Raw genomic sequence first — 57671 nt, 5'->3', positions numbered from 1 at the left:
ACTAACCATAAAATCAAGTATTTAAAATTCTATTTTTAAATAGAAAACGTATATATTGCGTTTTCACAACAGTAAAAAAATGGCTAAAGAAGATTTAGAATGTTCGTTTTGCGGTCGTAAAAAACCGGAAACCAATTTGCTCATTGCAGGTCTAGACGCTCATATTTGTGACCGTTGCATCGAGCAAGCACATGGCATTGTTGTTGAGGAATCCCAACAATCCAAAAATCAAGAGCTGTCATCTGAATTGGTTTTAAAGAAACCTGCCGAAATAAAGGAGTATTTGGATCAGTTTATTATTGGGCAAGATATAACCAAAAAGGTAATGTCTGTAGCGGTATACAACCATTACAAAAGACTATTACAGCCGGCATCCAACGACGATATTGAAATACAAAAGAGCAACATCATCATGGTGGGGCAAACCGGTACCGGTAAAACACTTATGGCAAGAACCATTGCCAAAATGCTGAATGTCCCCTTGGCCATCGTAGATGCCACGGTACTGACCGAAGCCGGGTATGTTGGTGAAGATGTTGAAAGTATCTTAACTCGTTTGTTGCAGGCAGCAGACTACAACCTTGAAAAAGCGGAAAGAGGTATTGTTTTTATCGATGAGATCGACAAAATAGCACGAAAAAGTGACAACCCATCCATCACACGTGACGTATCGGGTGAAGGGGTACAGCAAGCACTTTTGAAGCTTTTGGAGGGAACAACTGTTAACGTTCCACCTAAAGGAGGGCGAAAACACCCGGATCAAAAATTTATTGAGGTAAACACTGAGAATATCCTTTTTGTAGCCGGTGGGGCTTTTGATGGTATCAACCGCCATATTTCCAAACGATTGAATATGCAGGCCATTGGATACAGCGTAGATGAAAAAGAGATTGTTGATCGCGAGAACCTCTTGCAGTATATCATTCCGAAAGACCTTAAAGAATATGGATTGATCCCTGAAATCATAGGTCGACTCCCTGTGTTAACCCATATGGATCCGCTGGACATCAAAGCGCTGCGTTCTATACTTACAGAACCTAAAAATGCCATTATCAAACAGTACACTAAATTGTTTGAAATGGATGATATCAAGTTCGAGATTACAGACGAAGCCTTGAATTATATTGTAGAGAAAGCCGTTGAATATGAACTGGGAGCCAGAGGATTGCGTTCGCTTTGCGAAACCGTGCTCACTGATGCCATGTTTGATTTGCCAAGTTCAAAGAAAACACAGCTTAAAGTAGACAAAGCATATGTAGGAGAGAAACTCACAAAATCAACTATAAACAAGCTGAAAGCAGTTTCTTAGATAATATAACATATTCGATTTTATAAAAACGAAAGGTGGCCGATATCAGGCCACCTTTTTTTATGTCGGACTATGGACTCTTCTTAAGCCAAGTCAAAACGATCGAGGTTCATCACTTTAGCCCAAACTGCAACAAAGTCTTGTACAAATTTCCCCTGAGAATCAGTACATCCATAGACTTCTGCAACGGCTCGTAGCTCTGAATTCGATCCGAAAATTAGATCGGCACGTGTACCAGTCCATTTCACTTCACCGGTTTTACGATCGCGACCTTCAAATACTTCATTATCATCAGAAACAGGCTTCCATTCCGTACCCATATCGAGTAAGTTCAAGAAGAAATCATTAGTCAATGTCTCCGGTTTGTCGGTAAATACCCCATGCTTAGATCCATCAAAATTGGTGTTCAATACGCGTAAGCCACCAACAAGAGCTGTCATTTCAGGTGCAGTTAGTGTAAGCAACTGTGCCTTATCGACAAGCAATTCCTCTGTTGATACTGAAAATTTGGTTTTGCGATAGTTACGGAAACCGTCCGCAGCCGGTTCAAGGTATGTAAATGCTTCTATATCGGTTTGCTCTTGTGAAGCATCCATACGTCCGGGAGCAAAAGGTACCTTCACATCTTTTCCGGCATCTTTAGCTGCTTTTTCAACTCCGGCGTTACCTGCCAATACGATTAGATCGGCCAAGGATACTTTTTTACCAAAGTCTTTTTGAATGCCTTCTAAGGTTTGAAGCACTTTAGAAAGCTGAGCCGGATTGTTCACTTCCCAATCTTTTTGAGGCGCTAAACGAACGCGGGCACCATTGGCACCACCACGCTTATCTGATCCACGAAAGGTAGAAGCTGAAGCCCAGGCAGTAGAAACCAACTCAGAAACAGACAATCCCGAACCCAATATTTTAGCTTTTAATGCTTCTGCATCTTGATCATTGATCAATTCGTGGTCAACAGCAGGAATTGGATCTTGCCAAATCAACTCTTCTTCCGGTACTTCAGGACCTAGATAACGAGCCCTTGGTCCCATATCACGGTGCGTTAATTTATACCATGCTCGAGCGAATGCATCTGCAAATTCGTCCGGGTTTTCGTAAAAACGTCTCGATATTTTTTCGTATTCAGGATCAAGCCGCAACGAAAGGTCTGTAGTCAACATTGTTGGCTTGTGTTTTTTATTAGAATCGAACGCATCAGGAATGCTTTCCTCCGCATCTTTCGCTACCCATTGTATAGCCCCGGCTGGGCTTTTGGTTTGTTCCCACTCATGCTTAAACAAGTTTTCAAAGAAGTTGTTACTCCACTGTGTTGGTGTTTCCGTCCAAGTCACTTCCGGACCACCGGTAATAGCATCCGAACCTTTTCCTGCACCAAAACTGTTCTTCCAACCAAAACCTTGCTCTTCGATAGGAGCAGCCTCAGGTTCCGGACCTACATATTCACCAGGATCGGCAGCACCGTGGGTTTTACCAAAACTGTGCCCACCGGCGATCAAAGCTACGGTTTCTTCATCATTCATTGCCATACGTTTGAAAGTCTCGCGAATATCGACAGCTGCAGAAATCGGGTCACCATTTCCGTTAGGCCCTTCCGGATCCACATAGATAAGTCCCATAACAACCGCTGCCAATGGATCTTCCAAATCGCGTTTACCGGAATAGCGTTTATCCTCCAACCATTCAGATTCAGAACCCCAGTACACATCTTCTTCGGGTTCCCATACATCTTCACGTCCACCGGCAAAACCAAAAGTTTCAAAGCCCATGGACTCCAAGGCTACATTTCCGGCAAGTATCATAAGGTCTGCCCATGATATTTTCTTACCATATTTTTGTTTGATGGGCCAAAGTAACCTACGCGCTTTGTCCAAACTGGCATTATCAGGCCAACTGTTAAGGGGAGCAAAACGTTGCTGTCCGGCTCCGGCACCACCACGACCATCACCAATACGATAGGTCCCGGCACTGTGCCATGCCATACGAATAAATAAACCACCGTAGTGACCAAAATCTGCCGGCCACCAATCTTGTGAGTCGGTCATCAGATCATTAAGATCCTTCTTCACAGCCTTAAGATCAAGGCTCTTGAATTCTTCAGCATAATTATAATCTTTCCCCATTGGATCGGATAAGGAAGATTGCTGACGTAGTATGTTTACTTTCAACTGATTTGGCCACCAATCACGGTTTCTTGCTCCACCCCCAGCACTTTGCTTTGGAGCACCACCCATAAACGGGCACTTGCTAATGTCATTTGAATTGTCTCCCATTTTTTTGAATTTTTTATTAATCTTTTACTGAATTCACAATTAGATACACTCAAAATTACAAAAAAATCAATCCTTAATCTCGAGCATTAAATAAAATGTTATAATGATAATATCAGCATAATTTATAGTCAATGTGATTCGATATCGAAAACAATTATGATTGTTGTGAATGAGAAGTTTTTAGGAAAACACTTCAAACTGTAATATTATCCTTATTTTTTAAACTCCCTCAGGGCAAGCAAAGACAGGCCCGTGAGATACCCGCCTGAACGATATAGTCGGGCAGGTTCAAACAAAAAGCTTGCCTTAGCTTTTCAACGCAGATCATTGAGGAGTAAAGCCACTTAGTGGGATTGTGCATTCATTCCCAGAAGCTCTTCCAAATAATGTCTGTTACTGGAAAGTCGCGGAATTTTATGCTGTCCGCCCAGCTTATTGTATTTTTTAAGCCAATCGTAAAACAAATTTTTGCGAGCAGAGTGTAAGGTCGGTTTAGTCAGTGTAATATCGTTGTAGCGTTTTGCTTCGTAGTCTGAATTAAGTGTCTTTAAGTTATCGTCCATGATTTCAGCAAACTTCGCCATATCGTCCGGTAGTTTACTGAATTCGATGAGCCATTCGTGCGCTCCTTTTTCCTTTCCTTTCATAAAAACAGGTCCGGCTGTATAATCTACAATTTCGGCTCCGGTTTCCCTACAAGCCCTTCGCAAAGCTTCCTCTGCATTTTCAATGATCAATTCTTCCCCGAAAACATTGATATGGTGCTTGGTGCGTCCTGTTACTTTTATCCGGTAGGGATCGACAGACGTAAAACGAACAGTATCGCCAATAAGATAACGCCACAATCCGGCGTTGGTGGTGATCACCATTGCATAGTTCTTATTTGGTTCTACTTCCCAAAGCGGAATTACTTTTTCGTTTGGCGTTCCGTAGGTGTCCATTGGAATAAACTCGTAGAAAATTCCGTAGTCGAGCATTAAAAGTAATTCTTCAGAATTGTTTCTGTCCTGGATGGCAAAAAAGCCTTCCGAAGCATTGTAAATTTCATAATATCTAAAGTTCTTTCTCGGCAATAAGCGCTGATATTGCTCCCTATACGGATTGAAACTAACCCCTCCATGAAAATAGACTTCCAGGTTTTCCCAGATTTCAAAAAGGTGATTCTTCCCCGTTTTCTCCAATACTTGATTCAATAAAACAAGCATCCATGACGGCACTCCAGCCAAGCTGGTAACATCTTCTTTTACGGTTTCGTTCACAATTGCCTCCAGCTTACTTTCCCATTCGCTCATTAAAGAAACCTTATTGCTTGGTGTGCTGCTCATCTCTGCCCAAAAAGGCATATTGTCGATAATGATTGCAGACAGATCACCAAAAAAAGTATTGTTATCGTGATACAGTTCTTTACTCCCCCCTAACCGCAAACTCTTTCCGGTAAAAAGTTTAGAGTCGTCATTATTATTAAAGTAAAGCGACAGCATATCTTTTCCGGCCTTAAAATGGCATTCTTCCAGTGACTCTGTACTCACCGGAATGAATTTACTTTTAGCGTTGGTCGTTCCACTACTTTTGGCAAACCATTTAATGGGTGCAGGCCAGAATATGTTAGACTCTCCCATACGGGCACGCTCTATCATAGGTTCTATGTCTTCATAACGCACAATAGGAACGCGCTCTGCGAAATTCTCATATTTCCTCATTTCACCAAAGGCGTATTTCTTCCCCATTTCCGTATCCTTGGCCATGGTCATTAAATGGGTAAGCACCTCTGTTTGTACTTCCTGAGGGTATTTTAAAAATAGCTCCATTTGATGGAACCGCTTTTTTAAAAACCACGAAGCTATAGAATTGAATAATGGAATCGGCATTTTGTTGAATTATTTTTCTTCTGAACTCGTTTAAACGAGTTCTGTAAAAACACTAAAAATCGTACTACAAAATACGAATTTTAGTTTCATCATAGCTAAGTACATCTCTTTTTTTGATTCTTACTTTCCTATAACTTTCAATGAAAAAAATGATGTACTTTTGATAAAAATAGGAAAAAAGATTTATCATGTTAGAAGGCGTCCTCACCAAAATGCAAACAGAATTTACTCAACCGATAAATTACTATCTGGTTTTTAAAAACAACTACATCAATTTCAACCAGTTATTGGATAAAAAGATCAGTATAAAATTTGTAAAGTATGAATGCTTGAACTGTCACCTGGAGAAACCCATTTACCGTCAAGGTTTTTGTAAGAGTTGCTTTTTTGATATCCCTCAGGCGGCAGATTGGATCATGAAACCCGAATTGAGTAAAGCACATTTGGATGAAGAGGATCGTGATTTGGACTATGAAAAGAAAATACAACTGCAACCCCATATAGTTTATTTGGCCAATTCGAGTAACATTAAAGTAGGTGTGACCAGAAAAAGTCAGGTGCCAACACGATGGATCGACCAAGGGGCTCATGAAGCTATTGAAATTGTAGAGGTACCGAACAGGTATCTCGCAGGAATCACTGAAGTAGCCCTGAAAGATCATATTTCAGACAAGACCAATTGGCGAAAAATGCTTAAAAATGATATTATTGATGAGGAACTTAGCGATTATCGGAATCGTTTGAAACAATACATTCCGGAGGAAGTGCTCCCCTATTTTATAGAAAGTAACAAAGAAACCAACATAGAATTTCCGGTTATTGAATATCCTAAAAAGCCAAAAAGTTTGAATTTGTCGAAAACACCGGAATACACAGGAGTTTTAAAAGGTGTAAAAGGTCAGTATTTGATCTTTGAAGACCAGACCGTGTTTAATGTAAGAGCCAATGAAGGCTTGGTAGTGAATATAAGTATTGAGAAGTAGAGGTTGAAAAACCTGAATAATATGGCTAAAACAAAAAAAGTTAGAGATTAATCCTCTAACTTTCTTTGATATTCTTGTTTATAAACCGCTTTAGCAACTTCTTCTCTTCGCTGCTGCGATTTTTTAGTGAAGTGTTGATTACTACGCAAGGTTTTCAACTGTTTTGTCTTTCTGTACTTCTGTTTGTATCTTTTTAGGGCTCTATCGATATTTTCCCCCTCTTTTATTGGAATTATAAGCATCCTTGCAATCTATTTATAAGTTAATAATAAAAAAACCACCCGTTTCGGATGGTTTTATTTTTTAGGAAATGCTTAGTCAATGATTTCTACATTAACCGCATTCAATCCTTTTTTTCCTTGTTCGGTTTCAAACTTCACTTTGTCATTTTCGTTGATGTTGTCGATCAAACCACTTTCGTGTACGAAGATATCTTCGTTTGATTCTGCTGTTGTGATAAATCCAAACCCTTTGGTTCTGTTAAAGAACTTTACTGTTCCTTCTTTCATTGTGTAATAATTTAAAATGTTAAAAATGCGATATCAATTCCTCCGTTGTTTTTGTTGTTTTACCAACAATAAAGGAGTCATTGTATCTATTGCAAAAAGTCTAAAAAAAGTGGGAAATACGATTTTGGAAAGGTATAAGTACCAAATTTTGTTACGATCTTACTTGCTATTAACTGCAAAGTAACGGTTTTATTTCCGATTAATCTATTTTTCAAGGGTTTATTTCTAAAAAAAATAAAATTGTATTTTTGATTGGGGATATTCTATTACAGTAATGTTACCTTCTTTAATCCAGAAAACAACCCATTTATGCAGATCGAAAAGTTATTTAATGCCATCCGTTCAGAAGAAGAAAAAGACGTCGTTTCCATATTGACTTCCCATCCGGAATTGATCAACGAAAAGGATCAACGTGGGTCTACCCCTCTCCTTTTGGCTACTTATTACGGAAACACCGATATTGTCAAAGCTATTCTAAGATTCAATCCGGAGGTTAACGCTATAGATGCTTCAGGAAACACAGCATTGATGGGCGTTTGCTTTAAAGGTTTTACCGAGATTGCAGCTTTGCTTATAGAAAACGGAGCCGATATTAATCTATTCAACGGAAATGGAGCAACGGCCTTGATCTATGCCGCTACTTTTGGCAAAGTGGAGATTGTCAAGCTGTTGTTGGATAAAGGAGCTGATGCTCCCCATAAAGACGCAAGTGGTAACACTGCTTTAGACCATGCAAAAATGCAAGGGCATAATGAGATTGTTCAAATATTAGGCTCTTAAAATCATTTTGAACAGTATCGGTCTCTGTTTCGACTACAGGCTGTGAAGTATTCTCTTTTTTCTCAGTCTGATTGCATGTGGGTGTTTCGACATAACCACAAGACTTATTTATACAGAAAAAGGCTCCATAGAGGAGCCTTTAAGCTAATGATGAATCAACAATAATACTTTATTAATTTACATCCCACCAAACATTTGTGCCTCCATCATCTGAGCCTCCAAGGAGACTAGTTGCATCAGAGACAGCGTCACCGTTAGTACTATATTCATTAGGTAAATACGTTACACGTTTCATTACACCATGACCTATTGTAGGATCCAAAGTGGTAATCAGCGGATATAATATGTCAGCATCTGTTCTACGTAAATCGGACCAAGCTTCCCAGGATTCAGGGAAAAGTCCTAAATACTTTTGTACAGCTATTTGTTTTAGTTGCTCACCTTCAGTAGTAGCCCATGCTACAGGCACATCAACCGGAGGTGTAGAATCTGCATACAAATCTCCAAATGTAGGTACAGCCCCTGTTGTTGTTCCAGCTATATAAGTGTCAATATCTGTACTACTAACATCCCATTGTTCTAGTGACAAACGGATACCGTTTTCATAAAGTGTTTGTGCCATTCCAGACATGTTCCAGCCTTTTAAAGCACCTTCTGCTCGGTTAAAATTAGACTCAGAAGCCATCATAACCTCTATGTCTTTTGCAGTATTATCTGCAAATGTATCTACTTGATTTGTTAAACTTAAATTATTGCCATCTCTATCTAGTAAGGCACCACCTCCATTAGGCAACCCTACATAATCCCCTAAGTAAGGAGAGTCTTCTCCTGAAACAGTACCAAACCAAATAGACATTCTGGGATCATTATACCCTTTAAGTATACTTTCCATATCGGCTGTCATATAAAAACCCCAAAATTTCATAATATCAACAAAATTATTATATGTATCTGGAGTTACTGCATAATAAGCGCTATCATCATTAGATTGCATAACACCAGCAGAGACAGCTGCTTCAGCTTCAGCTTGCGCTTTCGATGCATCTACATCAGAAATTCTTAAAGCTAAACGTAATCTCAACGAATTGCCAAATTTTCTCCATTTCTCAATATCTCCGCTATAGATTGCATCATAATCTTGAAATATGCTAACAGTAGATTCTGAAGTTGCGCTTAAAGTAGCATTCGCAGCCTCTAAAAGGTTGAAAAAATCGGTGTACATAGATTCTTGGGAATCGTAAGCTACTGACGATCCACCAATACCAGATTCAGAATAGGGAACAGGTCCCCAATGATCTGTAAACCTATGGAACATATAAACTTTCCAAATGTCAAGAATAGCAGTTGCTTCTGCATTTCCCTCAGTTGCTTTATATGTGTTCAACAAAGAAGGTACTGCTATTGTATAAAACCTTAACCAGCCCCTACTTCTCCATCCATCGTTAATTCCATTGGCGTCAGTTTCTGCTGCCCAACCTGGGGCCATATAATGTGCAAACATCATTGAGTGTAAGGCAGTTGCCAATCCATATGTTCCATAATCATCGCCTGGAAGGCTCCAAGAAGCATTACCTGTTCCTTTGTATAAAGCATTCGCAAATGCTGGTCCGGCTAATGTTGCATCTAACTGATCAGAAGTTAATGAATTTGGATTTGTATTAACTTCATCAAAATCAGAGGTACATCCTGTTATTTGAAACAGGAAAACTACTGTAAAAAATTTGATTATATAATTTTTCATATTTTATTTTTTTAAAAATTTAATTTCACATTAAATCCAAAGTCCCTAGTGGATGGGATATTATAAGATTCTATACCCTGAAGGTTTCCTACACTTACCCCTTGTTCCGGGTCAAAGTACTTAGCTTTATTGGTAATAAAAAATAGGTTTCTACCAACAATAGAGAGATTAACACCTGAGAAAGGCGTGCTTTTTAAGAATTTACTTGGTAATGAATATCCTAATACTAGTTCTCGTAATCTAACGTTTGTTGCATCAAAAACAAAATCTTCAGCAGATCTAGGATCTCTACTAGCCACTTGTGTCCAATAATCTTCAGCAGTAATTGATGTCTCATTAGGTGAATATGTACCATCACCATTATCAACCACTCCATCAACAACAAAACCATCTCTACCATTTAAGGTAATATCACTTACTCCGGCTCCAGCCATTCTTGCTTGAGAATAAGATACTACTTCTCCTCCTATACGAAAATCAAGAAGGAAGCCAAGGGTGAAATCTTTATACCTAAATTGGTTATGTAAACCGGCCGTCCAGTCTGGATTGAAATTCCCGGCCAACACATCAAACCCTGATGTGAACTCAGGCAATCCACTATCAGCATTAACAATGATTTCACCATCATCTGTACGGTTAAAACCACGTATGTATAAGTCGCCATAATTTCCTCCCTTTTTCACAATGGCTTGTGCTAATCTTTCAGCTCCTGTAGAAAGATTTAGTTCTTCACGATCATCTAAAATACTTAAAACTTCAGTTTTGTAAGTTGCAAAGTTAGCGGTTGCATCCCAAGAAAAATTATCGGTATCTACAAGATTTGCATTTAAAACAACTTCAATACCTTTGTTTTCAATATCACCACCGTTTACTACTTGTCTGGAATATCCAGAAGATTCGGGTACATTAATTGTGAAGATTTGATCTGTAGTGTTGGTTTTAAACCAAGTAAAATCCAAACCAATTTTATTGTTTAAAAAGCGAGCATCGATACCAAATTCTACTGAACTAGAAATTTCAGGCTTAAGATTAGGGTTATTAAGTAATGTTGAAGATTGTACAACCCCCCCATTAAAACCATAATAAGTGAGTTGGTTTGCTAAAAGATAAGGATCGGTATCATTTCCTACCTGAGCATAAGAACCTCTCACCTTTAAGAACGATAAAGCATCAGATTTAATATCGAACATATCGGTAAGTATCCCTGTTAAACCAATTGATGGATAAAAGAATGATCTGTCTGATGCAGGTAAAGATGAAGACCAATCGTTACGCGCCGTAACATCTAAAAACAAATATTCTTTAAAGGCAACTTGTGCAGATCCATACAAAGAATTGATTTTTTTATGTCTATAATCAGGAGTAACCGTCGTACTCTGAAGGTTAGTAAGAGCAAAGTAGTTTCTTCTACTTAAAGTACCTCCACTGCTTATTCCTGTACGTTTTTGAATTAGAGCATTACCACCAGCATTTACATTTAATTTAAAATCTCCTAAATCTTTATTATAAGTTAATAGAAAATCGGAGTTTAATTCTGTAATTTCATCAATAGATTCGGAATAACTTCCAAAATCCTGATTAAGTATTGCAACAGCTGCATAACGAGAAGATTTAGCCTTATTGGTAGCTTGATCTAAACCTGTTCTCACCATTAAGCTTAATTCATCTGTAAAATCGTAAGTTAACGAAGCAAAAGTAATAATTCTATTTCTTTCGTCTGTTCTTAAATTTCTTTTTGCAAGCCAAAAAGGGTTGTTACCTAGCGTACTTAATGTATTTGCATTTATATAATTGTATCTTAATTGACCTGCATCATCAACATACTCAAAATCTTTATATTGCCCGTAAGGTAAACTTCTTGGCATTGTATATACGGCTTCACCAATTTGCCCTTCTCCAGCACCTATAGCATTCTCAATCTTTTGTGAAATAAAATTTGTTTTAACATCTAAATGTAGCTTATCTGTCAAATCACTTGTTAAACGCAAATTAACGTTATGTCTGTCGAGTTCGTTCCCTACTATAATACCTTCAGCTTCAGTATTTGTATAAGAAAAATAGCCTTGTATTTTTTTAGTTCCCATGGAAGCTGATAATCCTCTAGACCAGTTATAGCCCGATTGAAAAAAATCCATACCATTATTTGGCTGTGGGTTAAAGGCATAAGTCGCTGGCCCAACATAATCAGGGTTGTGTTCAAGTTGCCATGCAGCTACAGACTGTCCATCCATTTTAGGTCCCCAACTGCTTTTAGATAAAGCATCGTAAACCCCACTATTACCCTGTCCATATTCGTTTTGTAGGTTTAATAAATTGTAGGCACTTGAAGCCATAAGATTAGAAAACACTGTAATACGTGCTTTATCAGTAGCAGAACCTTTCTTCGTTGTGATTACAATTACTCCATTGCTAGCTCGTGATCCATATAAAGCAGCAGCAGATGGACCTTTTAATACTGATAAAGATTCGATATCTTCTGGATTAATATTTGAAATACCGTCAAAACTTGTACGACCACCAATATCTACAGAAGGAGAAGAAACGGTATTATCCATTGGTACACCATCTATCACATATAGTGGTTGGTTATTTCCTGTTAACGACCGGTTACCTCTAATTGTAATTCTAGAAGAACTACCAACACCGCTACTGGTAGTAGAGAAATTTAGACCTGCTACCTTACCTGAAAGTGAGTTAGCAACGTTTAGCGACCTAGCTTCAGAAAAGGCATCAGTTGATACCGTTTGTGCAGAATATGTTATAGATTTTTTCTCTCTCTTGATACCTAATGCTGTTACGATGACTTCACCTAATTGTTCCGTATCGGCACTCATCGTTACATTAATTGAAGATCTACTCCCTACACTGATTTGCTGAGGAGCATATCCAATTATTGTAAAAACCAACACCGCATCTTGAGGTACATTGTTCAGAGTATAGTTTCCATCAAAATCTGAGGAAGTTCCTGTATTGGTACCTTGTACTACCACACTTACACCGGGCAAAGGCATCCCGTCATCGGCATCGGTAATTGTACCTGTAACTGTTTGGTCTTGCGCCAATAATCCTTGACTTAGCAACAAGAACGCAAACACCAAAATAGGTAATATTTTTTTGCGCATAGATTAAAGATTTAAATTAGTTTTATTGATTAGAACTCAATCAAAACATTTAAATCCATGTTATGATTAAGTTTACTAAATGTTAAAAATAACTTAATAGCGCTAAAAAAATTTCGACGAACAACAACTCATGTGAAACAAACGACATGAAAATTATAATTAACGTAAGTCCGATTTAAGCCACTAGCCTTTCTGGACCTAATGTGGGAACACCGGGAACCGAATACGTTCCATAATAGGCAGCTATAATCAACATGATTCCCAATACAATCTCTGTTCCACTCCTGATTTTGTGAAGCCGGACCGATAAAATAGAAAGAAATAATTTTATTGGGGATCAACTTGCGAAGCTCTTGTGCCAACATCACAAACGAATAATCGTTTACCAGAGGCATTCCATTATTACCATAACCGACATATTCATCGTCAAAACACCCGCCTTTGTTGTCGTTAAAAGAGGTTTTGCCCCAATGGGGGTTTCTTGTAAAAATTCTTCCTTTTTCACATGCTAGTACAGCAAAAAGTGTCGCCAACACAACTACGGTACTTTTTATAAAGTTTAGGTCATAATGTTTTTAATAATTAATGGTTAAACTTAAATATTTGCAGCATATCATTATTGTTTCCTACTATGACCCAAACCTTATCCTGTATAAACTTTATTTTTTTTGCATCTCCTCTTGTAAAAAAACCGCTTTTGGTATTGTCCTGAAAACTAAAACCTCCTTTTCCATCACCCAACAACAAGACCCCCGTTCCAGCATCATTCCTTGTGGTTTCTATTTCAGACACAAACAAATTCCCCGTAGCCAGCACATCTATATTCCCGTCATTGTTATAATCATTAATCAGAAAATCATTGATGTTTGATAGCTGAGCCATATTTGGAAGTTTGGAAATTTTAAATTGTCCATTTCCTCTGTTTTCAATATATACTGATGCAAATGTATCGGCAGTGTAATGAAGCGCCTCTTCTAGTTTTTCCTCTCCGTACACCTCTTCCAATTCTAAAGAAGCAAAAACATCATACTTTTTAATCTCATTTTTAAGGCTCGGAACCTGTTGGGATGAGCAAGAAAACCCTCGAAGCGGATAGTGTTTATTTTCCTGATAATAACCCAATACAATATCGTTGGAACCATTGCTGTCAAAATCGTGATAGTAAACATCAAAAGGGTTTTCAGTAGATGTTTTGTACTTGTAGTTTAGACCTATATTTCCGGCAATAAAATCCATATCACCATCATTATCAAAATCCCCTTTTTCAATACTGAACCACCATCCTTTGGTGTTCTTCAGGTCTGACATATTCTCCTTTTCTAATATTCCATTTTTGTTTTTAAAGACAGTAACAGGCATCCACTCTCCGACAACGACAAGATCTTCCCAGCCATCGTCGTCATAGTCTACCCAAATAGCATCGGTTACCATTCCCAGATTTTTTAGCTCAGGCGCTATTTCTTTGGTTTTATTTATCAGCTTTCCGTTTTCGTTGACCAGTATCATTGAACTAACCGGTTCTGGATATTTTCTGGGCTTTAGACGCGCCCCTACAAAAAGGTCGAGATCACCGTCTTTATCAAAATCGATGGCTTTTACAATACTTCCGCTTATATTTTTTAGATTACCAATATCTTCCTTGGTGAAGTTTCCTTTACCATCATTCAAATAAAGTCTGTCCTTATATTTTACATCTTCTTCTTCAAATTCATTTCCTCCACTTACCGCATAGAGATCAAGATTTCCATCATTATTAACATCAATAAATTCGGCATCTACATCTTCATATTCCGATTCGGCATCCCATAATTTTTGATTTGTTTTTTTGAATCCGCCTTTTTCTTGCACATATAATGTTGCAGAAAATCCGGCTGCCCCGCCAACAAACACATCTTCTTTTCCATCGTTATTAACATCCCCTACTGCAAGAGCAGGCCCAAACTGAGACATTTTATGCGGAAGGAGCACCTGATAATCGTAATCGTTAAATTTATTTTCCCGGTGAAATAACTGAAGGTCGGTTTCTGTAGTTATATCACTAAAAAATGTATCGGTCGAGTTTGAGGTTTGTTTTTTATCTTTTTTAGCATCCTCCAAGAACAATTCCAATTCCTGATTGGCATCAACATTTTCCAAATATGTAACCCTACCATTGGACCAGGTTACAGTAATCTCGTCTACTTTATTCTGATCTCCTAATCCGAAGTGAGCTACATCCTCACTGGTTGAATAGATACCCCGAACATTAGTTGTTTCAAAAAATTGTTTTTTGTCTCCTGTACGTAACTCTATTCTTGAGCTATAAGTTGGTAAATTATTTTTTGAAGCCAGTTTAAGTCTGATGTAATTGGTAGCTTGGCTATTATTCTTAAATAAAAATGCTTTATCATTAATGTTATTTACCACCAGATCCAGATCTCCATCATTATCAAAATCGGCATAAGCAGCACCGTTAGAAAAAGACTTTTGGTCTAAGCCCCAATCATTCCCCGCATCGGTAAAATTTAAATCCCCGTTATTTTTAAAAGCATAATTGGCTATGGGTTGGGATGGTATTATGGAAAGCGCCTTTTCTAAATCCAGTATATCCCAAATACTGATATCGCCGGCATTGGGATTTTCCTTTACCCAAATATTGGCGACATCGATCACGTATTCCCCGAGTTTTTTGTCAGCATCCGTATTCCTGATATCCCTTAGCAATCCATTTGTGATGTATGCATCTTTTAATCCGTCGTTATCAAAATCGGCTATAAGATTTGCCCAGCTCCAATCAGTAGCTGCCATGCCGGTAATTTGTGCAACATCACTAAAGGTTCTGTTTCCATTGTTAAGGTGAAAGGTGTTGAACATATACTGATAATGCCCGCCATTGTTCACTACATTCCAAAAAACTTTTGGATTCATCCCACTCATATTAGCTTTAAGCCTGAAATTGTCTTCGGCTACCATATCTACCACAAACACATCAAGAAAGCCATCATCGTTAATATCAGACACATCAACCCCCATACTGTAATAAGACATATGGTTTAAAGCTGTGTTGGCAACATTGGTAAATGTTCCATTCTGATTGTTCATCAGTAGAAAATCCGGAGCATAAAAATCGTTTGCCACATAAATATCGGGCCACCCATCATTATTCAGATCAGCAACAGAAGCCGCATTGGGAAAACCTGTTAAAGCAACCCCCGCTTCTTTACTTACCTCTATAAATTTACCCTTGCCTGTATTTTTATATAACACCAAGTGATATTCCGGCTTCTGTAGTGTTGTGCCATAATATTCTGAATAGCTTCCCGGATTGGGCGGTTGTGTTAGCAAGAATAGGTCGAGATGTCCATCTTTATTGTAATCCAAAAAAGTGGCATGTCGAGTTCGTTGTGTATTGGCTACCCCATATTTTTCAGCAGATTCGGTAAAGGTCAAATCGCCATTATTGATATACAACAAATTTCTTCTTAATTCCGGTTGATGGTCATAAAGTTCCCTACTCACATAAATATCGGGATACCCATCATTATTTACATCGGCAATGGTAACGCCTGTAGACCATCCTCCATCATTAACCAAATGAGCATTTTTAGTGATGTCCTTAAATTTAAAATCACCTTCATTTAAATAGAGTACATCATCCACCATATTTCCCGCGAAATAAATATCGCTTAACCCATCCTTATTAAAATCTGCTACACCTACTCCCCCACCACCATAGAAATTGGCATAAAGCAATATGTTGCGTTGTTTATCATCAACTACAGTGTTTTCAAAATTAACACCTGTATATTCTGATGTCATCTCAGTAAAAAGTTTCCTCTCCTGAGACCATAAAGAACAACAGCAAAGAGCAAATATAGCGGCAATCTTATTTTTCATTTGTTCAAAAATTTATAATCACATGTAAATAAGTTAATTAAAATTCTGAAAAAATATTCGTTTCATTTGTTTTATATCACATCAACTTCATATTAAGCCAAATCAAATAAAGGAGAGTTTCCCCTCCTTTATTCAAATCAAACTAACTACTTATACTATAAAACAAATAGTATTTCCTATTGAACATCCCACCAAACTCGGGTAGTCAGTTCATCAGGACCTTGAGCAGCTACTGCCGCTTCATAATTTTCTTTATTAACACTTTGCTCACTGGTGGAATATGTTAACCTCCTTGGTATAGTACTATTGGTAACATTCCCCGGGTAATTAACAGGAACTAAATCCGGGAAACCTACTCTTCTCCAATTGGCAAAAGCTTCAAATTCATTTAAGAATGTTGCCGCCCAATATTGGGTGTTGATTTGTTCTAGAGCATTAGCTGAATCATAAGGGTTTGCCGCTAGGTATGCATCAATATCTGCATCGGCGATAATCCCTCCTTCTCCATAAAGCTCCAGCATTTTCATAGCAGCTCTTACACCTGCTTCGTAGTGAGCTGCCGGATCTCCAGCCAATCCCCAACGTACACCTGCTTCAGCCAACATAAACTCAACTTCCGCATAGGTTTGGAAGAACATAGGGGTATCTTCGGCGGTAATCAGTAATCTGTTTGGTTCAGAATAAGCTTGTATATTTTCTTCTCCTGTCATATCCTGTAGCAAATCTGCATCCAATCCATTCGGAAGCCCTTTTTGCATGGCAGGATCTAATCTTTCTTCTTCAGTACGTAAAATTGGCTCCTCATTAGCGTCTTCCTCACCTGTATTCTCAGGTAAGGATGCCAATACTGTTAACCTTGGGTCATCTTGTAGAAAATCGATAAACGTTTTACTCATTCGCATACTAGCATCAGCCGTAAAAACTTCACCATTTCCATTTCTATTGACTCCATCTGGTCCTGCTGTATGCTCAATGTATGCAGTGTCGTCATTTGATGTCATCACACCCCCATTGATAGCTTTTGTAACCCACTGCTGAGAAGCAGCAGGATCTACTTTAATCAGCCTGAAACCTAATCGAAGCATCATGGAATATCCAAATCGTTTCCATTTTCCCTGATCGCCATTAAACATAACATCGGCAGAACCATAACCTGATGCTCCACTACCCAAGGCAGCAGTTGCTTCCTCAAGTTCTTTTAGCATGTCTGCATAAATATCACTCTGACGATCGTATTTAGGTCTCGTAACACCTTCAATATAGGCTTTACCGGCTTCACTATATGGAACATCCCCATAAAGGTCTGTCAACCTATGATAAATAAATACTCTCATGATCCTGGTAATGGATCTCATCTCTTCCGGCAATCCTTCTTCATCTATCTGAACAAGCATATCCTCTACCGTTTTTACGGCACTACCATAATATGCATCGATTAAAGAAGAGGCATAACCCTGATTCCAGGTATATTTATCTCCAGCCCAATATCCTGCCGTTGTAGCAAAATGCTGCATCATGGTTGAAGAATATATCAAGTTTGCACGCCAATTTTCATAACGCCCTCCAGATGTATACAACAGTGTAGAGGTAAGCTTGGTGGTGACGTCAATCTGACTTGGTCTTGTTGGGTCGACATTGAGTTCTTCAAACCCCTTATCACACCCGACCAAAAGAATTGCGAAAAATAGTATATATAATGACTTTTTCATAATTAGTCCTTTTTAAAATTTAACATTTAAATTAAGTCCGTAACTCCTAGTAGGAGGTAGTCCAAAATATTCAAGCCCCTGTGCATTACCAACATTATATGCACTCTCCGGATCTATGTTATCCACACTTCGCTTCAGATAGAATAAGTTTTGTCCTATAACTGAAATATTAGCGCTTTGGATGAAGGTGTTTTCCAACATTTTTTGTGGAAGATTATACCCCAAACTTAATTGTCTGAATTTAATATAATCGGCATCTTCAACAAACTCTTCTGCTATACCGCTAATCCTGCCGTAATACGTTTGCAAATCTTCAGGAGCAATTGTTGTTGTAAAAGGCTCTCCACCCGTTCCGGTTTCATTATCAAATGTGTCCCCTCCATCGATTCCGGATACGGTTAAACCGTTTTCTCTTCCTTCCAATGTATTTTTGTGAAGTCCGTTTCCGGTTGTTATAGCATTGGTCCCTGAAAATATCTGACCACCAAACTTAGCATCTATTAAGAAATTAAGGATAAAATCTTTGTATGAGAAAGTATTGGTAAGACCAAAAGTCCAAGGTGGCACACCCTCTCCTAATATTTTACGTTCCCCTTGTCGCGCCAAAGGTACTCCATCATCAGTAATATCATAAACAATATTTCCATCATTGTCCCTTACATAAGACACTCCATAGATCACACCAAAAGGTTCACCCACTATCTGTTTTATTTCAACATTTCTGGTTCTTGGCTCACCTAAACTAATATCACCACCCTCTTCGTTGGTTGCTATAATCTTTCCTTCGTTAAACGCTCCATTAAAACTAAGGTTCCATCTAAAGTTTTCTGTTTGCACAGGAGTTCCTGAAACTAAGAATTCAACTCCCTTGTTTTCTACAATTCCAATATTGGCCAAAGCACTTCCGTAGCCGGAAAATACCGATGCAGAAACCGGAACAATATCATTAGTGGTTTCATTTTCATAATAAGCCACATCAAACGACAAACGATTGTTAAAGAACCTGGCATCTACACCAACTTCCAATTCGCTTTTGCTAAATGCAACTAGATTAGCATTAGGCACAGAGCTATTGCTTATTCTTCCCATTGGCTGTCCCAAGTGACCTTGTGCAAAAATTTCATAACTCAAAGCCAACTGATATGGATCTTGCGCGCCCCCTGCTACTTCAGAGTATCCTCCTCTTAACTTTAAGAAGCTAACAGCTCCTCCCATATTTAATGCATCAGATAAAATCAAACTCGCATTAACTGAAGGGTAAAAGTCATTATTTGGAGATGTTTTACCCGGATATGACAAGGTAGAAAACCAGTCATTTCTTCCTGTAAAAGTGATATATGCATAATCGTTATATGATAATTCAACCGATCCGTACAAAGATCCGATTTTCCGTTCACCATATACCCTGCTTCTCGATTGGCTTTCTGTATTCCCAACGTCTTCTATTCCCTGAACAATAAAGTTCTCTCCTCTTTGTCCTAAAGTCTCATTTTTTACATGGTTGCTGTTCGCTCCAAAGAAAGAAGAAACGGCAAAGCTATCAGATAGATCTTTATCTATACCCAACATTAAATCTGCATCCACCTGAGTATATCTAAATTCATCTTCATTAATAGCTCCCAAAGGTCTATATGCCGTACCCCATGGCTCCACAGATGTTCTCCTTATCGTGTAGTGATCTACACCAACTCGACCGGTAAGATACATCCAATCCAAAATATCATAACGCAGCGACGTAGATGCTATAATTCTGTTCTGCACATCTTCATTCCTGAAATTGTAGGCTGCGAAATAAGGGTTTTGGGAAAAGGTGTTGGATGTATATTGACGTTCTGTACCGTCCTCATTTGTCCCCGGCTCCATAAACCTTACATCGACATTGGCTGGTAAATTAGCCACCGTGTAGTTTGCGTTACCCGGTGCATCAGACAACCTCGGTCTGTTCTGCACATCTTCTACAATATATTTTGCATTAACTTGAGTTGTCAACTTATCACCCAAAACACCCCCAGCATTTAAAGAAAAGGATTTTCTGTTCAATCCGGCATTTGGTATTATATCGTTATTTGTCAAATCTGAAGCAGAAAATCTATAGTTCAAATTATCAGTTGCTTTAGTGAGCGCCACTGTATTAATAAATGTAGTCCCTGTTCTGTAAAAATGTCTTACATTACTTCCTACATACGAATATGGCCTTTGTACCCCATCCCACTGAATTGTATTTGAACCATCTAGTCTTGTTCCCCAAGAGGAATTAGCCAAATCGAGTGCTTCTTCTTGATTTGCAGGTTTTCTTGCCTGAGTTCCTTGTCCGTATTCCCTTTGAAAATCGTAGATTGAAGTATCAGCCTGATCAAAAGTCACAGAACTACTTACTTCTAGTCCAAGGCCTTCTTGGCCTTTACCAGATTTTGTAGTTACCACAATAACACCTCCTGAGGCTCTTGATCCGTATAAAGCTGATGCTGCTCCACCTTTAAGGACACTAACAGATTCTATATCATCAGAGTTCAAACTGGAAATACCATCACCTCCATCTGAACCACCCCAAAGACCGGCAGAACCATTGTTTACATTACTAATTGGTATTCCGTCGACCACATAAAGTGGCTGGTTGTTACCTGTCATTGTGCTTGCACCACGAATAATAACCCTACTCGACCCGGCAGCACCCGTAGCATTTTGAGTAATATTAACCCCCGCTACTTTACCTTGGAGGGAGTTAATTGCATTGGTTTGTTTAATGGTTGAAAGCTCTTCACCATCTACCTCTGTTAAAGAGTACCCCAAAGCTTTTGTTTCTTTTTCAATACCCAAGGCGGTTACTACCACCTCATCCAATTGTTCCGTATCGGCACTCATCGTTACATTAATTGAAGATCTACCCCCTACACTGATTTGCTGAGGAGCATATCCAATTATTGTAAAAACCAACACCGCATCTTGTGGTACATTGTTCAGAGTATAGTTTCCATCAAAATCTGAGGAAGTTCCTGTATTGGTACCTTGTACTACCACACTTACACCGGGTAAAGGCATCCCGTCATCAGCATCGGTAATTGTACCTGTAACTGTTTGGTCTTGCGCCAATAATCCCTGACTTAGCAACAAGAACGCAAACACCAAAATAGGCAATAACTTTTTGCGCATAAATTTAAAGTTTAATTAGTTTTATTGATTAGAACTTGACCCAAACACTTAAATCTGTGTTAAGACAAGCTTACTAAATGTTAAAAAAAACTTAACCAAACTAAAAAAAATTCGACGAACAACAGCTCATGTGAAACAAACGACATGAAAATTATAATTACGCAACTTCTTTTGAATTAAAAAGAATTCGAAAAAAACCTCTTTTCATTATAAAGAAAACTTACTTTTTCATCCCTCGAAATGCTACTACGAAAGGAGGACCAAACATTAAGAAAACAGCCAGTGGCTATTTCAGCCAATTGAAAAAAGTTTAAACGAATTCATTGTTCGATTTTAACAACCCAAACATTAGAGTTCGCAATTTTTTTTGTTAGGGATTTAGGAATATATAATATGGTTTTGTTTAATTCTCTTTTAAATTTCAACTCTGTGGTTTTGTCCAATGTTTTAATCCGAGCATTAGATATAATTTCGAAAGGAATTTCAATTTCTGAAGGGATATTTGTTTGTCCTTCTTCAACCAAATACAACAAATAAATTGTTCCATCTTTTTTAGTAGTGATACAAATATTATCAAATTTATAAGGTGCCATTGGTTTTGTACCGTAAATAGCTTCACTGTTCACCTCCATCCAGTCACCAATCTCTTCAAGGAGTTGATATGCTCCTTCATCCCATTCACCTTGTGCATTAGGAGCCACATTTAATAAAAGGTTACCTCCTTTTGCTACAATATCGACCAATAAATGAATCGCTTCCCTGCCACTCATATATTTGGCGTCTGGTGTCCACGACCAGCCACCGCCGGAAATAATACACGATTCCCAAGGATATGGCAATGGTTTTTCGGGTACTCTGTTCTCGGGAGTTAAGTAATTCTGGTTTTTACCATGAACAGCCCTGTCAACCACTATGAGTTCGGGTTGTTTTTCCCTTGCTTTTTCTACCAATTCGTCCATGCGGATATCCTGGTTTATAATACGGTGTTTTATGTAGCCGTTTTCATTATCTTTTAATTGTCTTTCATACCAGGAAGTGATCTGACTTGTTGGTTTCTTCGCTACCCAACCACCATCGAGCCAAAGGATGTCTACTTTGCCATAGTCCGTTAACAATTCCAATATCTGGTTATGGGTGAAATCGATAAAATTATTCCATTTTTCAGGGTAAGCTTCCGGTTCGTAATTCACATTACGGTCTTTTGGCGGAAAATACGGATCCCAATAATATTCCGAATGCCAGTCGGGTTTTGAAAAATATGCTCCTGCCCATAAACCTTCTTTTCTAAAAGCATCGAAGATTTCTTTGGTTACATTGGCTCTGGGATTAGATGAAAAAGGTGTTTTCTCATCGGTGATCTTATAATCGGTATATTTTGAATCGAACATAGAAAAGCCATCATGATGTTTGGTAGTGAACACCACATATTTCATTCCGGCATCTTTGGCTGCTTTTGCCCATTTTTCAGGATTGAACTTTATCGGATTAAAGGTCTTTTGCAAGTCTTCGTATTCTTTTTTATACGCAAAATAATCATCAGGATTCGATCCTTTTGTACGTTCGCACCAGCCGTATTCTTCCGGGCATAAGGACCACGATTCTACAATACCCCACTGACTGTAGGCGCCCCAGTGCATCAGCAGACCAAATTTAAATCCTTGCCATTCTTCCAGTTTTTCCAATACTACTGGGTCTGTCTCCGGTACATAACGCTCGTCTTCGTATACTGCTTGGGCAAAAATTCCCGGGGATATAACCATAAATAAGCTTAAAGCCAAGCTCTTTTTTATTTTAGCAATGTTCATAATTATTTGTTTTTACTCTTTTATTTCAAATGTGGTTTTTATCAAATCTTTTGAATTTCCTCCTACCATCACTTCAAACTCACCAGGCTCAACAACCCTTTTCATTTTCCGGTTCCATATGGCAAGTTCATCAGGGGTCAACTCAAAAGTCACTTTTTTGGTTTCCCCTTTTTTAATACTGATACGCTTAAAACCTTTTAATGTTTTCTTCGGAGTGGTTACCGATGAATACACGTCGTTTATATACAACTGTACCACTTCTTCACCATCAAGATCACCGGTATTGGTTACCTCAATACTCACTGTTATACTTTCATTTTTGTTGATGGCTTTTGAACTTAGTTTTAAGTTATCGTATTTAAAAGAAGTATAACTCAATCCATATCCGAACGGGTATATAGGTTCTTCGCTTTCTTCAACATATCTGTGTATGGCCGATGGTTTCTGATTGTAGTAAATAGGCAATTGCCCCACCGATTTGGGTACTGTGACAGACAACCTCCCTGCCGGATTATAATCGCCAAACAACACGTCAGCTACTGCTTGTCCGCCTTTTTCGCCCGGGAACCAGGCTTCAACAATAGCAGGAACATTGGCATCAATCCAGTTTATTGACAAGGGTCTGCCATTCAGCAACACACAAACTACAGGCCTTCCGGTTTTTTGAATAGCTTGTATGAGCTCTAATTGCTTTCCGTGTAAATTTAGCGTAGCTACATCCCTGTTTTCTTCAACAAGCTCTCCAGACTCTCCAAGAACCACCACCGCAACATCGGCTTTTTTTGCAGCTTCCATTGCAGGATTAAAATTGACCTTCTTTAAGTTCCAACGCAAATGAGCACGGGCTCCCCAGCCACCTTCCCACATCTCGATGCGGATCTTATATTTTCGTCCTGCTTCAAAGATCATGGGATAAGTCACGATGTTTGTTGAACCTTTGGTCCAATTATCGATAATAAGCTTATCGTCTACCCACATACGCACTCCATCATCAGAACTCAACCCTAACCAGCCTTCAAACGACGCTGTCGGTTTTAAAAAGCCTGTCCACCGGATCGAAAATTGGTCGTCTTGAACGCCTTCTCCCGGCGACCATGGCCAGTCAAATTCCAGTTCTTTATCAATTCTGGTTAATACTGGTTCTCCTTCTAATTTTCGGTTATTGAAATACTCTCCTTTTAATCCGTTAGAAGATTCATCGGGTGTCCATAAGTTTTCAGAAGAAATTATTTGTCCTTTAATAATCAACGGTACTCCTTCTTCATAGATCACATCAACATCATCACCTACTTTTTCCTTGATACCTTCCAATACCGTTATCGCTTCTTTATTTCGTACAGCATAACCTCCTAGGCGGGAAGCATCAGCATTAGGGCCAATAACAGCAATGGTTTTCAGATCTTTTTTAAGCGGAAGAAGTTTGTTCTCATTTTTAAGCAGCGTTACAGATTTCTGTGCTGCTTCCAAAGCTATCTCCTGATGCTCTTTTGCATGATATAAACTGTTGAACAATTTGGCATCAGTATACGGGTTTTCAAAAAGACCCAACAAAAATTTAAGTCGCAAGACACCTCCGGCTGCCCTGTCTATAGCTTTCATCGATAATTCACCTTCATTTACAAGATCGACAAGTGTTTTTTGCCAAAATTCATTGGAGAAATCATAGAATTGCATATCTACCCCGGCATCCACAGCCTGTTTTATTGCATCCTTAGGTGAATTGGCCACATAGTGGGTAGTTTGTACATATTTTATGGCTCCAAGATCGGATATCACTATTCCCTTATAACCCCATTCGTTACGCAACACATCGGTAAGCAACCATTTATTGGCAGCACAGGGAATACCATCCAACTCCGAATAGGCACACATAGTTCCTAAGGCTCCACCTGCTTTAAAAGCCTTTTCAAAAACGGGAAGAAAATCTTCCCTGGCAGTACGTTCGCCCACAATAACAGGTGATGAATTGCCCCCTGCCTGCGGATAACTATGCACTGCAAAATGTTTGGGCTCGGCTATAATAGATGTTTGCGATGCCAAGGCATCACCTTGAATCCCTTTAACCATTGCCAAACCAATTTCGCTTGCCAAATAGGTGTCTTCACTAAACGTTTCTGCCACCCTTCCCCAGCGTGGTTCACGACCAATTCCCAAAACAGGTCCCAAACCAAAATGCACACCGTGGATCCGGGCTTCAGTTCCAATAACATTTCCAACACGTTCCATTAAATCAGTATCCCAGGTAGCACCTAGTCCTATATTCATAGGGAAGGCGGTAGCTCCATCATCTACATATCCGTGAAGAATTTCGGCCATGATCAATGCAGGGATTTCCCAACGGTTGTTTTTTACAACATACTTCTGAAGCTCGTTGATCATTTTTGCAGAGCGCGGATAAATATCGTGTATAGCCCCTACGCCAAGCTTGCCTATGTGCTCTGAAGTTTTACGTTTATCAAAAGCTTCATCAGTTTTAAAGAACTCGCCTTTGTACATATCCATCTGGCGGACTTTCTCTTCAAGACTCATTCTGTCCAACAAGTCTTGCACTCGTTCTTCAACGGGAAGAAAAGCGTCTTGATAGGGATATTTTTGGGCGTTAATACTAAGGCTTCCTATCAAAAATAATATTAAGCTGAACTTTTTAATCATTGTTTTGGTTTATTTGAATTATTCAAGGATTACTTTCAATTTCTCCGATTGAATCAAATCATCATGACTTATAAAAAAATTGTTATGTGATTTTCCATCTAAATTGATTTCTTTTATGCTACCTTCTTTTCCCTTTTTTTCAATAATAAGCGTATCGTTTTCGTAATAATTTTTATCAAGATGAATGGTCACCTTATCAAAAACAGGAGTTGTTAAGGTATACATCGGGTTAGCGGGGGTAATGGGATAAATTCCCATCATAGCATAGATAACCCAGGCAGACATGGTTCCGGTATCGTCATTTCCGGGAAGTCCGGCAGGTTGATTTGTAAAGTATTCTCCAATTAACTGATGTACCTTCTCCTGGGCTTTCCACTCATAGCCTTTGCAGAAATTATACAGGAAGGGATAGGCAAAATCAGGCTCGTTGGCCATATCAAATTGACCGATCTCAAAAATATGATCCAGTTGTTTTACAAAAGCATCATTTCCGCCGGTTAATTTAATAGTTCCTTTTATATCATGTGGATTCATAAATACATATTGCCATGCATTTCCTTCTATATAACCAACATTCTTTTCAAAATTAGCTCCTTCATTTGGGTCGAACGGACTATACCATGTACCGTCACTATATTTTGGACGAAGAAGGTCGAATTCCTTGTCGAATAACTTTCTGTATGATAACGAACGCTTGTAATAGGTTTTATAATCTTTTTTCTTACCCAATGCTTTAGCAAATTGAGCAATGGCATAATCTGAAATATTATACTCCTGAGTGGTTGAAACCGGGCCCGATATTTTACTGTCGACACTCACATACCCGTTTTTGATATACTCTTTTAAACCCGGGCGAAGCGGATTCCCTTCTAACTGATTTGCGCCTTTAAGCATGGCTTCATAAGCCTTTTCGGTATCGAAACCTGTAATACCCCTTAAATAAGTATCGGCCAGTACCACTGAAGCCGGATCACCCACCATAGTAAAGGTTTCTGTTGAATTCAATTCCCATTTTGGCAACCAGCCGTTTTCATCGTACATCTGTAACATACTGTTTACCATATTCAATTGCTGATCGGGATACAACAACGACATCAATTGATGATAGTTTCGATAAGTATCCCAAAGTGAAAAAACCGTAAACCTAGTTCCGTTTGTTTTGCCAATTTTTCCCGTTCCTATTTCGGGATATTCGCCATTACTGTCGTTCAGCGTATTCGGATGGATTTGGGTATGGTACAAAGCTGTATAGAACACTGTTTTTTCGTCTTCTGTACCACCTTCAACCTCGATGGTCGACAAAGTTTTGTTCCATTCATTTTTTGTTGCTTCGTAAACATCATCAAAAGTCCTGTCTCCTATTTCTTTTTCAAGATTTTCGCGGGCATTCTCAATGCTGAAATACGAAACACCGATCTTTACCTCTACCTGGGTCTGTTTTTCAAAATTGTATGAGAAATACGCTCCAATACTATCACCCACAACCTCTCTGGTAAAACCTTTTTTGATACGTGTCTTTCCGTTATAGCCTCCTCCGAACTCTTCTATAAATCCGGCTTCCGGACCTGAGATTCGATGCGGGATTTCCCAAGCACCGTATTCATCAGCCGGAACAGAAAACTTAGCCACAAAATACACAGGATAGACTTCTTCGGGTTTGTAATAACAGAACGAACCTATTTTTCTGAGTCCTTCTATTTCGGTTGGGGAAACTACTTTTACCATGGCGCCCTGCTCGTTTGTAAGTCCTAACCCGAGGTTTAAAAGGACGTTAGACTTTCCTGCCGGAAAAGTATAACGGGAAACTCCAGCCCTGGTTGATGCTGTAGTTTCTGCTTTTACATCATATTTTGAAAGATGCGCCGAATAATAACCGGCATTAGCAACCTCATCGGTATAGGTTGTTCCATATTTTAAATGATCGGTTTCCAACTCACCTGTGGTCGGCATGGTAATGATAACGCCCAGATCGGGACAACCCACACCACTTAAATTCACATGGGTAAATCCGGTTAAAAAAGTATTTTGATTAACATACGGATTGGAAAGCCACCTGCTGTCTTTTTCCTGCGGAAGGTTTTGCGGTCCCGCCACATTGAATGGTGAAACACTTACCATTCCACGCGGTGCTATCGCTCCCGGATTGGTAGCGCCATAATTGGAAGTGCCGATAAACGGATTCACATAATCTACAGGTTGTTTTTGGGCGATGGTAATTCCGCTGATTAGGAGAATGCTATATATAATTCTTGGTAACTTCATCTTTACTGATTGGTTATTTAGTTTTGACTTATGATATAAGACAACCACTATTTAGGTTAACCCTTCGAGGGTTCCAAACCCTCGAAGGGCTCTCTACACGCCTATCCATCTTATTTATTCTACTATAATTTCATCTACAAATAAAAATACACCGCCGCCCGTTGGGGTTTGCTTTAAATTCGTAGCCTTTACTTTTACATAACGAGCTTTTTGGGCATCAAATTTAACTACAAAATCTTTTAATGTGGCATCACCTGTTGCTTTAAAAAGTCTTTCCATACTACCGGCTTCGGTATAGGTTTCACCATCATCAGACAACCATACCTCAACTTTTGTTGGAAAATATATTCCCGGTCCTTGATTTTCCAAAGCGCCTACAGACACTTTTGAAACTTCAGCAGCTACTTCAAGGTCGATAATCACCTCCATATCATTCCCTAACCATGCTTGCCATTGTCCATCATGAAAATTCTTAGTTCCCCTTAAAACATTCACCTGTGTGGTTTCTCCGGTTCCCTGATACCTGTTGTTTACCTCCGTGTTATAAGTAACCTTTTTACCAACTGCTTTATGATATTTGAATGTTTTCTCAAAAACAGCTCCTACCGGCTTATCATTTTCAAAATAAGCTGCTTTTATGGTAGTTGTCTTGGTAATTTGTATTGGTTTTTCATATTTAATAGCATCAGTTTCCAAATCAGCTTCATCTAGAACGTATCGAATATCTGACCCTTTAATTTCATTACTTAGCGAAACGGAAACATTTCCTGTTTTCTCATCAACAATTGCTTCTTCTCTAATAGTATAAATACTCTTTGCGTAGTTGATACCCATAGCTTCAAAGCGATCGAACATTGGAATGATACGTGTGGTAAATTCGTTCCAGTCCCTCTCTTCTTTCGAACTCCAAAGTGTTTCTGAAAGTGCTGCAATACGAGGAAAGATCATATATTCTGATTGATCTGTAGTTGGGATATACTCGGCCCACAAATTTGCTTGCCCGCCCAACACATGTTTAGCCTGTTCTTCGGTCATTCCTTCAACCACAGGGTCAAATTCGTATACTTTGCTTAGCGGTAAATATCCTCCCCATGCAGCCGGTTCGGCATCTTGTGGCCCCTGATAATGATCAAAATAACAATGTGTTCCTGGGGTCATCACCACATCATGTCCTTGTTCAGATGCTTCTAAACCTCCTTTTACACCTCTCCAGCTCATTACGGTTGCTCCTGGCGCCAATCCACCTTCTAATATTTCATCCCAACCAATAAGTACTCGTCCTTTTGAACTGATAAAACGCTCCATTCTTTTAATAAAATAACTCTGTAACTCTTCTACATTTTTCAGTCCTTCTGATTTCATTCGAGCTTTACAATGCGGACATTTTTTCCAATTGGTTTTTGTAGCTTCATCGCCACCAACATGTATGTATTTTGAAGGAAATAGCTCCATCACCTCTATCAATACATCTTCTAAGAATTCAAAAGTAGATTCTTTTCCCGGACAATAGATCTCAGTAATTGGCCAAACTCCACCGGATGGTACCGAAATAGGCGTTTCAAAACACGACAAATACGGGTAAGATGCGATCGCACTCATTACGTGTGCCGGCATTTCAATTTCGGGCACCACGGTAATCCCTCTGCTCTGTGCATGAGCTACAATCTCTTTAATATCTTCCTGAGTGTAAAAGCCGCCATAAGCTGCCTTTTCTCCTTCTTTAGCTGGTCGGGCATTCCAGTGCTTGTCTTCATGGTCTACCCTGAATCCCCCCACTTCAGTAAGCTTAGGATATTTTTTTATTTCGATTCGCCATCCCTGGTCGTCTACCAAATGAAGGTGTAGGGTATTCATTTTTAAATACGCCAAACGATCGATGGTTTTCTTTACATATTCTTTATCAAAAAAGTGTCGGGACACATCGAGCATCAATCCTCTCCATTTGTATCTTGGCGCATCTGATATTTTAACATTAGGAATTTCCCATTGAACATTAGAAACTACAGTTTGACTTTCTATTGCTACAGGAAGCAACTGTCTTACCGATTCTATTCCATATACAAATCCATTCAGCTTAAAAGCTTCAATAATTACATTATCATTGTTAACTGTAAGTGTATAGGCTTCAGGACTAAGGTTAGAATTATCCTTCAAGACTAGAAAATTCGACTCAGGCTGTTCTTTTGTAATTCCAAGATCTAAATCAGCAGCAATCTTAAACTGATTAACTAATATTTGGGCCGCTTGTAATTGTATATCTGAGGTTACGACGAATTTAGTATCAGCATTAAAAATGAAAGATCCTTCATTCAATGTCAGTTCTTGTGGCTTAGGTATTATTTTTATATCTGTTTCAGTAAAAACAGTTTTTGTTTGCTGATTACAACCGATCAATAAAAACAATACAATGTAAATATATCTTAGGTTCATTTATTTGGTATGGATTTATTCTTTAAACACTTTTATCACCTTAAAATGTTCTTCTGTAATGGCATTGCCGTCAAAAAAAGAGATACCTTTGGCTCCGTTATCTTTTGCCAATTGAATAGCTTGAGCAACTTCATCCGTGGGCATATCAGGTAAGAATATTCCGGTATGCAGTTCAACACCTTTACCTTCTAAATCTTTTACCCCCTGAGCCGTGGCGTAACCTATCCAATCTGTTTCTTCGTTGTAAAAATTATGGTAGATCATGGGCAGAACCATATCGATATTCCATTTGTCCCATCGCTGGCGTACCATATGGTCTGCCATTTCAGGATATGGAAAAACAGCAGCCGTTAATTTTTTATCATACTGATGCGCAATTTTATACGCATCATCCACTACTGCTTTTATCTTGTTCAATCTGAATTGCTTCCACTCCATGTCAATCGCAGGGTTTTTAAAATCACGCGGATTTTTATGATGGATCTTTTCAAACTCGGCTACACAAACATCACAATAGCAGAAATCGAATTCGGGGAGCTCAGTTTCTTGTTTCAAATCATATTTAGGAAGTAATCCGACAGGCAAAAAGATATCGGGATACCTGATATAATCTAAATGTACGCTGGCAATACCTTCAACTTTAGCCAAACCTTCTACCAAATCTAAAACATGCTCCCTGGATGCTTTTCGGGTAGGACACAACCACTGGTAATAGTCTACATAAGGTCGCGTATCAAAACAGGATTTCCCATCCCTACTCACCGCATACCAATCCGGGTGTTGTAATGCCACACCGTCTCCCGGCCGATTCATCGCCATAATCCAAGCGTGAACCTCCAAACCGGCGTTTTCTGCAATGGGTGTTAGGCGTTTCAACAATTCGGGATCGGTATTGGTGTTGATCAATACAGCATCTATTCCGTTGGAAGAATATTTGGTAAACTCCTCTTTGTATGATTCATCTGTTTTTTTACTACTGGCAGTGATCCATGTCCAATATTTAAAATCATTTTGAACAGTATCGGTCTCTGTTTCGGCTACAGGCTGAGAAGTGTTCTTTTTTTCCGCAGTTTGGTTACACGAAACGAGTCCGCTCAATACAATGGCTATACAAATAAGTTTAAGCTGGTACATGATATTTATATTTACTCTTTACTGTTTTCATTTATAAATCTTCCGTCTTCACGGACAGTCAGTACATTTCCTGAAAACGGACTCAACACGTTTATGTTCCACCCCTGACTGTGCACTTCCAATTCGGGTTCTATTTTTTGTCCGTCAATTAGAAGTGGGGTCGATACCAGATTATCGATTGTGGATATCCATTCTCCTTCCTTACGTCTGAATTGCTTTTGCTTTCTGTACAATCGATACAACTCCCATTTTATCTTTTCATCTTTAGGTATTGCAAATAGTTCTTCTTTCTTTTCCGTCGAAAAATAGACATACCCCCATCTTTCCGGTTCGTGCATATTGATAACCTCCTGCGGAGACCACACCCAGTTATATTCAGGTAACAAATTTCCCTGATCATCTTTCTTACGTTGATATTCCCCATTTACGAGATTGTGTTGCCAATTGACCCGGGAAAAATTAATGCGCCAATAGTCGTTTTCGGGAGTTTTCCTTTTTGTAGTTTCTGTAAGCGCTTTCCATGGCATAGCGACCTCAACACTCCACCCTTTATCTGCGTCATTTGGATCGTTGAGTGTCCCATCGATATGAACCGCTGTTTTCATTCCTTTGATATCCCAGTGATTCATAAACGGGCCACCGTCTCTGTACGGTTTCACAATAAGAAGATCCCAAACCGTATTGAGTGCATTCATTTCAAATTCAATATAGTTATGCGTATCACCATCGGGGTCGATAAAAATCTCAAAATCCTTGTCGTGAAAGATAATCGTATCGCGCTGTTTTAAAGTTGCCCAAACATGAGGCTCTTCCATTTCGGCGTAAAAATAAAGATATGTGTCATTCCAAAGCATTTTTACCTGTGTATCGTAAAACGGTTTTTTTTCGCCTTCGATATCGATAAAACGAGATGTCCATTCAGCATTTTTCCACGACACTTCATCTCCTTTGCCATCGACCTTGATAACTTCTGAAGTTTTATAAGCGACATAACTTTTGGGGAATATGACCTTTTGTTCATTTTGCGACACCACAAACAAACTGCCACTAAAAAAAACCAGTGTAAAAAGTATTTTTAAGGTGTTTTGGTCCATTTTGGGTTGATTATGTCTAAATATCCATAATTCTTACCCGATCTTAAATATTTTTAGACCACTGACCTCAACCGATAGCTCAACACCGGAAAAGTGATGCTTTTATGCAAAAACATTATTTGAGTTATACGAACAAATACAATTCTTCAATATTTTTGTCATTATATGGTTTGTGTATAGAAGTTTAATTAATTTAAGGGAAGCATCCTAAAAGCTAATGGTTCTCTGTGTTCTTTGCAAACGCAAAGAAAAAATGTACGACTCAAAAACTTTTACTCATTTGTCGTATCTTTTTTCTTTCCACCAAACAAGCCTTTGATCAAATCGCCAGCCGCATTCTTTATTTGTTCATTTCGTGTAGAATCTTTAGTTGCTGTGGTCTCGGTTTGTGTTCCTGAAGCAGTTGTATCTTTGGTTTTTGTCCCGGTCAATATATCGGTTAGTGCCCCTTTTACCTTATCCGTCCCCTTGTTCATCAGTTTTTCTTTTTCCATTTGAACCAATCTTTTGGTAAGTGTGCTTACTGTAGAATTAAGATCAGTGCTTATTGAAGGACTCCCATATGTTCCTCCAATAGTCGCTGTTACCGGAACAAGCATATTTTCAGCTTCTGGATCATCCAATCTTGCAATCAAATTATTTACATCCTTACCCAAGTATTTCGCCGGAACATTGAAAGTCGCATTATAATCAACCGATTTGTCAAAACCATGGCTTCCGGCAATCTCAACATCTATATCCTTATATTTTATATGAAAGGGTTTTACGTTTACTTTCCCTTTATCAAAAGTGAGGGCGGTCTTTACATTCTTAACGGCTTCCTCACCGAAATTCAAAAAATCAACTTTCTGACTTAAAGCCGTCAATAACTGCCCTTTCTCGGGGCTAAATCCGTTAATTATAGCCTCTGCCAGGGCATTTCCTGATATGGATTCCATATTGAGCGAAAAATCGTTATTCAAATTCCCTTTTACAGACAAATTAGAATTTAAGGTTCCCACAAATGCATTGGCGATAGGCGTAATAGCCTGTAATAGCTCCAAATTTTGTATGGATTCTGAGATATTAAAATCGTTCATTCCCAAATCCATATTAAAAATAGGTGTTTCCGTTTTGGTCGATACAGAACCATTCACCGCCATTTTTCCTCCAAAAAGGTTGGACGTCAGGTTTTTTATATTGACAGTTTCATCCCGAATGATCAAAGTTCCCGAAACGTTTTTCAGTTTTAAATTATCATAAAGCACAGTATTGGCTTTGGCTGCCACAGTTGCATCCAAGAACGACGGAATCTTTATTTCCTCTTCGGTTTCGTTTGATCCTCCTTCTCCATTCCCATTCTCATCTTCTGTCATAAAATCGTTTACGGCGAAGGTGTTGGAATTCAACGTAAAATTCCCTTTCAACAATTCCTTATTAAACATATACCCCAACAGGTTATGTATAGACCCTTTGGCTGAAAAATCTGTTTGACCTGTTTTCGCTTCAAAAGAATTTAGCGTCACATCAGTGGTGTTGAAGGTCATATCCGCAGAAGAAATCTGCACAGGGTTTTTCATTTCACTCGAACTGTACTCAAAGCCTTTTAAGGTCATTGAACCGTTGTTTTTTGTATTCCCGTATCGCTCTTTCTCTATGGAATTCATATCAAAAGACGTATTAACATCGGCATCAAGGATTCCTTTCATGGATTCTTCCATCGGGAATGGATATGCTTTGGACAAATTGGCCAAATTGATCCTTCCTTTTAAATTGGCATTCACCAAAGGATTATCCGTTATATTTTTAATGTTAGCCCTTGCATTGAAAACATCCTCAGCAATCTTAAACGAAAGCTTGCTGATATCTACATAGGTGTCTTCGGTCAATCCTGACTCGTTGGCCACTCTTGTGTCGATATGGATATTGTTTACCGACTGTGGAAGGTCGGGGTATTTAAAAGAAGCATTCTCAGAGTTAATTGTGATATCAAAAGTAGGAATATGGGTCTCGTCCACAATACCCTTAAATGTTCCTTCCACTGCAAAATCCCCGGTGGTTTGTACGTTTTCAATATCCTTGGAATATTCCTCTGGCATTACCGCCAAAAAGTTTTTGAAATCGGATGATGGCGTTTTAAAAGAAATATCCACTTCCTGATTGTCGTCGTTTACCTTTACAAATCCGTCGAAAACCAACTCCAATTGGTTGATCAGCGCCTTATTCTCCAAAAAGGTATATTTATTCTGATCCAAATCGATCCCCAACAAAGCATCCAACCGAATCTGATGTCCTTTCAAATAACTCACGCTGTCCAATTCAAAAGACACCAAAGCATTTGTTTCGGTATCCAATTCTGATTGTGATGCAGAAAGGTCGCCTTTTCCCGAATGATTCAAACTGTCCAACACAAAGGACAGTTTTCCTTCAGCATCATAATAAGTGATTTTTGAATTGCTGATCTCATATTTTTTGATAGACAGTTTTACATCCTCTTCTGAAGCAGCTGTTTCCTCTGCACCTTCATCAGACTCCTTTGCAATATCATAATTTGCATTCCCTTCTTCATCTACGAGGATATTTGCTTGTGCACCGTCTATACTAAAACTGTTTATTGAATACGGCTCCCCTCCATCGTTGAAAAGTTGCATAAAAGGAATACTGATATCCGCCCGCTCTGCATAAATCAAGGTATCGCCTTCAAAAGGAGCGTTGTTCACAATACTCAACTCTTTCACCGACACAGAGGTGTTGGGGAAATTCCGGATCAAACTGATGCTCGCATCGGCAAAATCCATCTTGGCGTTTATATTATTGTTCACCGTTTTTTTCATAAGCTGCACTATTTTTCCTTCAAACAGGAAAGGGGCGGCTATAAGAAAAATGATAAACAGTCCAAATAAAACCGCTATTATTTTTAATATCTTTTTCATGTGTTTGCTTTTTGAATCCTAAAATTTTTCCACATAACTATATTAAGCAAATTTGGGATAAATCCCATATTGCAAAACCAATTTTAATACAACTTTAATGTTCCTATCTATACATACGAAATTCTGATGTATTAAGATTATCCAACATCTAACGATATTTCTTCTCCGGGCTTCAATTTGAAACGTTTTCTGAACAAAAACACGAAAAAATACAACAATGGCGTATCCAGAGCAGCGATAAACACCTTAAACAGAAACCCGCTGATCACCAAGCCATAGAACAATGACCAAGGCAACACTCCAAAAACACACAATAACAAAACCACCGTAAAGGTATCTATAAATTGTGAGGTGAATGTTGATAAATTGTTACGCAACCAAAGGTATTTTCCATTGGTCAGACGTTTCCAAAAGTGATAAATCGTAATGTCTATATATTGTGCACACAAATAGGCGATCATCGAAGCCAACACGGCTACTGGAGACAAGGCAAAAACCTTGGTAAAGGTAGCGTCCTGTACAGGCGATGTTTCCATCGCAGGCATAAATTCGGCCATAAAAATAATCGCCATGGAGAACAGGGAAGCGAAGATTCCCGCCGTCACCACCTGATTCGCTTTTTTCTGTCCGTAGATCTCAGAAATCAGGTCGGTAATCAAAAAAGTAATCGGATAGGGTAATATCCCTACTGAAAGTTCAAAAATGGGAGCCCCGAAGATTGTTACATCTTCGCCCAAAGGATACCAATAAAAGAATTTTTGAAAGATCAGATTTGAAACCACCAAGGAAGTGATAAACAACGCTCCGAGATACAGGTATATTTTGAATGCCAGCTTCTTATCTTTATGCACCATAAATTATTTGATGTTGATTTCGAAAGGCATTCTCGCCTGCAATCCTTTTTGAGTTGATACGGCTTTTATCCGTTGCATGATGTTATATATCTCTTCCCCGAGTTCTTCTTTCAACACATCTTCCCTACTTTCCAAAAAACCAAGACCTGAAGCACCTTGCAACAGCTCCTTAATATTGGTTTCATATACGGGATAATTCGCCACAACGTAATCTTCCGCCCCTGTAGTTTGAGCTGCATAGGCAACGGCTTTGTTTAGTCCTCCTATTTCGTCCACAAGTCTGTGTTCTTTTGCTTGAACTCCGCTCCAAACCCTTCCTTGGGCCACACTATCTACCTCTGGTACAGACAAATTCCTGCCATCAGCTACTTTTTGCAGGAAATCTTGATAAAAATCTTCGATCCCCTCTTTCGCAAAAGCTTTAAAGCTATCGCTTGCAGGTTCGAACAAGCTGTAGGCTGTAGCATTTTCATTGGTGTTTACCTGTTCGGCATTGATTCCCCATTTTTCTGCCAATCTACTCGCATTGGGTATTGTGGCAAAAACCCCAATCGAACCGGTAATCGTTGCAGGTTCGGCAAAGATCTTATCGCCGGCAACAGCCATATAATACCCTCCTGATGCAGCCAAATTCCCCATGGAAACCACGACAGGTTTTACTTTCTTGGTCACTTCGATCTCCCTCCAAATAATATCTGAAGTCAAGGCCATTCCTCCCGGTGAATTGATGCGCAGCACAATAGCCTTTACATCATCGTCTTCCCGAGCAGCTTTTAATGCTTTGGACATGACTTCCTGTCCGATATAATTATCATTTCCCTTTCCGAAGCCAATCTCTCCTTGTGCATACACAACAGCGATTTTATCCTTTCCTGCAGTCTTTTTCTTTTTGGAAACATACTCGGCATAATCGATAATATTTACCGAGTTGATCTTATCTCTTTTCTTCAAATTCAAATTCTCCCTCAATAACTTGTTGTATTGGTCGACATAACTTAAACCATCCACAAAATTATTTTCCAAGGCCAATTCAGGTGATCGAGCCGCCAATTCGTCTGCAAATGCATTCAGTTGTTCCACGCTTTGTCCACGGCTTTCAGCAATATCTTCCAGATAAGTATTCCAAACAGACGACAACAGTTCTGATATCTGCTCCCGGTTTTCATCACTCATTTCGTCCGTCAAGTAAGGTTCAACCGCACTTTTGTATTTTCCGTGGCGGATTACCTCCATTTTTATTCCCGATTTCTCCTGAAGGTCTTTTAAATACAATACTTCCGAAGACAATCCCCTAAAATCCAGTTCCCCGGCAGGGTTTAAGAATACCGAGTCGGCCACCGAAGCCAGATAATAATCCTTTTGAAGAAAAATATCGCCGTAGGCATAGACAAACTTCCCGGATTCCTTGAATTCTTCAATAGCATCCCTTATGGCTTTTGTGTTCGCCGCTCCGGTGGTTAAAAACGAATTATTAATACTGATTCCTTTTATTTTATCATCTTTCGCAGCTGCCCTTATAGCCGGAAGGATAGTGTTGAGTCCGTTGTATTCCTCAAATTTATAATCAATATCGGTAAATTTATACTTTCCTCCGTAATCTTTAATGGGTTCTTTAAAATTGATCTCCAATACGGAATTGCTTTTAACCGCAACGGTTTGGTCACTACTGCCCGTCAAAGTGGCAATAATGAGAAAAAACATAAAAATGATCCCTAAAGCAATAAGCGTCCCCAAAATGGCCGCTAAAAGGTTCCTCAAAAACTTCATGTGCGTGAATTAATTAAGTCATAAAGATACATCAGAAGATATGAAAAGCAAATAACTTATTTTTTTACGATTCAGGCAAACAAAATAAGCTCAATAAACCCCTACAAGATTCGCTTTTCTTTTGAACTCGTTTAATCTTTTTTAATTGAAGCGAAAAGCCCATGGACAAAAAAGGATAATTTTTTAGCCAATTGAGAAAAGTTTAAGCGAGTTCTTTGTTACTTTGCCTTTGTCATTATGAAAGGGTACAATCGCACATATCTCTCCTTAGGGAGTAATCAGGGAAACAAGCTTGAAAACCTTAGAAAAGCCGTTCGTTTATTACAAAACCGAGCCGGAAATGCCGTGATGAGTTCTCCCATATATCAAACTCCTGCATGGGGGTTTGACAGCGATGATTTTTATAATATCTGTATCGCCCTGGACACCAAAATGCAAGCTCGGGAGCTTTTGGAGACAATGTTGGATATTGAAAAAGATTTGGGACGTATACGCAGCGATGCTAAAGAATACAAGGCTCGATCCATAGATTTGGATATTCTTTTTTATGAAGATACCGTGATCGAAGAATCGGATCTTGTGGTGCCCCATCCTCAGTTGCACCTACGCCGGTTTGTACTACAACCCCTGGCCGATATTGCTCCGGGGAAAATACATCCTGTTTTGAAAAAATCGGTTGCTGAATTGCTGGATGAATGTCCGGACGAAAGTGACCTCAGCAAAACTGATCTGGAGATTTCACTGGTGCAAAATGACTTTTCCAAATTCAATTTTATTGCTATTGAAGGGAATATCGGTGCCGGAAAGACCACCCTGGCTACAAAAATTGCTGAAGATTTTAACGGAAAACTTATTTTGGAACGCTTTGCGGACAATCCGTTTCTTCCAAAATTTTACGAAGACCGAAACCGCTATGCTTTTCCTTTGGAAATGTCGTTTTTGGCAGATCGTTATCAGCAATTTACGGACGACACTTCCCACCCCGACCTTTTTAAAGATTTTATGATCAGTGATTACGACATCTTTAAGTCACTCATTTTTGCCAAAGTCACCCTTCAAAAGGATGAATTTTTATTGTACCGAAAGCTTTTTAACCTGATGTATAAAGAGGTGGTAAAGCCCAATATTTATGTGTATCTATATCAAAATACCGAACGGCTTTTGCAAAACATCAGAAAAAGAGGAAGGGATTATGAACGCGATATTCCTGCTGAATACTTGGATTCCATCAACAGTGGTTATCTGGAGTTTATCAAGACCCATCCCAAGGTCAACGCCCTGATTATTGATATCTCAGATCTTGATTTCCTACAAAACAAAAACGATTATCAATATATCATCGACAAGATTCACGAGCATCCGTTTCCCCGTGATTAATCTACTGTTTGAGAATGCCACGAGTTATAAATTCGCGGGAGCGTTGGGCAGATAGATTCCGGAGCTTTGCAGACAAATTAATTATTGTTTTCTAACTTACTTCCCAAAATCTTAGGCTCGACCCAAGTCCAAGCATACCAAACTATAAACAATGTTGTTGCTATTTCTATAGCTGCAAAAAACATATAATGATAACTAGCTCCCATAAGCAGTGTTCCAATCATTATTATTGTTTTGATAGAACCCGCTATAATATTTGCTAAGCGATTTATTTTGTATTTCAAAACTCTTGATAGCAAAACCATAGCAATCGAAATTTCCATAATTACACCTGCTACTAACAAAGTTTTTTGATTCATATTAATTCCACCGACTTCCCCTGTTAATAATGCGTTTAACATTTCAGCGGACATCAATGTCAAAACATCGCAATACAGATAATTTAATGTAACGAATATCCATAGTGTAGATAAAATCACTTTTCTATTTTCAATTTTTTCTTCTGAATTCATTTTTTCCGTTTTTGATTAGTTATGTGCTCGATTCTTATGACACACAACGCGGGCTATCAGAACACCCCTTTCTCCGCCTTGATACCTATTAAGAAACCGATCAAACCACCCTAATATCAATCAAGCAAAGGTTCACAATAATAACCGTTCTTTTTTAATAGGTGGATAACCTCCTTTTCGGTTAAGGTTTCTTTGGCTTCAATCCTCAACACATTATCTATGTCTTCTGTATCAACAGTCCATTCAGTTATGGTGGATTGATTTTTAAGGATCGGTTTTAAGGATTTTACTTTTTTCTTTGTTTTTATATCGGTGCGAAATATCAGCAGTTTCATCTGTTCTTTTTTATTGTTTTTTAGTGGTCAGATGGAATTCTCCATTGAACATTTAACTCCACGTTATTAGTTTTTTCTGAAGTCGTTGAACCTCCGGTTTCGATTGGTGTCAACTTAATTGTTATGGCTCATTTCATAATTCTTAATTTTTATTCTTCTTCTGATTTGTCTTTTTCCGGTTTATCTCCATTTTCATTGGTCAAATTCTCCACATACTCCCTGTATGCCTGGTCGCCTTGCTCTTCCCAAAACTTGTCATAGTATTTCCATTTGGAAAAATCATTTTTATCTTTCTTTTTACAATCGGACTTTGATTTTTTGGAAGAATCCTTACTTCCACCTCCTCCGCAACCCCCACCAAAAAGGAATTTGAACAGTATAAAAATCCCGACAGCCTGCCAGTAATTAATGGTTGTTAGTCCGAATAACTCCGGCATAAGCCAGTTCCAAAGCCACATCACAACATAGCCGAACAATATGGCCAGTGCGGCTATGCCTATGACCGCTAATATGATCCACCCCGCAATTTCCCCCGGGGATTTAGTTCTCATTTTGTGTTTCCAAAAATTTGTCATTTTATCTTAATTTTTAGTGATCTTCTTTTTTTGATTCCAGTTTTTTATACAACATCGAGATCGCCCTATGTCGTCTGGACATTAACGTTCCCTCGGGAATTCCGGTTTCTATCGACAACTCCCTATAGGTATATCCTTCAAAGTCGATAGCCCTAATGACATCGCGATAATTCGGTTTTAGACCCAGAATATTTTTCTTGAGTTCGCGTTTTATTTCCTCGGAATAGGAATTATCAGGTTTCCCATAGAACAGTTCTGTAAATTCAATCAATTTGTTTTCATAATCAGTGACAGCGTTATCCGGTTTTCTTTGCTGACGCATCACATCGATGATTTTATTTTTAACCGATCGGTAAACGAATCCCGCAACATTATTTATAGGCGAATACCTGTCGGCTCCGGAAAATAATTTCAGGGCAACATCCTGAATAATATCTTCAGCATCACGGTTTACACTGGCTCTTATCTTAGAGTTCACATAGGCCGTAAGCGAATGATATTCTTCACTAAAAAATTCTTTTAGTTTTTTATTGTTTTCTCTTTCCGAGGTCATTTAAAAACCTATTTTGGTCGGTCTTCACTTATAAAGACGATGTTTTGATAATCCATTGCATTTTTATTGATTTAATTTTAAAGTTTCCCTATCGGAAGATCTCCGTTAAGCAATTCTAACACAAAACCATAGCAATATAGTCTTGCATTTCGATTATAAATGTACTTATAAAAAAAAGAGACCTGACAGGTTTCAGAAACCTGTCAGGTCTTTTCATTTAACGTATTCTAATTTTAATAATAAGTAAACCGCCTTACCTTGGCGATGTATTTGGCCAAGCGTATCACCTGATGGCTGTACCCGTATTCGTTATCATACCAAACATACAACACCGCATTTTTACCCTGGTCGTCTACAATCGTAGCTTTACTATCGTATATGGAAGGAGCCGAAATCCCAACAATATCGGTAGAAACCAGTTCGTTGCTCAACGAATACTTGATCTGCTCTACCAGATCACCTTCCAAGGCATATTTTTTCATGATGGCATTGATCTTACTTTTGGAAGTCTTTTTTTCCAGTTCGAGGTTCAGCACGGCCAAGGATCCGTTGGGCACCGGAACCCTGATGGCGTTGGAGGTCAATTTTCCGGCCAGTGACGGTAAGGCTTTGGAAACTGCATTTCCGGCACCGGTTTCGGTAATGACCATATTAAGTCCGGCTGCTCTCCCCCTTCGGTATTTTTTATGCATATTGTCCACCAAATTCTGGTCGTTGGTATAGGCATGTATAGTTTCCAAATGTCCCCTGACCACCCCCAGCGATTCTTCGACAGCTTTTAGGATAGGGGTAATGGCATTGGTGGTACATGAAGCCGCAGAAAAGATGTCGACTTTATCAGGGTTGAACTCTTTTTGATTTACCCCGTAAACAATGTTTGGTACTTCCTTCCCGGGAGCAGTAAGCAGCACCTTGTGTGTTCCTTTAGCTTTCAAATGCCTGCCCAATCCTTTTTCATCCCGAAATGCCCCTGTATTATCAATTACTAAAGCCTCATCAATTCCATATTTGGTGTAATCGATGCTCTCCGGTTTATCGGCTGTGATCATGTGTACGGTGGTACCGTTGACGATAAGCGCTTTATTTTTATGATCGGCGACTACCGTACCCGGAAAATGTCCGTGAACGGAATCGTTTCGCAACAGGGCCGCCCTTTTTTCGAGTACTTCGGCAGTCATTTTCCCTCGGGTAACAACGGCGCGTAAACGCAACTGACTTCCTTTTCCGGTTTTTAGCATCAGTTCCCTGGCCAATAAACGTCCGATTCTACCAAATCCGTACAATACCACATCTTTAGGTTGAATTTCAGATGAATTCTTGGCATCGCTCAGTTTATCAATCACAAAAGCTTTGTTATTGTTGTATTTGTTATCCTTAAGGTGGTATTCGTAGGTTAGTTTCCCGATATCGATCTTGGCCGGTGGCAGGTTTAACGAATTTATAGCCTTGGCTATTTCTACAGAATCAAAAACTGGAATGGGTTTTTCGACAAATTCGCAGGCATATTCATGCAGATTGATGATTTCACTTACGTTTTTGTCGATAAGTTGATTTCTGAAAAGTACCAGTTCGATGGATTTGTCGTACCAAAGGTCGTTTACGATTTTAATGAATTCTACGGAAGCCCTACGTCTATTGGCCTGTGAAACGAGTTCATTTTCATAAGTATCGCTAAAGCTCATTGTGTTGTGATTTTAGAATAAGAATTAATTTCTGTTTTCGCCGCAAAAGTACCCATTTCAAACGTTTTCGTAAAGAAAAAACGATTAAAATAAGAATTGTCTTTTTAACCGTATGAAAGACATTTCTTCATTATTGAATTATTACCTGAAACAATCACAAGGTTTTTGATAAAAAAGAGGTTTCCCAACAAAAAGCAAGGAGATTTCTTATCCAAGAAACACTTTTAAAACCAAGTATCTTAATTGTTAAATCCGATGTTTTTTTAATAAAATTTTTGGTTTTTTGCCAAAGGTTTGCTTAATTCGTAGAGCACTTAGGCTTTAAACTAGCTAACTTTACTTAATATATTTTGACTGGGATTCGGTATTACCGGATCCCTTTTTTTAGAACTCACCTTGACTTTCTAATTGGTTAAAAAATCACGTCAGTTCGAGTATTTTTTTATGGAGAGATAACGGAATAAAAAATGTATCGAGAACAAGTGGTTTTTGTTCAAAAGTCTATTCTCGATACAATTTTTTCTTCGCAGAGCTACGAAAAAATCACTCGAATTGACGGCTTATACTTAGGGTTAAATTACAGTTTTAGCTTACTGAAAAAATCCCATACCACCACCCCGGCACTTACGGAAATGTTTAGGGAATGCTTGGTGCCAAACTGAGGGATTTCCACCACATTATCGGAAGACGAAACCACATTTTGCTTAACGCCTTTTACTTCATTTCCGAAGATGAGGGCGTATTTTTTTCCGGGGTCGGTTTTAAAATCGTTGAGCATGATGGCGTTCTCGGCCTGTTCGATCGCCACGGTGATCACCTCTTCTTTTTTTAGTTGCTCGACCAAAGTAAGCGTATCTTCCACATACTCCCACTCCACACTTTCGGTAGCTCCCAAAGCGGTTTTATGGATATCTTTATGCGGCGGTGTAGCCGTAATGCCACAGAGGTATATTTTTTCTACGAGAAAGGCGTCGGCGGTACGGAAAACCGAACCGATGTTATTCAGGCTTCTGATATTATCCAGCACGATGATCAAAGGAATCTTTTCTGCTTTTTTAAAGCCTTCTACATCCAATCTGTCCAGTTCGCTGTTCTTTAGTTTTCGCATGTTATCAGAATTTTGATGCCAAAGTTAGCCATTCTCATTGTACAAAAAAACAACTGCTGCTAGCCCCGATAGAGCCGATACCCCGCCTGAAAGGCGTGTAAAGGCGATAGCGGGAAATAACAATAACTGAAAATCTCCATAATTCCGGGCTCCTGAAAAGAAAACCAAGGGCTATCAACAAAAGTTGTTTATAATACGTGTGGCGAGGGTTCGCAAAAAAAGATAAAAAATCATACTTTCGCTAAAACCTAATTTTTAAGATTTGGCAACCACAAAAAGCAAGAAAGTCACTCCGTTGATGAAGCAATACAACAGCATCAAGGCTAAATATCCTGATGCACTGTTGCTCTTTCGTGTGGGGGATTTTTATGAGACTTTTGGAGAAGATGCCGTTCATACGTCTAAAATTTTAGGGATTGTGCTTACCCACCGGAACAACGGTGGCGACCGTACTGAATTGGCCGGATTTCCGCACCATTCACTGCATACCTATTTGCCTAAATTGGTAAAAGCGGGACAACGTGTGGCCATTTGTGACCAGCTGGAAGATCCCAAACAGACCAAAAAAATTGTAAAAAGAGGGGTGACCGAGCTCGTGACTCCCGGAGTGGCGTTGAACGACGACATTCTCTCTGCCAAAACCAATAATTTTCTTTGTGCGGTTCACTTCGGAAAAAAACTGTTGGGCGTTTCCTTTTTGGATGTTTCCACCGGGGAATTTTTAACTGCTGAAGGCAACGAAGAATATATTGACAAACTCTTGCAAAATTTTGCGCCGAGCGAGGTTTTGATGTCCAAAAAGCACAAAAGCGATTTTCTTTCGGCTTTTGGGAAGGAGTTTCACACTTTTTTCATGGAAGATTGGATCTTTCAGGAAGATTATACCCACGAAACCCTTAACGATCATTTTCAAACACAATCGTTAAAAGGGTTTGGAGTGGCGCATCTGGAACACGGAATCATTGCTTCGGGGGCAGCCCTGCATTACCTTTCGGAAACGCAGCACAACAAATTGCAACACATTACGGCACTTACACGCATTGCTGAGGAGGAATATGTGTGGATGGACCGGTTTACCATAAAAAACCTGGAACTGTATTATGCTCCTTCTGCCAATGCTGTAACCCTGCTGGATGTCATCGACAAGACCATTTCGCCTATGGGCGGACGTTTACTGAAAAGATGGGTGGCATTGCCGCTGAAGAATATCGAAATGATAAAACAGCGCCACGATATTGTTCAACATCTTATGGAGAATGATATGGTGATTGATGAATTCCGCTCGCAAATAAAACAAATCAGCGACTTAGAAAGATTGATCTCCAAAGTTGCGACCGAGAAGATAAGTCCGCGTGAAGTTGTGCTTTTGAAAAACTCCCTCGAAGCCATCATTCCTATAAAAACTTTGGCTAGTGATAGTAAAAATGAAGCCTTGAAGGTCATTGGTGACCAATTGAACCTTTGTGATGTGTTAAGGGCCCGTATCAAACAAACGGTTAAGGAAGAAGCCCCGGCGGTTCTCTCTAAGGGTAATGTTATCGCCGACGGATTTTCAGAAGAGCTAGACGAACTACGCCGACTCGCTTTTTCCGGTAAGGACTATCTGGACAATATGCTGGAAAGGGAAATGAAAAACACCGGAATTACTTCCTTAAAAATAGCCAGCAACAATGTTTTTGGGTATTATATTGAAGTTCGCAACACCCACAAAGACAAGGTGCCTGAGGATTGGATCCGCAAACAAACCCTGGTCAGTGCCGAACGCTATATCACCGAGGAATTAAAAGAATATGAAGCCAAGATCCTGGGAGCAGAAGAAAAAATTGCCATCCTGGAACAGGAATTGTTCCGTCAACTGGTGGTTTGGATGCGGGAATACATCCTCCCGATACAAACCAATGCTGCTTTGATTGCACAATTGGATTGTTTATGCGGATTTGTACAACTGGCAAAAGACAACAAATACACCATGCCGGAAATGGACGATTCTTTTGATCTGGAGATCAAAGAGGGGCGTCATCCGGTGATAGAAAAGCAATTACCGCCGGGAGAAGCCTACATCGCCAACAATATCACCCTCAACCGGGACGAACAACAGATTATTATGATCACCGGACCTAATATGAGTGGTAAGTCGGCTATTTTAAGGCAAACCGCCCTTATCACACTCCTTGCACAAATGGGAAGTTTTGTGCCCGCAGCTTCTGCACGAATCGGTATTGTGGATAAAATATTTACCCGTGTGGGTGCCAGTGATAATATCTCCTTGGGTGAATCGACTTTTATGGTCGAAATGAACGAAACGGCTTCCATTTTGAACAACCTCTCGGAACGCAGCCTTGTGTTGTTGGACGAAATCGGTCGTGGTACCAGTACTTATGACGGTATTTCCATCGCTTGGGCTATTGCCGAGTATATCCACGAACACCCCGGAAGGGCAAAAACCCTGTTTGCTACACACTACCATGAGCTAAACGAAATGACAGAAACTTTTGACAGGGTCAAAAACTTCAACGTTTCGGTAAAAGAGCTGAAAGACACTGTACTTTTCCTTAGAAAATTGGTGTCGGGTGGTAGCGAACACAGTTTCGGAATCCACGTAGCCAAAATGGCCGGAATGCCCCAGCAGGTCATCCGAAGGGCGAATAAGATCTTGAAAAAACTGGAGAAATCGCATAGCAGCGAAGAGTTAACCGATAATCTTAAAGCCTCACAAGACGAAATGCAATTGAGCTTTTTCAATCTTGACGATCCACTTTTGGAGGAAATCAAAGATGAAATCCTCCATACCGATATCGACACGCTCACTCCGGTAGAAGCTCTAATGAAGCTTAATGAAATCAAGCGGATGCTTGTTAAAAAGTAGAGCGCATTATTTTTATTTTAAATCTTAGCTTTATTAATATTTATTATGTTCATTTTTTTATTCACCTCTCTTTTTATTGTTTTATAGGTATTCATGATTGCTGAATTCGTTGATAAAAAAAGCGAACCAAAAAAATCTAGGCTAACGAAAACAACCTCTTAATACTATAGCATCTTGTAGCGCTATGAAAAGACAGAACCTAACGTCAAGAAAACAGCGCCAAAAAAATATTTTCCAGCCAACCTACCTTAACACCAGCCAGACAAATCATTCTGGCGGGGAACGGACAGGTTGAAAAAGTTTAAGCGAGTTCTTTAAAAAAAAGCTTTGCTTTTTACAGAATTGTATTAAATTTGCACCTGCTTAGTCAAAAGCTAAGAGTTCTTATACTTTAAAAAATGCGAAAATAGCTCAGTTGGTAGAGCGCCACCTTGCCAAGGTGGAGGTCGCGGGTTCGAATCCCGTTTTTCGCTCAATAATTACCAATCGCTCGAGTGGTGGAATTGGTAGACACGTTGGACTTAAAATCCAATGGCCAGCAACGGCCGTGCGGGTTCAAGTCCCGCCTCGAGTACCAAACGGGACAAATCGATATTTTTTTGATTTGTCCCGTTTTTATTCATCTTCAACCAACTGTACATCAACACCATACCGTTTAAACATACATTCACTACAGCGATTCAATAATTTTAGTCTTTTTTTCACCCGATTTGTAAATTTTATTGTAATCTATTGATAATTAATCACATAAATGATTCAAGTGCCGTTGGGGTCAAACTCTTAATTCGATTACAACTAGGCTTCAATAAAAATTTCAAAACCATGGACAATAATTTTGATAGGCCAGTGTGCAAAATGAGTACGGCAAGAGCTGTTAATTTATTGGCAAAAGATGGTATCATTGTCACTGAAGAACAAGCTGAATTTATTCTTGAGTTTCTTTATGACATGGCAGAAATTGCTGTAGAGCAATATTTAAAAGAGCATAAAAGAGATTTCAGTTAAATGATGTCTTCAAAGAGCTTAATGCCACATGGATTATAATTATAGGTATCGTCTCGAGGTCTTTATTGAATTTTTTATAGTAAAGAACTATACCGTTCAATAATTTCAGTATTCTTGTCTTTTCCTTGTGCTTCAATTCAAACATGTTTATTCCCATTTGGTGAATCTCTTTATTAAGTTGACCCTTTACTTGTAGTTTCTTTGTATTAAAATTTCAAGCTTCATATTTTTAAAGCAGATACCATAGTTTATGTATAAAAAAATTATTTTTACATTAAATCCTCTGTAATGCCTGAAACCAATCGAGTAGAATACAAAGAAAAATTAACCAAAGACCTAGATTTAGAAAAAGAAGTGATAGCTTTTCTCAATTACTTGGAAGGAGGGTTAATTTACATAGGTGTTGACAAAAATGGGACAACAATTGGCTTAGCTGATATTGACGGTGATATGCTCAAAATCAAAGACCGTATTAAAAACAATATATCACCATCCGCTATGGGGCTATTCGATGTAGTAGCGGAAGAACAGAATGGTAAGACCCTTATTAAAATTATTGTAGCTAGTGGGAGTGAGAAACCGTATTTTAAGAAGAAATACGGTATGACCGAAAAGGGCTGTTTTATTCGGGTAGGTACAGCTTCGGAGCCAATGCCTCAAAGAATGATAGACGAACTCTTTGCAAAACGTGTTCGAAATTCTATAAGCAAGATACGGTCCAATCGACAGGAACTCACCTTTGAGCAATTAAAGATATATTACGAAGAAAGAGGTACGCCTTTAAATAAAAATTTTGCGGTTAATTTAGAGCTTTTAACTGAAAACAAGGAATTCAATTATGTAGCCTATTTGATGGCTGATGAAAATGGCAACTCTATAAAATTGGCAAAATATAGTGGAAACAACAGAGTTGACCTAATCGAAAATCAAGAGTACGGCTATTGTTCCCTAATAAAAGCCACAAACAATATCCTGAACAAATTGGAAGTGGAAAACACCACCCGTACCAAGATTACTTCAAAAGAGCGTATAAGTGAACGCTTATGGAATCCGGTAGCGTTAAGGGAAGCTGTACTTAATGCCATAATTCATAATGACTATACCACAGAAGCTCCCCCGAAATTTGAAATCTTTGACGATAGGATTGAAATCACGTCTACAGGAGGTCTACCAAATGGTTTAAGTCAGGAAGATTTCTTCGAAGGCTATTCCATTCAAAGAAACAAAGGTATCATGCGTATCTATAAAGATCTTGAACTGGTGGAACAATTAGGCTCTGGTGTTCCCAGGATTCTGGAAGCATACAGTAAGGATTGTTTTAGGTTTTCAGACAATTTTTTGAGGATAACCTTCCCAAAATCCATCAGTGGTGCAATAGGTGGTGCAATAGGTGGTGCAATAGGTGGTGCAATAGGTGGTGCAATAGGTGGTGCAATAGGTGATTTGACCGAAAGACAGGTAGAGATCATAGAACTCATAAAGGCAAATAATAAAATAGCTTATCGGGAAGTTGCTCAAAGATTGGGCATAAATAATTCTGCCGTACAGGCACATTTCAACGCCCTCAAAGAAAAGGGTGTTATCAAAAGAATTGGAGGTACCAGAGGGTATTGGAAAATAACCATATAATATATGGAATATGGATGGATTTCCCGAAAAAGAGACAATAGACCTTTTCCGAAACCTTTTCAAAGGGCGCGAAGATGTATTTTGCACTGCGATAGGAAAAATCGGGTAAAAGTGGTTATATGCCTGCCTATTCATACGATCCCTATATGTACCGGCTCCATAAACAGCGAGGGGGTACTTTTAAGGACTACAAGGACAAAACGTATTTAAGATTTGATGATTTTCAACTGTCAAGACATCTTGAAGGAAGACAGGCTGCTGGGATATACCCACTTTTACAAGACAACACCTCTTGGTTTATTGCTGCTGATTTTGATAAAAAAGATTGGCAAGAACAGTCTCAAAAAGCCATCAAACTCTGTGAAAAGTTTAATATCCCGGCCTATTTGGAACGTTCCCGTTCAGGGAACGGAGCTCATGTAGTTCGACAGCTTGGGCATTTTTATCTATTAATCTCACCAAAGTTTGCGGACAAAAAAGTTAGTATCAAGAAGCCGGCTGAAAAACCGGCTTCCAATAACTGCAGCCTTGAAGGTAACCAAAGCTGCAAATGGCTTTCACTAGTATTTACTAATCCCTCTTAGAAAGCCAAAACTTTAACTTCGGTTCGCCTGTTTTCCTCATGGGCTTCCGACGAACATGATACCCCGTCTGAACATTCATTTAACAGTTGGCTCTCACCATATCCTTTGGCCGTCATCCGATTTCTTGCAATTCCTTTGCTTACTAAGTAATCTACCGCCGATTGGGCTCTGCTTTGAGATAATGACATATTATATGCATTGTTTCCACGGCTATCAGTATGAGACGATAGTTCTATTTTTAAAGTTGGATGTTTACGCATTATTGTTACCAGTTCGTTAAGTATGATTGTTGCATCTTTTCGGATATTGTGTTTATCAAAATCGTAATGCATATCTTCTAATACAAACTTTTTCCCTTCTTCGAACAAAGGCTCTAAGTGTAAAGCTATCCTAAGGGTATCACCTGGTTTTACATCCTTGGTATTAACCATCAACGAATCACTATAATAGCGTTGTTTTTGTCCCAATATTTTATAGGTTTTATCCGGATCGATTTCAAAAATAAATTGTCCCGTAGCTGTACTTTGTTTTTTGGCAATCAATTGTCGCTGAACATTATTAAATAATGTAACCGCGGTTTGTGCAAGTATTTTTTCAGTGCTTTTACCTTCATAAGTAGTACCTTCTAAAGCGATATACATTTTGGGCTTAGCATAGGTAAATGAATAGATATCATCACCTCCAATACCACCTGCCCGGTTAGAAGAAACATAACCGTATAGGTTTTCGCCCTCCATCTTCGACACTACAAAGGCAAAATCATCACCCCCACTATTTACAGGATACTGTAAGTTTTCCGGGGCAGACCACGACGCTTTACTACCTTCTGATTTAAACACATCTAAACCGCCCATATTAATAAAGCCGTTGCTCGAATAATATAAGGTACCATCAGGAGCTATACTTGGAAACATTTCATCTTGCGGACTGTTTATAATGTTTCCGGCATTTTTTGGGGTGGTCCAGTTACCCTGGCTGTCCAACTCACAATACCAGATATCAGCACCTCCCATACCTCCGGGCATATCGGATACAAAGTAAAGCTCTTTTCCGTCAGGACTCAATGCTGCATGACCTGTTGAATATTCCTTTACATTGTTATATGGAAACGGGGTAGTCTGCCAATCTCCGGAAGTATTGCGTTTATAGATAGACAATTCCAGTTTGTTGCTTAAATATTTCTTGTTGCCATCTTTACCTTTATTTTCTTTTCTACCATAATAGGTACGGGTTACATAAAAAATATCTCCGGATTTGTTTGTACTTACCGGACCTACGTGGTATTTACTTTTATTATTTATCGATCCTACTAATTGTGGTTGAATTAACTGTTTTTCGCTATCTATCCCTGCTTTAAATACCTTAAGAAAGGAATTTCCAGTCCAGCCATAATGTTTTTTACGTCCTCCTCCTGCCTCTCCGGTAAAATACACCTGGTTATCTACAGGATAAGCTCCAAACTCAGACTTTTCGGTATTTATCTCTTTTTCATTCTGTAAAGTATAAGCCTTAGGATTAGCAAGCCATTTGATAGCCGCTTCACACCCGGCAATTTCGAGTACTATTGCTTGATTGTTTCCTGTTTTTTGGGCATACTGCCCTAACATTTTCTTTGCTTCGTCATATTCTGAGATTTGCTTTAAACTTTGAGCGTATTTTAACAGGTTTTCCGGATTGGTATCAGGAGTTTCCAGCACCCTGGCATACCAGTTACAGGCCTGAACATAATCGTTAACCTGATAATAGCTGTTTGCCAGTTGTTCCATATCTTTAACACGGGGATGCTTTATATCTACCTCTTTTAACAATAAAGGAATGGCCCTTGCATATTGGTATTCATAAATATGCCTGTATGCTCTTTCCCTGTTTCCAGGCTGTTCCTGCGCTAACCCGTTTAAGGTTAGTAACATTAAGGCAAATATGGTGATTCGATTTTTCATCAGAACGTCTTTTATATTTTGATAATTTGTTATTTTATTTTTAATAACTAGTTTGGTCTAATTAAAAGAATCTTGGGCTTAATAATCTTTTACCTCGAAGTGGAAATGTATACCCAAGAGTAAGTTCGTGTGTGCCGTTTTCGGCATTTCCAAGATCGTTTAACATATAATCGTATGAATATCCTACTCGAAAACGTTTGGAAACATAGAACTGTACAATTCCTGAAATAGCGTTAGTTACAGAAATATTATCGGGGGTATAATTACTATAATCATTTTCCCAAATCTTAACTCCAGTCCTATATCCAGCACCAAACCAGAAACGTTCATTATAAATAAACATGGCATTAAGGTCTAAACTTGTAGGTCCTTTAAAATCCTCTTTTACCATTAAGCTCGGACGAAGTTTAAAAGATCGGTTTAAATCAAATAAAGCTCCGGTAATAAAGTACAAGTGTTTGCGATGATAGATATTATAGTTAGCGTCATCACTGTTAAAAACATAGCTATCTTCTTTATCTAGTACATCCATTAACGAAACCCCTGCATACCACTTCGGGCTATAATAGTACATCCCAAATCGTAAATTCCATTTCCAAACATTTTCATCACTATAACCCAAGGCAGGATCGGTACCATCTACAGGATTAAATTTAGAGCCGTCAAGTCCGTATTGTGCTAGACCCACACCAAGTCCAAAGCTCAGACGTTTGGTATCAGCATCATTCAACCTGATACGATAGGCATAATTGGTATAAACCGAAGTAGCGGTTTGAGGTCCTATTTTTTCTGAGGTTACCTGTAGTCCTAAAGCAACATTCCTTGAATATGGTGATACTACTCCATCTATGGAAAACTGCCCTGTTTTTGGGGCTCCTTCCAGTCCATCCCACTGATTTCGTAAGGCCATCTGAGCAAACCATTCTTCTTTATAACCTGCATAAGCTGGGTTTATGCTAAGGGTATTGAATATATACTGAGTAAACTGAACCTCTTGTTGTGCTCTTAGCTCTGACGTTTTAAAAAATACCAAGGCGAAAAGTAAAAGGTATATATTTTTATACTGTTTCATTGTTTTCTTTCTAATCATTCTACTATTAATATTATTGCCGCTTAACGTTTTATAAATATCCATCCTGTGTATTGTCGATCATTACCTTCCGAATCGATTAGGCTAAGTTGATAGAAATAGGTTCCTTCGTTAAGGCCGTGACCTCCAAATGAATTATCATATTCATAGTTTTTATATACTTCGTTACCCCAACGATTATATATGATGATTTTAGCCTTCGAGTTAGAGTCAATTCCAATGATTTCAAAAGTGTCGTTCTTACCATCACCATTAGGGGTTATAACATTTGGAATGAATAGTCCCTCTATAGTAACTGTTACCATTGCCATATTGGTCCAGTTTCCGTTTTCATCTTGAACGCGGTAAGTAAAGGTGTCTTCTCCTACATATTTTGATCCTTTGTTTGGTGTATATACTACCTGCCCATTTTCATTTACACTTACTGTACCGTATTGAGGAGGAGTTACAACTTCAATACTTGTGGGCAACAACTCAGCCCCATTACCAGAATCGTTGGTAATAATTGTTATAGTTACCGGTTGCCCCATTTGTGTGGTAGCCTCATCATTGGCTGCCATTGGAGGTTCAATAGTTATAACAAGAAGGGCTGTTATGGTCTCTTCATCATTATCCGTTGCTGTTCCTGAAATATCGGTAACTGGATTTCCCTCCGGATCTAAACCTTCAGCCAAAGCTGTATTACTTACAGAACCGACATCGATATCTCCTGTTGTAATAGTATAATCAGCTGTTATCATTCCTGTTTCGCCTGGGTTCAAGCTTTGAGGTTCTATCGTTAGTTCTGTTATACCTAATTGCTCATCATTAATAACCAGGCTTTCCATCCTTACATTTCCGATGTTGGTTACAATAAAGGTATAAGTAATGGTTTCTCCTTCTTGTGCATAAGTGTCCCCATTTTCATCATTAAAAATTGCTGTTTTCACCAAAGCCATTGAAGGTTCTTTCGATATATTGGTTACCGTCGGATCATTGGTAGGGTCCCCGTCGGTGTTCCCAGAGCCGTCCGGTGTCTCTGTGGTCTCATCACCGGCATCCGAACTGTCGGTCACATCATCGGTGCCGTTCGGGCTATCTCCCGCGGCCATGGCTGTGTTCTCCACATAGCCGACATCAAGGTCATCCTGGGTAATGGTATGTGAAGCCATTACGGTTGCACTCTCACCCACGCCCAAATTGGTTATTGGGCTGCCACCGGTAATGGCCGCATTGTTGTCGGTCACTTCTATGTTGGTAAGGGTGACATCCCCGGTATTGGCTACCACGATCTCATAGGTGATGGTGCTCCCTAAGGTATTGCCGTTGCCGGTAGCCGTCTTGGTTACCGTAAGCTCCGGGTTTTGGTTCAGTTGGGTCACGGTAGGGTCGTTGGTTGGGTCCCCGTCGGTATTGCCGGAGCCGTCCGGTGTCTCTGTCGTCTCATCGCCCGCATCCGAACTGTCGGTCACATCATCGGTGCCGTTCGGGCTGTCCCCTGTGGCCACTGCGGTGTTCTCCACATAGCCTGCATCGATATCCGTCTGGGTAATGGTATGCTCGGCCGTTACCGTAGCGCTCTCGCCCACACTTAAACTGGTTATTGGGCTGCCACCGGTAATGGTCGCATTGTTGTCGGTCACTTCTATGTTGGTAAGGGTGACATCCCCGGTATTGGCTACCACGATCTCATAGGTGATGGTGCTCCCTAAGGTATTGCCGTTGCCGGTAGCCGTCTTGGTTACCGTAAGCTCCGGGTTTTGGTTCAGTTGGGTCACGGTAGGGTCGTTGGTTGGGTCCCCGTCGGTATTCCCGGAGCCGTCCGGTGTCTCTGTGGTTTCATCGCCGGCATCCGAACTGTCGGTCACATCGTCCGTACCGCTTGGGCTGTCCCCTGTGGCCACTGCGGTGTTCTCCACATAACCTGCATCGATATCCGCCTGGGTAATGGTATGCTCGGCCGTTACCGTAGCGCTCTCGCCCACACTTAAACTGGTTATTGGGCTGCCTCCGGTAATGGCCGCATTGTTGTCGGTCACTTCTATATTGGTAAGGGTGACATCCCCGGTATTGGCTACCACAATTTCATAAGTGATGGTCCCGCCCAAAGTGTTTTCATTGGACGTTGCTGTTTTGGTCACCGTAAGCTCCGGGCTTTGGTTCAGTTGGGTTACGGTAGGGTCGTTCGTAGGGTCCCCGTCGGTATTACCGGAGCCGTCCGGTGTTTCTGTCGTTTCATCGCCCGCATCCGAACTATCGGTCACATCGTCCGTACCGCTTGGACTGTCCCCTGTGGCTACTGCGGTGTTCTCCACATAGCCTACATTAAGGTCATCCTGGGTAATGGTATGCTCGGCCGTTACGGTTGTACTCTCGCCCACACTTAAACTGGTTATTGGGCTGCCACCGGTAATGGCCGCATTGTTGTCGGTGACTTCTATGTTGGTAAGGGTGACATTCCCGGTATTGGCTACCACGATCTCATAGGTGATGGTCCCGCCCAAAGTGTTTTCATTGGACGTTGCTGTTTTGGTTACCGTTAGTCCTGGATCTTGGTTTAGTTGGGTTACTGTCTCATCGTCCGGATCACCGTCGCCGTCCGGGTCGTCGTCGGTCGTATCCGTTGGGTCATCCGAGTCGTCGCTCACATTATTATTATCTGGGTCTTGACCTGTAGCTGTTGCCTGGTTTGTTACACTTCCGTTGTCTACGTCCGCTTGGGTAATGGTATAGGTCGCTGTGAACGTACCGTTATCGCTTGCCTCCGGTTCCAGATTTATCGGACCGCCGTTCAATACGATACCCGGTAGCGGGTCATTAATCGTGATGTTGGTTACCATAACGTTACCTATGTTCGTCACAACAAAGCCGTAGGTAATCGTCTCCCCGGTATCCGCATAGCCGTTGCCGTTGGTATCGTTGAAGGTCCCGGTCTTTTCCAAGCTGATGTTTGGGTCACATGGGATTATATTCTTTCCGCTGCCATAACCTGTCATATAAGTGGTTCCAACCACCGATTGGCTTCCTACAATCGTATTTGAAGAGGCACTGTTCCAAGAAATGGTATTGAATGTATTACCATTGAACAGTTCAAGCGGTTCAAGAGACCCACCTGAAGTTTTACTACCAAACATCGATATGGTTCCTGACGGACTGATTACCACCCTGATTAAAGGCGCTGAAGCAGTACCGTTCATTTCCCAAATATCTCCTTCTGTATCTGTTTCATATTCATCTCCATCTTGAAAACGAACATTTATACCACTTGTTCCTGATGATTGAAATTCTAATTCTTGTGTGGCTAAATCAACCCCATTAATATTTAAATTAAAAGAGTTATCCAACGTGTAAATGTCAAATTGAAAACCATAGTTTGTTGCTGGCTGGTTAAAAGTAACACTTTCGCCATCACTTAATGAAAAATTTTCACCTTCAACATCTTCAGTACATTCATGTTCAAAAAGCGGGTATTCAGCTGTTTCAGTACCAGAACGTAAATGTGATTTTATTCCTGTTGCGCCATTTAGGCACAAATCTTTAGATCCTCCTGCAAAGAGACTATCACTCCCCAAGAACAGAACCATTACTATAATCTGCAATCCAAAACAAGATTTAAATACATTCCTCTTAACCGATGTATTGTCCCTCCAAAGTTTATAGTTCATTAACATCAACATGTAAAAGTGCTTCATAGATATTTTCTTTTAATTTCTAAAAGTTTTCTCCATCCCTTGTTTTAAATCAACTCTGTGATTATTTAATTTCATCATTAATCTAAATTGGCTGGATTCAAAGACTCGTGGCAAAGTAAGGGGTAGTATAAGCCTCTAAAAAAGAAACGCATGTCCATTTTCGGGAATCTGAACAGACAAAAAAAGTCAACAATGGATTTCATCTCATATAATTGACACTTCGACGAACATGCACTAAATCAAGAATAAGACACATCCTTGATAGAGGACGAATGTATAGGAAAGTAGTAATAAGAAATTCTTGTTAATTTATGTACTATTAAGAAGATATAAATGAAATAGCAGCAAACTGAGAAATCATCTACGACCTGAAAAGAGAGTGTAAACTGAACGCTGGATGAAGTGAAATAAATTTTTATTTGACACTATCCCAAAAAGTGTGTAAGTTATAAATCGAGGGTTTGGTTTTTTTAGAGCTGAACCCTTTTTTCAAATATAGTTAAAAATTGGTTTAAAA

Annotated in this window: 36 protein-coding genes and 2 tRNA genes; 10 read left to right on the top strand and 28 right to left on the bottom strand. The window is 39.3% G+C overall.

Translation table 11 applies throughout. The features are described from left to right. Positions 1-79 precede the first annotated feature (79 nt). Positions 80-1309 carry an ATP-dependent Clp protease ATP-binding subunit ClpX gene (gene clpX / locus OOZ15_RS16940; protein ID WP_265957628.1) on the top strand — a complete coding sequence of 410 codons (1230 nt, stop codon included), beginning with the start codon at positions 80-82 and terminating at the stop codon, positions 1307-1309. An 83-nt stretch (positions 1310-1392) separates the two neighbouring features. Here the strand turns inward: clpX and katG are convergent, their stop codons facing one another. Both katG and OOZ15_RS16930 read right to left on the bottom strand, forming a co-directional pair. Then, positions 1393-3579, bottom strand: coding sequence for a catalase/peroxidase HPI (gene katG / locus OOZ15_RS16935; protein WP_265957627.1), 2187 nt, complete (start codon positions 3577-3579; stop codon positions 1393-1395). Between the two features lie 344 nt (positions 3580-3923). Beyond that, positions 3924-5447 (bottom strand): GH3 auxin-responsive promoter family protein, encoded by a 1524-nt coding sequence (locus OOZ15_RS16930; RefSeq protein WP_265957626.1) that lies wholly within the window; start codon positions 5445-5447, stop codon positions 3924-3926. 185 nt (positions 5448-5632) lie between these two features. On the opposite strand from OOZ15_RS16930, the gene OOZ15_RS16925 reads away from it, so the two are divergent. Then, entirely contained in the window at positions 5633-6430 is a 798-nt protein-coding gene (locus OOZ15_RS16925; protein ID WP_265957648.1) for a DUF2797 domain-containing protein, read from the top strand. 47 nt (positions 6431-6477) lie between these two features. Here the strand turns inward: OOZ15_RS16925 and rpsU are convergent, their stop codons facing one another. Both rpsU and OOZ15_RS16915 read right to left on the bottom strand, forming a co-directional pair. Beyond that, a complete protein-coding gene (rpsU, locus tag OOZ15_RS16920) occupies positions 6478-6672 on the bottom strand; it encodes a 30S ribosomal protein S21 (RefSeq protein WP_265957625.1) in 195 nt (64 codons plus the stop codon). A 72-nt stretch (positions 6673-6744) separates the two neighbouring features. Then, positions 6745-6939 carry a cold-shock protein gene (locus OOZ15_RS16915; protein WP_265957624.1) on the bottom strand — a complete coding sequence of 65 codons (195 nt, stop codon included), beginning with the start codon at positions 6937-6939 and terminating at the stop codon, positions 6745-6747. Between the two features lie 309 nt (positions 6940-7248). Between OOZ15_RS16915 and OOZ15_RS16910 the strand changes: the two genes are divergently transcribed. Further along, positions 7249-7719, top strand: coding sequence for an ankyrin repeat domain-containing protein (locus OOZ15_RS16910; protein ID WP_265957623.1), 471 nt, complete (start codon positions 7249-7251; stop codon positions 7717-7719). A gap of 172 nt (positions 7720-7891) precedes the next feature. Here OOZ15_RS16910 and OOZ15_RS16905 read toward each other — a convergent pair whose 3' ends face one another. From OOZ15_RS16905 to sppA, 15 genes are all read right to left on the bottom strand, one after another. After that, positions 7892-9460, bottom strand: coding sequence for a SusD/RagB family nutrient-binding outer membrane lipoprotein (locus tag OOZ15_RS16905; RefSeq protein WP_265957622.1), 1569 nt, complete (start codon positions 9458-9460; stop codon positions 7892-7894). A gap of 11 nt (positions 9461-9471) precedes the next feature. After that, positions 9472-12582: a SusC/RagA family TonB-linked outer membrane protein gene (locus tag OOZ15_RS16900; protein WP_265957621.1), complete on the bottom strand. Its 3111-nt coding sequence runs from the start codon at positions 12580-12582 to the stop codon at positions 9472-9474. Between the two features lie 128 nt (positions 12583-12710). Then, positions 12711-13115 (bottom strand): glycoside hydrolase family 18 protein, encoded by a 405-nt coding sequence (locus OOZ15_RS16895; protein ID WP_265957620.1) that lies wholly within the window; start codon positions 13113-13115, stop codon positions 12711-12713. A 49-nt stretch (positions 13116-13164) separates the two neighbouring features. Then, positions 13165-16458, bottom strand: a complete 3294-nt coding sequence (locus tag OOZ15_RS16890) for an FG-GAP-like repeat-containing protein (RefSeq protein WP_265957619.1) — start codon at positions 16456-16458, stop codon at positions 13165-13167. 176 nt (positions 16459-16634) lie between these two features. Then, entirely contained in the window at positions 16635-18167 is a 1533-nt protein-coding gene (locus OOZ15_RS16885; RefSeq protein WP_265957618.1) for a SusD/RagB family nutrient-binding outer membrane lipoprotein, read from the bottom strand. Between the two features lie 12 nt (positions 18168-18179). Continuing rightward, the gene (locus tag OOZ15_RS16880) at positions 18180-21317 is read right to left on the bottom strand and encodes a SusC/RagA family TonB-linked outer membrane protein (protein ID WP_265957617.1); all 3138 of its coding nucleotides are present in this window, start codon (positions 21315-21317) and stop codon (positions 18180-18182) included. Between the two features lie 320 nt (positions 21318-21637). Beyond that, entirely contained in the window at positions 21638-23122 is a 1485-nt protein-coding gene (locus tag OOZ15_RS16875; protein ID WP_265957616.1) for an alpha-L-fucosidase, read from the bottom strand. Positions 23123-23134: 12 nt separating this feature from the next. Next, a complete protein-coding gene (locus OOZ15_RS16870) occupies positions 23135-25774 on the bottom strand; it encodes a glycoside hydrolase family 3 N-terminal domain-containing protein (protein ID WP_265957615.1) in 2640 nt (879 codons plus the stop codon). A gap of 18 nt (positions 25775-25792) precedes the next feature. Then, positions 25793-28036: a GH92 family glycosyl hydrolase gene (locus OOZ15_RS16865; RefSeq protein WP_265957614.1), complete on the bottom strand. Its 2244-nt coding sequence runs from the start codon at positions 28034-28036 to the stop codon at positions 25793-25795. Between the two features lie 114 nt (positions 28037-28150). Then, positions 28151-30466: a glycoside hydrolase family 20 protein gene (locus OOZ15_RS16860; RefSeq protein WP_265957613.1), complete on the bottom strand. Its 2316-nt coding sequence runs from the start codon at positions 30464-30466 to the stop codon at positions 28151-28153. A 15-nt stretch (positions 30467-30481) separates the two neighbouring features. Continuing rightward, positions 30482-31600 carry a putative glycoside hydrolase gene (locus tag OOZ15_RS16855; protein ID WP_265957612.1) on the bottom strand — a complete coding sequence of 373 codons (1119 nt, stop codon included), beginning with the start codon at positions 31598-31600 and terminating at the stop codon, positions 30482-30484. 11 nt (positions 31601-31611) lie between these two features. Further along, positions 31612-32694, bottom strand: coding sequence for a carbohydrate-binding family 9-like protein (locus OOZ15_RS16850; protein ID WP_265957611.1), 1083 nt, complete (start codon positions 32692-32694; stop codon positions 31612-31614). Positions 32695-32966: 272 nt separating this feature from the next. After that, on the bottom strand, positions 32967-35606 hold the full coding sequence (locus tag OOZ15_RS16845; protein ID WP_265957610.1) for an AsmA family protein: 2640 nt from the start codon (positions 35604-35606) through the stop codon (positions 32967-32969). Between the two features lie 137 nt (positions 35607-35743). After that, complete coding sequence (locus OOZ15_RS16840) at positions 35744-36460, bottom strand: queuosine precursor transporter (protein WP_265957609.1); 717 nt, start codon at positions 36458-36460, stop codon at positions 35744-35746. A gap of 3 nt (positions 36461-36463) precedes the next feature. After that, positions 36464-38227, bottom strand: a complete 1764-nt coding sequence (gene sppA / locus OOZ15_RS16835) for a signal peptide peptidase SppA (RefSeq protein ID WP_265957608.1) — start codon at positions 38225-38227, stop codon at positions 36464-36466. 237 nt (positions 38228-38464) lie between these two features. Here sppA and folK point away from each other — a divergent pair, with 237 nt between their 5' ends. Further along, positions 38465-39604: a 2-amino-4-hydroxy-6-hydroxymethyldihydropteridine diphosphokinase gene (gene folK / locus OOZ15_RS16830; RefSeq protein ID WP_265957607.1), complete on the top strand. Its 1140-nt coding sequence runs from the start codon at positions 38465-38467 to the stop codon at positions 39602-39604. Positions 39605-39681: 77 nt separating this feature from the next. Here the strand turns inward: folK and OOZ15_RS16825 are convergent, their stop codons facing one another. The 6 genes from OOZ15_RS16825 to OOZ15_RS16800 form a co-directional block, all read right to left on the bottom strand. After that, complete coding sequence (locus tag OOZ15_RS16825) at positions 39682-40116, bottom strand: DUF6326 family protein (RefSeq protein ID WP_265957606.1); 435 nt, start codon at positions 40114-40116, stop codon at positions 39682-39684. A 116-nt stretch (positions 40117-40232) separates the two neighbouring features. Beyond that, complete coding sequence (locus OOZ15_RS16820) at positions 40233-40451, bottom strand: hypothetical protein (RefSeq protein ID WP_265957605.1); 219 nt, start codon at positions 40449-40451, stop codon at positions 40233-40235. Positions 40452-40600: 149 nt separating this feature from the next. Then, positions 40601-41026 (bottom strand): hypothetical protein, encoded by a 426-nt coding sequence (locus OOZ15_RS16815; RefSeq protein ID WP_265957604.1) that lies wholly within the window; start codon positions 41024-41026, stop codon positions 40601-40603. 13 nt (positions 41027-41039) lie between these two features. Further along, complete coding sequence (locus OOZ15_RS16810) at positions 41040-41579, bottom strand: RNA polymerase sigma factor (RefSeq protein ID WP_265957603.1); 540 nt, start codon at positions 41577-41579, stop codon at positions 41040-41042. A 233-nt stretch (positions 41580-41812) separates the two neighbouring features. Beyond that, positions 41813-43261 carry a glyceraldehyde-3-phosphate dehydrogenase gene (locus OOZ15_RS16805; protein WP_265957602.1) on the bottom strand — a complete coding sequence of 483 codons (1449 nt, stop codon included), beginning with the start codon at positions 43259-43261 and terminating at the stop codon, positions 41813-41815. 577 nt (positions 43262-43838) lie between these two features. Beyond that, complete coding sequence (locus OOZ15_RS16800; protein ID WP_265957601.1) at positions 43839-44369, bottom strand: RNA methyltransferase; 531 nt, start codon at positions 44367-44369, stop codon at positions 43839-43841. 298 nt (positions 44370-44667) lie between these two features. Between OOZ15_RS16800 and mutS the strand changes: the two genes are divergently transcribed. From mutS to OOZ15_RS16770, 6 genes are all read left to right on the top strand, one after another. Next, on the top strand, positions 44668-47235 hold the full coding sequence (gene mutS, locus OOZ15_RS16795) for a DNA mismatch repair protein MutS (protein WP_265957647.1): 2568 nt from the start codon (positions 44668-44670) through the stop codon (positions 47233-47235). A gap of 400 nt (positions 47236-47635) precedes the next feature. Then, positions 47636-47708: transfer RNA gene (locus OOZ15_RS16790), tRNA-Gly, on the top strand. Positions 47709-47723: 15 nt separating this feature from the next. Next, positions 47724-47812, top strand: a tRNA-Leu gene (locus tag OOZ15_RS16785). Between the two features lie 245 nt (positions 47813-48057). Further along, the gene (locus OOZ15_RS16780) at positions 48058-48240 is read left to right on the top strand and encodes a hypothetical protein (protein WP_265957600.1); all 183 of its coding nucleotides are present in this window, start codon (positions 48058-48060) and stop codon (positions 48238-48240) included. Between the two features lie 288 nt (positions 48241-48528). Then, entirely contained in the window at positions 48529-49869 is a 1341-nt protein-coding gene (locus tag OOZ15_RS16775; protein ID WP_265957599.1) for an RNA-binding domain-containing protein, read from the top strand. Positions 49870-49988: 119 nt separating this feature from the next. Next, positions 49989-50453 (top strand): TOTE conflict system archaeo-eukaryotic primase domain-containing protein, encoded by a 465-nt coding sequence (locus OOZ15_RS16770; RefSeq protein WP_265957598.1) that lies wholly within the window; start codon positions 49989-49991, stop codon positions 50451-50453. Here OOZ15_RS16770 and OOZ15_RS16765 read toward each other — a convergent pair. The 3 genes from OOZ15_RS16765 to OOZ15_RS16755 all read right to left on the bottom strand — a co-directional run bounded on the left by OOZ15_RS16765 (position 50450) and on the right by OOZ15_RS16755 (position 57154). Beyond that, a complete protein-coding gene (locus OOZ15_RS16765) occupies positions 50450-52393 on the bottom strand; it encodes an OmpA family protein (RefSeq protein WP_265957597.1) in 1944 nt (647 codons plus the stop codon). The genes OOZ15_RS16770 and OOZ15_RS16765 overlap by 4 nt on opposite strands. Before the next feature lie 61 nt (positions 52394-52454). Continuing rightward, entirely contained in the window at positions 52455-53465 is a 1011-nt protein-coding gene (locus OOZ15_RS16760; RefSeq protein ID WP_265957596.1) for a PorP/SprF family type IX secretion system membrane protein, read from the bottom strand. Positions 53466-53506: 41 nt separating this feature from the next. Continuing rightward, entirely contained in the window at positions 53507-57154 is a 3648-nt protein-coding gene (locus OOZ15_RS16755; protein WP_265957595.1) for a DUF7507 domain-containing protein, read from the bottom strand. Positions 57155-57671 lie beyond the last annotated feature (517 nt).

It is taken from the genome of Galbibacter kalidii, assembly GCF_026241135.1.
Taxonomy (GTDB): domain Bacteria; phylum Bacteroidota; class Bacteroidia; order Flavobacteriales; family Flavobacteriaceae; genus Galbibacter.
This window is presented reverse-complemented; position numbering and strand designations above follow the sequence as displayed.

Excerpts from the sequence above, each read along its gene's own strand:
- clpX (WP_265957628.1), top strand. The coding sequence starts at position 80 with ATGGCTAAAGAAGATTTAGAATGTTCGTTTTGCGGTCGTAAAAAACCG.
- OOZ15_RS16800 (WP_265957601.1), bottom strand. The coding sequence starts at position 44,369 with ATGCGAAAACTAAAGAACAGCGAACTGGACAGATTGGATGTAGAAGGC.
- OOZ15_RS16815 (WP_265957604.1), bottom strand. The coding sequence starts at position 41,026 with ATGACAAATTTTTGGAAACACAAAATGAGAACTAAATCCCCGGGGGAA.
- OOZ15_RS16890 (WP_265957619.1), bottom strand. The coding sequence starts at position 16,458 with ATGAAAAATAAGATTGCCGCTATATTTGCTCTTTGCTGTTGTTCTTTA.
- OOZ15_RS16810 (WP_265957603.1), bottom strand. The coding sequence starts at position 41,579 with ATGACCTCGGAAAGAGAAAACAATAAAAAACTAAAAGAATTTTTTAGT.
- OOZ15_RS16880 (WP_265957617.1), bottom strand. The coding sequence starts at position 21,317 with ATGCGCAAAAAGTTATTGCCTATTTTGGTGTTTGCGTTCTTGTTGCTA.
- OOZ15_RS16910 (WP_265957623.1), top strand. The coding sequence starts at position 7,249 with ATGCAGATCGAAAAGTTATTTAATGCCATCCGTTCAGAAGAAGAAAAA.
- folK (WP_265957607.1), top strand. The coding sequence starts at position 38,465 with ATGAAAGGGTACAATCGCACATATCTCTCCTTAGGGAGTAATCAGGGA.
- OOZ15_RS16805 (WP_265957602.1), bottom strand. The coding sequence starts at position 43,261 with ATGAGCTTTAGCGATACTTATGAAAATGAACTCGTTTCACAGGCCAAT.
- OOZ15_RS16765 (WP_265957597.1), bottom strand. The coding sequence starts at position 52,393 with ATGAAAAATCGAATCACCATATTTGCCTTAATGTTACTAACCTTAAAC.
- OOZ15_RS16760 (WP_265957596.1), bottom strand. The coding sequence starts at position 53,465 with ATGAAACAGTATAAAAATATATACCTTTTACTTTTCGCCTTGGTATTT.
- OOZ15_RS16885 (WP_265957618.1), bottom strand. The coding sequence starts at position 18,167 with ATGAAAAAGTCATTATATATACTATTTTTCGCAATTCTTTTGGTCGGG.
- OOZ15_RS16860 (WP_265957613.1), bottom strand. The coding sequence starts at position 30,466 with ATGAACCTAAGATATATTTACATTGTATTGTTTTTATTGATCGGTTGT.
- katG (WP_265957627.1), bottom strand. The coding sequence starts at position 3,579 with ATGGGAGACAATTCAAATGACATTAGCAAGTGCCCGTTTATGGGTGGT.
- OOZ15_RS16865 (WP_265957614.1), bottom strand. The coding sequence starts at position 28,036 with ATGAAGTTACCAAGAATTATATATAGCATTCTCCTAATCAGCGGAATT.
- OOZ15_RS16855 (WP_265957612.1), bottom strand. The coding sequence starts at position 31,600 with ATGTACCAGCTTAAACTTATTTGTATAGCCATTGTATTGAGCGGACTC.
- OOZ15_RS16780 (WP_265957600.1), top strand. The coding sequence starts at position 48,058 with ATGGACAATAATTTTGATAGGCCAGTGTGCAAAATGAGTACGGCAAGA.
- OOZ15_RS16755 (WP_265957595.1), bottom strand. The coding sequence starts at position 57,154 with ATGAAGCACTTTTACATGTTGATGTTAATGAACTATAAACTTTGGAGG.
- OOZ15_RS16820 (WP_265957605.1), bottom strand. The coding sequence starts at position 40,451 with ATGAAACTGCTGATATTTCGCACCGATATAAAAACAAAGAAAAAAGTA.
- OOZ15_RS16905 (WP_265957622.1), bottom strand. The coding sequence starts at position 9,460 with ATGAAAAATTATATAATCAAATTTTTTACAGTAGTTTTCCTGTTTCAA.
- OOZ15_RS16900 (WP_265957621.1), bottom strand. The coding sequence starts at position 12,582 with ATGCGCAAAAAAATATTACCTATTTTGGTGTTTGCGTTCTTGTTGCTA.
- rpsU (WP_265957625.1), bottom strand. The coding sequence starts at position 6,672 with ATGCTTATAATTCCAATAAAAGAGGGGGAAAATATCGATAGAGCCCTA.
- OOZ15_RS16870 (WP_265957615.1), bottom strand. The coding sequence starts at position 25,774 with ATGATTAAAAAGTTCAGCTTAATATTATTTTTGATAGGAAGCCTTAGT.
- OOZ15_RS16840 (WP_265957609.1), bottom strand. The coding sequence starts at position 36,460 with ATGGTGCATAAAGATAAGAAGCTGGCATTCAAAATATACCTGTATCTC.
- OOZ15_RS16775 (WP_265957599.1), top strand. The coding sequence starts at position 48,529 with ATGCCTGAAACCAATCGAGTAGAATACAAAGAAAAATTAACCAAAGAC.
- sppA (WP_265957608.1), bottom strand. The coding sequence starts at position 38,227 with ATGAAGTTTTTGAGGAACCTTTTAGCGGCCATTTTGGGGACGCTTATT.
- OOZ15_RS16850 (WP_265957611.1), bottom strand. The coding sequence starts at position 32,694 with ATGGACCAAAACACCTTAAAAATACTTTTTACACTGGTTTTTTTTAGT.
- mutS (WP_265957647.1), top strand. The coding sequence starts at position 44,668 with ATGAAGCAATACAACAGCATCAAGGCTAAATATCCTGATGCACTGTTG.
- OOZ15_RS16825 (WP_265957606.1), bottom strand. The coding sequence starts at position 40,116 with ATGAATTCAGAAGAAAAAATTGAAAATAGAAAAGTGATTTTATCTACA.
- OOZ15_RS16770 (WP_265957598.1), top strand. The coding sequence starts at position 49,989 with ATGCCTGCCTATTCATACGATCCCTATATGTACCGGCTCCATAAACAG.
- OOZ15_RS16915 (WP_265957624.1), bottom strand. The coding sequence starts at position 6,939 with ATGAAAGAAGGAACAGTAAAGTTCTTTAACAGAACCAAAGGGTTTGGA.
- OOZ15_RS16845 (WP_265957610.1), bottom strand. The coding sequence starts at position 35,606 with ATGAAAAAGATATTAAAAATAATAGCGGTTTTATTTGGACTGTTTATC.
- OOZ15_RS16875 (WP_265957616.1), bottom strand. The coding sequence starts at position 23,122 with ATGAACATTGCTAAAATAAAAAAGAGCTTGGCTTTAAGCTTATTTATG.
- OOZ15_RS16930 (WP_265957626.1), bottom strand. The coding sequence starts at position 5,447 with ATGCCGATTCCATTATTCAATTCTATAGCTTCGTGGTTTTTAAAAAAG.